This window comes from Rhizobium sp. 05N430 (genome assembly GCF_056396985.1).
Window position 1 is genome coordinate 1 of the sequence record NZ_JBFTMO010000021.1, and the last position, 54,465, is coordinate 54,465.

55 protein-coding genes and 4 pseudogenes (1 of these 59 only partly in view) are annotated in these 54,465 nt (G+C 58.2%); 26 read left to right on the forward strand and 33 right to left on the reverse strand.

Translation table 11 applies throughout. The features are described 5' to 3' along the window. Nucleotides 1-6 precede the first annotated feature (6 nt). The 7 genes from AC1DJO_RS26835 to AC1DJO_RS26865 form a co-directional block, all read right to left on the reverse strand. Nucleotides 7-285, reverse strand: a complete 279-nt coding sequence (locus AC1DJO_RS26835; RefSeq protein ID WP_148194292.1) for a type II toxin-antitoxin system TacA family antitoxin — start codon at nucleotides 283-285, stop codon at nucleotides 7-9. A 1,140-nt stretch (nucleotides 286-1,425) separates the two neighbouring features. Next, nucleotides 1,426-1,827, reverse strand: a complete 402-nt coding sequence (locus tag AC1DJO_RS26840) for an SEC-C metal-binding domain-containing protein (protein ID WP_442208016.1) — start codon at nucleotides 1,825-1,827, stop codon at nucleotides 1,426-1,428. Between the two features lie 104 nt (nucleotides 1,828-1,931). Next, nucleotides 1,932-2,546 carry a hypothetical protein gene (locus AC1DJO_RS26845; RefSeq protein ID WP_477973854.1) on the reverse strand — a complete coding sequence of 205 codons (615 nt, stop codon included), beginning with the start codon at nucleotides 2,544-2,546 and terminating at the stop codon, nucleotides 1,932-1,934. Between the two features lie 103 nt (nucleotides 2,547-2,649). Next, nucleotides 2,650-3,507, reverse strand: coding sequence for a nucleotidyl transferase AbiEii/AbiGii toxin family protein (locus AC1DJO_RS26850; RefSeq protein ID WP_477973856.1), 858 nt, complete (start codon nucleotides 3,505-3,507; stop codon nucleotides 2,650-2,652). Next, nucleotides 3,504-4,331: a type IV toxin-antitoxin system AbiEi family antitoxin domain-containing protein gene (locus AC1DJO_RS26855; RefSeq protein ID WP_112445819.1), complete on the reverse strand. Its 828-nt coding sequence runs from the start codon at nucleotides 4,329-4,331 to the stop codon at nucleotides 3,504-3,506. The genes AC1DJO_RS26850 and AC1DJO_RS26855 overlap by 4 nt, the downstream gene beginning before the upstream one ends. A gap of 217 nt (nucleotides 4,332-4,548) precedes the next feature. Beyond that, nucleotides 4,549-5,205 (reverse strand): argonaute/piwi family protein, encoded by a 657-nt coding sequence (locus AC1DJO_RS26860; protein ID WP_477973858.1) that lies wholly within the window; start codon nucleotides 5,203-5,205, stop codon nucleotides 4,549-4,551. 204 nt (nucleotides 5,206-5,409) lie between these two features. Next, nucleotides 5,410-5,778: a hypothetical protein gene (locus tag AC1DJO_RS26865; protein ID WP_477973860.1), complete on the reverse strand. Its 369-nt coding sequence runs from the start codon at nucleotides 5,776-5,778 to the stop codon at nucleotides 5,410-5,412. Nucleotides 5,779-5,997: 219 nt separating this feature from the next. Between AC1DJO_RS26865 and AC1DJO_RS26870 the strand changes: the two genes are divergently transcribed. Together AC1DJO_RS26870 and AC1DJO_RS26875 are read left to right on the forward strand one after the other, a co-directional pair. Next, nucleotides 5,998-6,531 carry a DUF4142 domain-containing protein gene (locus AC1DJO_RS26870; RefSeq protein WP_477973862.1) on the forward strand — a complete coding sequence of 178 codons (534 nt, stop codon included), beginning with the start codon at nucleotides 5,998-6,000 and terminating at the stop codon, nucleotides 6,529-6,531. A gap of 121 nt (nucleotides 6,532-6,652) precedes the next feature. Continuing rightward, nucleotides 6,653-7,813, forward strand: a complete 1,161-nt coding sequence (locus AC1DJO_RS26875) for an MFS transporter (RefSeq protein ID WP_477973864.1) — start codon at nucleotides 6,653-6,655, stop codon at nucleotides 7,811-7,813. A gap of 78 nt (nucleotides 7,814-7,891) precedes the next feature. On the opposite strand, the gene AC1DJO_RS26880 is transcribed toward AC1DJO_RS26875, so the two are convergent. Beyond that, nucleotides 7,892-8,746: an alpha/beta fold hydrolase gene (locus AC1DJO_RS26880; protein WP_112445823.1), complete on the reverse strand. Its 855-nt coding sequence runs from the start codon at nucleotides 8,744-8,746 to the stop codon at nucleotides 7,892-7,894. 110 nt (nucleotides 8,747-8,856) lie between these two features. Then, nucleotides 8,857-9,816, reverse strand: coding sequence for an NmrA/HSCARG family protein (locus AC1DJO_RS26885; protein WP_477973866.1), 960 nt, complete (start codon nucleotides 9,814-9,816; stop codon nucleotides 8,857-8,859). Between AC1DJO_RS26885 and AC1DJO_RS26890 the strand changes: the two genes are divergently transcribed. Then, entirely contained in the window at nucleotides 9,815-10,825 is a 1,011-nt protein-coding gene (locus AC1DJO_RS26890; protein ID WP_477973899.1) for a LysR family transcriptional regulator, read from the forward strand. The two genes, AC1DJO_RS26885 and AC1DJO_RS26890, sit on opposite strands and share 2 nt — an antisense overlap. Nucleotides 10,826-10,868: 43 nt before the next feature. Here AC1DJO_RS26890 and AC1DJO_RS26895 read toward each other — a convergent pair whose 3' ends face one another. The 4 genes from AC1DJO_RS26895 to AC1DJO_RS26910 all read right to left on the reverse strand — a co-directional run bounded on the left by AC1DJO_RS26895 (nucleotide 10,869) and on the right by AC1DJO_RS26910 (nucleotide 13,896). Then, on the reverse strand, nucleotides 10,869-11,126 hold the full coding sequence (locus tag AC1DJO_RS26895) for a hypothetical protein (protein ID WP_112445825.1): 258 nt from the start codon (nucleotides 11,124-11,126) through the stop codon (nucleotides 10,869-10,871). A 117-nt stretch (nucleotides 11,127-11,243) separates the two neighbouring features. Further along, nucleotides 11,244-11,588, reverse strand: coding sequence for a GNAT family N-acetyltransferase (locus AC1DJO_RS26900; RefSeq protein WP_477973869.1), 345 nt, complete (start codon nucleotides 11,586-11,588; stop codon nucleotides 11,244-11,246). A gap of 186 nt (nucleotides 11,589-11,774) precedes the next feature. Next, nucleotides 11,775-13,010, reverse strand: coding sequence for an MFS transporter (locus AC1DJO_RS26905; RefSeq protein WP_477973871.1), 1,236 nt, complete (start codon nucleotides 13,008-13,010; stop codon nucleotides 11,775-11,777). Between the two features lie 355 nt (nucleotides 13,011-13,365). Next, a complete protein-coding gene (locus AC1DJO_RS26910) occupies nucleotides 13,366-13,896 on the reverse strand; it encodes an MBL fold metallo-hydrolase (RefSeq protein ID WP_477973873.1) in 531 nt (176 codons plus the stop codon). A gap of 108 nt (nucleotides 13,897-14,004) precedes the next feature. Here AC1DJO_RS26910 and AC1DJO_RS26915 point away from each other — a divergent pair. Next, nucleotides 14,005-14,256 (forward strand): annotated as a pseudogene (locus AC1DJO_RS26915) (LysR substrate-binding domain-containing protein); the annotation flags it as partial. A 48-nt stretch (nucleotides 14,257-14,304) separates the two neighbouring features. Here AC1DJO_RS26915 and AC1DJO_RS26920 read toward each other — a convergent pair. Together AC1DJO_RS26920 and AC1DJO_RS26925 are read right to left on the reverse strand one after the other, a co-directional pair. Then, complete coding sequence (locus AC1DJO_RS26920; RefSeq protein ID WP_477973875.1) at nucleotides 14,305-14,799, reverse strand: lipocalin-like domain-containing protein; 495 nt, start codon at nucleotides 14,797-14,799, stop codon at nucleotides 14,305-14,307. A 49-nt stretch (nucleotides 14,800-14,848) separates the two neighbouring features. Beyond that, on the reverse strand, nucleotides 14,849-15,682 hold the full coding sequence (locus AC1DJO_RS26925) for an SDR family oxidoreductase (RefSeq protein WP_477973877.1): 834 nt from the start codon (nucleotides 15,680-15,682) through the stop codon (nucleotides 14,849-14,851). A gap of 95 nt (nucleotides 15,683-15,777) precedes the next feature. Here AC1DJO_RS26925 and AC1DJO_RS26930 point away from each other — a divergent pair, with 95 nt between their 5' ends. Further along, a complete protein-coding gene (locus AC1DJO_RS26930) occupies nucleotides 15,778-16,677 on the forward strand; it encodes a LysR family transcriptional regulator (RefSeq protein WP_112390181.1) in 900 nt (299 codons plus the stop codon). A gap of 42 nt (nucleotides 16,678-16,719) precedes the next feature. Here the strand turns inward: AC1DJO_RS26930 and AC1DJO_RS26935 are convergent, their stop codons facing one another. The 3 genes from AC1DJO_RS26935 to AC1DJO_RS26945 all read right to left on the reverse strand — a co-directional run bounded on the left by AC1DJO_RS26935 (nucleotide 16,720) and on the right by AC1DJO_RS26945 (nucleotide 18,842). Then, nucleotides 16,720-17,046, reverse strand: coding sequence for an Atu4866 domain-containing protein (locus AC1DJO_RS26935; RefSeq protein ID WP_112390182.1), 327 nt, complete (start codon nucleotides 17,044-17,046; stop codon nucleotides 16,720-16,722). A gap of 96 nt (nucleotides 17,047-17,142) precedes the next feature. Beyond that, on the reverse strand, nucleotides 17,143-17,688 hold the full coding sequence (locus AC1DJO_RS26940; protein WP_477973879.1) for a nuclear transport factor 2 family protein: 546 nt from the start codon (nucleotides 17,686-17,688) through the stop codon (nucleotides 17,143-17,145). A gap of 95 nt (nucleotides 17,689-17,783) precedes the next feature. Beyond that, nucleotides 17,784-18,842 carry an aldo/keto reductase gene (locus AC1DJO_RS26945; protein ID WP_112445831.1) on the reverse strand — a complete coding sequence of 353 codons (1,059 nt, stop codon included), beginning with the start codon at nucleotides 18,840-18,842 and terminating at the stop codon, nucleotides 17,784-17,786. Nucleotides 18,843-18,937: 95 nt separating this feature from the next. Here AC1DJO_RS26945 and AC1DJO_RS26950 point away from each other — a divergent pair, with 95 nt between their 5' ends. The 3 genes from AC1DJO_RS26950 to AC1DJO_RS26960 all read left to right on the forward strand — a co-directional run bounded on the left by AC1DJO_RS26950 (nucleotide 18,938) and on the right by AC1DJO_RS26960 (nucleotide 21,252). Continuing rightward, nucleotides 18,938-19,828: a LysR family transcriptional regulator gene (locus AC1DJO_RS26950; protein WP_477973881.1), complete on the forward strand. Its 891-nt coding sequence runs from the start codon at nucleotides 18,938-18,940 to the stop codon at nucleotides 19,826-19,828. A gap of 160 nt (nucleotides 19,829-19,988) precedes the next feature. Next, nucleotides 19,989-20,438 (forward strand): MarR family winged helix-turn-helix transcriptional regulator, encoded by a 450-nt coding sequence (locus AC1DJO_RS26955; RefSeq protein ID WP_112390708.1) that lies wholly within the window; start codon nucleotides 19,989-19,991, stop codon nucleotides 20,436-20,438. A gap of 4 nt (nucleotides 20,439-20,442) precedes the next feature. Continuing rightward, nucleotides 20,443-21,252, forward strand: coding sequence for an NAD-dependent epimerase/dehydratase family protein (locus AC1DJO_RS26960; RefSeq protein WP_477973883.1), 810 nt, complete (start codon nucleotides 20,443-20,445; stop codon nucleotides 21,250-21,252). Nucleotides 21,253-22,245: 993 nt separating this feature from the next. Here AC1DJO_RS26960 and AC1DJO_RS26965 read toward each other — a convergent pair. The 4 genes and pseudogenes from AC1DJO_RS26965 to AC1DJO_RS26980 form a co-directional block, all read right to left on the reverse strand. Next, nucleotides 22,246-23,165: pseudogene (locus tag AC1DJO_RS26965) on the reverse strand (nucleotidyl transferase AbiEii/AbiGii toxin family protein). Then, complete coding sequence (locus AC1DJO_RS26970; protein WP_112390705.1) at nucleotides 23,155-23,775, reverse strand: type IV toxin-antitoxin system AbiEi family antitoxin domain-containing protein; 621 nt, start codon at nucleotides 23,773-23,775, stop codon at nucleotides 23,155-23,157. Before AC1DJO_RS26970 ends, AC1DJO_RS26965 begins: the two are co-directional and overlap by 11 nt. A gap of 649 nt (nucleotides 23,776-24,424) precedes the next feature. Then, nucleotides 24,425-24,796: a hypothetical protein gene (locus AC1DJO_RS26975; RefSeq protein WP_477973885.1), complete on the reverse strand. Its 372-nt coding sequence runs from the start codon at nucleotides 24,794-24,796 to the stop codon at nucleotides 24,425-24,427. A 158-nt stretch (nucleotides 24,797-24,954) separates the two neighbouring features. Next, nucleotides 24,955-26,094 (reverse strand): RHE_PE00001 family protein, encoded by a 1,140-nt coding sequence (locus AC1DJO_RS26980; protein WP_477973887.1) that lies wholly within the window; start codon nucleotides 26,092-26,094, stop codon nucleotides 24,955-24,957. A gap of 187 nt (nucleotides 26,095-26,281) precedes the next feature. Between AC1DJO_RS26980 and AC1DJO_RS26985 the strand changes: the two genes are divergently transcribed. The 7 genes and pseudogenes from AC1DJO_RS26985 to AC1DJO_RS27015 all read left to right on the forward strand — a co-directional run bounded on the left by AC1DJO_RS26985 (nucleotide 26,282) and on the right by AC1DJO_RS27015 (nucleotide 34,676). Continuing rightward, nucleotides 26,282-26,521, forward strand: a complete 240-nt coding sequence (locus AC1DJO_RS26985; RefSeq protein WP_477973889.1) for a type II toxin-antitoxin system Phd/YefM family antitoxin — start codon at nucleotides 26,282-26,284, stop codon at nucleotides 26,519-26,521. A gap of 210 nt (nucleotides 26,522-26,731) precedes the next feature. Beyond that, entirely contained in the window at nucleotides 26,732-26,935 is a 204-nt protein-coding gene (locus AC1DJO_RS26990; protein WP_477831745.1) for a PIN domain-containing protein, read from the forward strand. Further along, nucleotides 26,928-28,069: pseudogene (locus AC1DJO_RS26995) on the forward strand (tyrosine-type recombinase/integrase). The gene AC1DJO_RS26990 and the pseudogene AC1DJO_RS26995 overlap by 8 nt, the downstream one beginning before the upstream one ends. A gap of 1,335 nt (nucleotides 28,070-29,404) precedes the next feature. Beyond that, nucleotides 29,405-30,583 carry a plasmid partitioning protein RepA gene (gene repA, locus AC1DJO_RS27000; protein WP_477973891.1) on the forward strand — a complete coding sequence of 393 codons (1,179 nt, stop codon included), beginning with the start codon at nucleotides 29,405-29,407 and terminating at the stop codon, nucleotides 30,581-30,583. Continuing rightward, nucleotides 30,580-31,581, forward strand: a complete 1,002-nt coding sequence (gene repB / locus AC1DJO_RS27005; RefSeq protein WP_477973893.1) for a plasmid partitioning protein RepB — start codon at nucleotides 30,580-30,582, stop codon at nucleotides 31,579-31,581. The genes repA and repB overlap by 4 nt, the downstream gene beginning before the upstream one ends. 163 nt (nucleotides 31,582-31,744) lie before the next feature. After that, the gene (repC, locus tag AC1DJO_RS27010) at nucleotides 31,745-32,956 is read left to right on the forward strand and encodes a plasmid replication protein RepC (RefSeq protein WP_477973895.1); all 1,212 of its coding nucleotides are present in this window, start codon (nucleotides 31,745-31,747) and stop codon (nucleotides 32,954-32,956) included. An 835-nt stretch (nucleotides 32,957-33,791) separates the two neighbouring features. After that, nucleotides 33,792-34,676 carry a DUF3991 and toprim domain-containing protein gene (locus AC1DJO_RS27015; RefSeq protein ID WP_477973896.1) on the forward strand — a complete coding sequence of 295 codons (885 nt, stop codon included), beginning with the start codon at nucleotides 33,792-33,794 and terminating at the stop codon, nucleotides 34,674-34,676. A 262-nt stretch (nucleotides 34,677-34,938) separates the two neighbouring features. Here the strand turns inward: AC1DJO_RS27015 and AC1DJO_RS27020 are convergent, their stop codons facing one another. Further along, nucleotides 34,939-35,298 (reverse strand): PepSY domain-containing protein, encoded by a 360-nt coding sequence (locus AC1DJO_RS27020; RefSeq protein WP_112445765.1) that lies wholly within the window; start codon nucleotides 35,296-35,298, stop codon nucleotides 34,939-34,941. Nucleotides 35,299-35,604: 306 nt separating this feature from the next. Between AC1DJO_RS27020 and AC1DJO_RS27025 the strand changes: the two genes are divergently transcribed. Both AC1DJO_RS27025 and AC1DJO_RS27030 read left to right on the forward strand, forming a co-directional pair. Next, nucleotides 35,605-35,784, forward strand: coding sequence for a hypothetical protein (locus tag AC1DJO_RS27025; RefSeq protein WP_405049661.1), 180 nt, complete (start codon nucleotides 35,605-35,607; stop codon nucleotides 35,782-35,784). Next, nucleotides 35,771-36,019 (forward strand): hypothetical protein, encoded by a 249-nt coding sequence (locus tag AC1DJO_RS27030; protein WP_310301134.1) that lies wholly within the window; start codon nucleotides 35,771-35,773, stop codon nucleotides 36,017-36,019. Before AC1DJO_RS27025 ends, AC1DJO_RS27030 begins: the two co-directional genes overlap by 14 nt. Before the next feature lie 260 nt (nucleotides 36,020-36,279). Here the strand turns inward: AC1DJO_RS27030 and AC1DJO_RS27035 are convergent, their stop codons facing one another. Beyond that, nucleotides 36,280-37,938, reverse strand: a complete 1,659-nt coding sequence (locus AC1DJO_RS27035) for a phosphoethanolamine transferase (RefSeq protein WP_112390699.1) — start codon at nucleotides 37,936-37,938, stop codon at nucleotides 36,280-36,282. 225 nt (nucleotides 37,939-38,163) lie between these two features. Between AC1DJO_RS27035 and AC1DJO_RS27040 the strand changes: the two genes are divergently transcribed. Together AC1DJO_RS27040 and AC1DJO_RS27045 are read left to right on the forward strand one after the other, a co-directional pair. Continuing rightward, nucleotides 38,164-38,532, forward strand: a complete 369-nt coding sequence (locus AC1DJO_RS27040; RefSeq protein ID WP_112390698.1) for a response regulator — start codon at nucleotides 38,164-38,166, stop codon at nucleotides 38,530-38,532. Next, complete coding sequence (locus AC1DJO_RS27045; protein ID WP_112390697.1) at nucleotides 38,529-39,209, forward strand: phosphatase PAP2 family protein; 681 nt, start codon at nucleotides 38,529-38,531, stop codon at nucleotides 39,207-39,209. The genes AC1DJO_RS27040 and AC1DJO_RS27045 overlap by 4 nt, the downstream gene beginning before the upstream one ends. Nucleotides 39,210-39,252: 43 nt before the next feature. Here AC1DJO_RS27045 and AC1DJO_RS27050 read toward each other — a convergent pair. The 3 genes and pseudogenes from AC1DJO_RS27050 to AC1DJO_RS27060 all read right to left on the reverse strand — a co-directional run. Beyond that, a pseudogene (locus AC1DJO_RS27050) lies at nucleotides 39,253-39,375 on the reverse strand (hypothetical protein); the annotation flags it as partial. A gap of 156 nt (nucleotides 39,376-39,531) precedes the next feature. Continuing rightward, on the reverse strand, nucleotides 39,532-40,890 hold the full coding sequence (locus AC1DJO_RS27055) for a sensor histidine kinase (RefSeq protein WP_112518737.1): 1,359 nt from the start codon (nucleotides 40,888-40,890) through the stop codon (nucleotides 39,532-39,534). Then, the gene (locus tag AC1DJO_RS27060) at nucleotides 40,877-41,554 is read right to left on the reverse strand and encodes a winged helix-turn-helix domain-containing protein (protein WP_112390695.1); all 678 of its coding nucleotides are present in this window, start codon (nucleotides 41,552-41,554) and stop codon (nucleotides 40,877-40,879) included. Before AC1DJO_RS27060 ends, AC1DJO_RS27055 begins: the two co-directional genes overlap by 14 nt. A gap of 200 nt (nucleotides 41,555-41,754) precedes the next feature. Here AC1DJO_RS27060 and AC1DJO_RS27065 point away from each other — a divergent pair, with 200 nt between their 5' ends. The 4 genes from AC1DJO_RS27065 to AC1DJO_RS27080 all read left to right on the forward strand — a co-directional run bounded on the left by AC1DJO_RS27065 (nucleotide 41,755) and on the right by AC1DJO_RS27080 (nucleotide 44,594). Continuing rightward, nucleotides 41,755-42,018 carry a hypothetical protein gene (locus AC1DJO_RS27065; RefSeq protein ID WP_112390694.1) on the forward strand — a complete coding sequence of 88 codons (264 nt, stop codon included), beginning with the start codon at nucleotides 41,755-41,757 and terminating at the stop codon, nucleotides 42,016-42,018. A gap of 14 nt (nucleotides 42,019-42,032) precedes the next feature. Then, nucleotides 42,033-42,815, forward strand: coding sequence for a COG4705 family protein (locus tag AC1DJO_RS27070; RefSeq protein ID WP_405049662.1), 783 nt, complete (start codon nucleotides 42,033-42,035; stop codon nucleotides 42,813-42,815). A 223-nt stretch (nucleotides 42,816-43,038) separates the two neighbouring features. Further along, complete coding sequence (locus AC1DJO_RS27075; protein WP_112445773.1) at nucleotides 43,039-43,770, forward strand: phosphatase PAP2 family protein; 732 nt, start codon at nucleotides 43,039-43,041, stop codon at nucleotides 43,768-43,770. 26 nt (nucleotides 43,771-43,796) lie between these two features. Then, nucleotides 43,797-44,594: an undecaprenyl-diphosphate phosphatase gene (locus AC1DJO_RS27080; protein WP_112445774.1), complete on the forward strand. Its 798-nt coding sequence runs from the start codon at nucleotides 43,797-43,799 to the stop codon at nucleotides 44,592-44,594. A gap of 713 nt (nucleotides 44,595-45,307) precedes the next feature. Here AC1DJO_RS27080 and AC1DJO_RS27085 read toward each other — a convergent pair. The 6 genes from AC1DJO_RS27085 to AC1DJO_RS27110 all read right to left on the reverse strand — a co-directional run bounded on the left by AC1DJO_RS27085 (nucleotide 45,308) and on the right by AC1DJO_RS27110 (nucleotide 51,769). Next, entirely contained in the window at nucleotides 45,308-45,910 is a 603-nt protein-coding gene (locus tag AC1DJO_RS27085) for a HupE/UreJ family protein (RefSeq protein ID WP_112390690.1), read from the reverse strand. A 346-nt stretch (nucleotides 45,911-46,256) separates the two neighbouring features. After that, entirely contained in the window at nucleotides 46,257-47,276 is a 1,020-nt protein-coding gene (locus tag AC1DJO_RS27090) for an IS110 family RNA-guided transposase (protein WP_442208007.1), read from the reverse strand. An 801-nt stretch (nucleotides 47,277-48,077) separates the two neighbouring features. Continuing rightward, nucleotides 48,078-48,527, reverse strand: coding sequence for an FAD-dependent monooxygenase (locus tag AC1DJO_RS27095; protein ID WP_477973900.1), 450 nt, complete (start codon nucleotides 48,525-48,527; stop codon nucleotides 48,078-48,080). 928 nt (nucleotides 48,528-49,455) lie between these two features. Next, a complete protein-coding gene (locus AC1DJO_RS27100; protein WP_148194374.1) occupies nucleotides 49,456-49,707 on the reverse strand; it encodes an ATP-binding protein in 252 nt (83 codons plus the stop codon). A gap of 422 nt (nucleotides 49,708-50,129) precedes the next feature. Continuing rightward, nucleotides 50,130-50,429, reverse strand: a complete 300-nt coding sequence (locus AC1DJO_RS27105; RefSeq protein ID WP_112390684.1) for a helix-turn-helix transcriptional regulator — start codon at nucleotides 50,427-50,429, stop codon at nucleotides 50,130-50,132. 17 nt (nucleotides 50,430-50,446) lie between these two features. After that, nucleotides 50,447-51,769, reverse strand: a complete 1,323-nt coding sequence (locus AC1DJO_RS27110; protein ID WP_477973897.1) for a type II toxin-antitoxin system HipA family toxin — start codon at nucleotides 51,767-51,769, stop codon at nucleotides 50,447-50,449. Between the two features lie 720 nt (nucleotides 51,770-52,489). Here AC1DJO_RS27110 and AC1DJO_RS27115 point away from each other — a divergent pair. The 3 genes from AC1DJO_RS27115 to AC1DJO_RS27125 form a co-directional block, all read left to right on the forward strand. Beyond that, nucleotides 52,490-52,618 carry a hypothetical protein gene (locus tag AC1DJO_RS27115; RefSeq protein ID WP_310301160.1) on the forward strand — a complete coding sequence of 43 codons (129 nt, stop codon included), beginning with the start codon at nucleotides 52,490-52,492 and terminating at the stop codon, nucleotides 52,616-52,618. A 511-nt stretch (nucleotides 52,619-53,129) separates the two neighbouring features. Further along, nucleotides 53,130-53,714 carry a hypothetical protein gene (locus AC1DJO_RS27120; RefSeq protein ID WP_112390682.1) on the forward strand — a complete coding sequence of 195 codons (585 nt, stop codon included), beginning with the start codon at nucleotides 53,130-53,132 and terminating at the stop codon, nucleotides 53,712-53,714. Nucleotides 53,715-54,028: 314 nt separating this feature from the next. Continuing rightward, a protein-coding gene (locus AC1DJO_RS27125) for a zincin-like metallopeptidase domain-containing protein (RefSeq protein ID WP_112390681.1) crosses the window boundary here: on the forward strand, nucleotides 54,029-54,465 show its start. Its footprint extends 493 nt past the window's final position; the window shows 437 of its 930 coding nt (coding positions 1-437); it begins with the start codon at nucleotides 54,029-54,031; the stop codon falls past the right edge of the window.

The window sequence follows — 54,465 nt, forward strand, 5'->3', positions numbered from 1 at the left end:
AAGTCGTCATAGGCTGTCAGGCAAACCGGCGATTGCCGCGCGCAGCTTGGCGTTGGGTTTGGGCGGATTTTCCAGAAGCTCAAGAATGCGAAGATGATCGCGCTTTGACACTCTGATCGTTTCCGCTTCCTCGATAATAGCTTCTGCTTCTCTCAGTGCGGATTGGGTTACGAAATTCGTCAGATCGGTATTACGAAGTGCTGCGGCGCGCAGGAGCTTAGCCTTGGCCGTGGCAGGCACCCTCAAACTCATACGCTCACTATTCTCGTTCGCTATGCTCGGCATGTCGGCCTCCATCTATCAATGCAATATAGGCAAAATTCCTCTCGGCGTCACTTACGTGTGTCTTCAAAGCGCACAGGTCAGATGCCAGGGCTTCCATATCTTCACCGCTTGCCTCAGGGCTTGGCGGCAATTCGAGCGGCCCTGAAACTCTTCGCGGGGAGGGAGCAGAATTTCGGCGAGCTCTCGCTCGGCATGGTGCAGCAATGCATTCAAGACTAGCTCGATACGCAGCTCGGCTTTCCATGCTCCGGCGATGAGGGCGAGTATAGCTTCTACATCGACCGCGGCTATCCGCGCGTCGAGGATCGCCGCTCGTTCTTCCAGCGCTATATCTAGGCCGCGAAGCTAAGCAGCGCGCCTCGCGAAGAATAATCTGTTCCGTCTGGTCTGGACCACGAATTTCGACAGCCTCATGGCACGGGCGCTTGCGGAGACGCCGGTCAAGCTGTGCCTCTCGGATAAAGGAGGTCGGAAGGACTTTCCCCTTTCAATCTATTTTTCCTCCTGACCGCTACCAAATTCTACGATTGCCGCTGCGTCCAGGTCGGAGTTTGCATCCGTCCAATTCGGTTTGCAACTTCGTCCAATCCGGAACTTACAGCCGTCCATTTCGGAAATTCGGAGGGGATTCGCCAGCTACCGAGGAGAGTGAGCGGAGGCGTGTTGGAGTGGGCGTTCAAATCGTACGCCTTGAAGGGGTTTGAACCTTCGACCTGCAAATGCAGGTCACTTACCATTGATTTCATTTCTGATTAATCGTTGCTCGATCGTCTTTATCGGTCTGCAGGTCCAACCTTTCTCGAAACATCCGCAGTCTGGTGCCTGGCGGTAGGCTTGTCCAAGTCGGCGTGCTGGGACGCGACGACAACGCCATCATTCCTCTCGACCTCATTCTTCACAACCCCTGCGGCTTATCGGAACGGTCATAAAATCGAGAGCACGGCCGGAGAAAATAGCGATGATCCGCAGGTTCAAGGAACAAGTGCTGTCGAGGATTGGCCAACAGCTTACGCCGGTCATCGGAGCGGTATATCCGATTACGGCTAACTAGGACGCCCATCGCCGGATGGAGGCCGGCGGGTTATTTGGGAAGGTCGTTATAACCGGCTTGCATGAATGAGGCGCGGATAACTCCCCCAATCAATCGAGCTTTCCATGACAATGCTTGTATTTTTTCATTGAGCCACATGGGCAACGATCATTGCGGCCAACCTTAGGAAGCTTGATTTCTCGGTGCGGCATGGGGCTATCCCCGAGCATCAGTTTGTCAGCAAAGCGCCTTACCACATCTACTGGCGGGGCTTTCCATTGCGGCGGCGGGCCAAATCGACGAAGCTCCTTGATAATATTTTGCTGATCACTCAGTTCCTTCTTCTGCATCGGCATTAGACCGCCGGCATAGGGCGCAAGCTGCTGCATTTGCCGTTCAGCCTTATCGAACTCACCGCAATAGGCCAAAATCACCGCATAGTGGGAACGGACCGAGATCAAAAAGTCCGCCAGTTTCCACTGCTGAAGTTGCGGTAACAGGATTGTTTCCATGACCTGCTTTGCTCCGAGGAAATCGTTCCGCCCAACGAATTCATCAGCGAGGTCCTGCCCCACGCGGAACAAGGAATGCGGCGCTCGTGCTAATTCGTAAAACTTCAGAGCGTGGATTCGGGCAAATGCGCGACCGAGCCTGCCACATCATGTGCTTTTGCTAGAGCATCTAGAGAGTCTGCGAGATGCTTGATATCCTCGACGTTGGCGCCTTGCTTCACCATCTTAGCCAGTTGCGGCGAATTGTTGCCCATCACCTCGCGAGGTGTGAGACCAATAATCTCATAGTAATCCGCCACCAACCGGTCCAGCCTGCGAATGGCTGGCTCTGCGTCTCCCAATGCTGTTTCGGCTATAGCGACATTGTAAGAGAAGATGCGCTTGTGAGCTGCGGGCATTCCCTGCACGACTGGAGCCAATCGAGCAATCAATGCCGCTACGCTGCGGCGATTTCCCTCAGAAGCGAGAACAACCATCCGTTTCATTCCGACGCGAAGTTGTTCCTCGTTGCCGAGATGATGCTCGGCAATAAGGCCATCCATTTGATCGAGCCAAGCCAATGCGCGGTGGGATTTAAGCTTAATATCGGCAAAAGCCAGTGCATCCAGACCCTTCAACCGCTGATCTGCCGGAATTTCTGGGTTGGCAATGGCAGCTTCAAGATAGCCGGCAATTTCCGGCCACACTCCGAGTTCATGAAACAATTCCTCGGTGCCCATTTCGACAAGAACATCAATTCGACCGACCTCGCCCGTGAGAGGCCGAGGTTGTCCAAGCGTAGCACGAAATCAGGTGCGACCCGTTGTAGCTTAGCTGGCAGAGCTAAAGTCTGAAACGCTCTTTCATCTCTGACGTACGTATCCATGGATCGCCGGCAATCTTAACGATCATCTCTTCAAACACCCGAACAAACGCATGCTTGGTGGCTTCTTCAGATAATTCTTCTGCCTGCTCAATCGGAAGCAGCGGCTTCATGTCGATCAATAGACGCGGGTTTGCCAGCTTCGCGAACATCCGCTCTTCTGCCTGAGCACGTGATATCGATTGGCCTGCTAACCCCAGATACTGGCCAAACAAAGCGGCGACGCGTTTCACATTCAGCCCGTCAAACGCCTCGAGCGCATGGGAAAGATCGTAGAGATCGCGGCCTTTGTCGCGTTGTAGAAGCGCCCGCAACTTCGTCGCCAACATCTCCTCGCGCGAGAAGGTCGGTATTCCTGCCTCGCCTGAGAACCATGGGTTGTCAACCCGTAGTGCCAGAGTCTGTGGGGGGTCAAAAGCTTCAATTTCGCGCGTGTTGATTTCAACTTTCAGCCGGATAGGCACGCCGCTGCCGTCTTCTGCTTCCACACGGAAACGAAACTTGGGAGCGACCGGGCTCTGATCAAAATTCGCTCGGCCGAGCCAGGGTTCGAGAACGACGCGCAATTGATCGAGGATCGGGCCTATCGGACCTGAAGATGTCCGGACGAGATCGATGTCTTCAGAGTAGCGAAGCGGCTTTGGGAAGTGGAGCTTGTTGAGAGCTGTGCCGCCGCGGAAACGCAGCTCGGTGCCAAGCATCTTGTCGTTGAAGATGTCGACTAGAGCCCGGCTGATAATGAGGTCTTGCTCCACTTGCCGCTGATCCGCCCAAGGAACAACGTTGCTCCAGGCAACAATATTCTGACTAGGAATCATTCGTCCACCTCAGGCGTGCGGCGGACAATCACTTGCCAACGATCATCCCTCTCCTGCGGCTCACGCGTGAAATCCGGGTCACGTATCTCTTGCCGATCGAGTTCGGTCCATGCTGGAGGGCCTCGGGCTATCAAGGCCGTATGCATCAAGCCTGTTCGATCAAGGTGGCCGAGCCGGTCCAGCAAATAACCGAGACGCTGCACGACCGGGCGCTCGGTCATATCGGAGAGGACCGCAAGTTGATCAGGTGAGATTTTCTCGCCGAGGTCCGCAAGGACGGTTGCAACATTGTCCAGCCCCCCCGAAGCCTGCGGATACCGGAGGAGATCAAGCGCAGTGAGTGCCGGCGACGATATCTTCATCGTTCCCGTATCTGTTTTGCGATTTTCGATTCCCGCTTCCACCCTCGCTATATCCTTGCGGAAATAGAAGACAATCAAATTGCGACCCGCCTTGATCTTCGGCATTCGCTTACCGGTAACAACCTGGAATTCCATGACGGCCTGGTGTGTCGCGCCATGAAGTTCTGCCGCTTTCAAAAGACCGACATAATAGGGCCGCTGTTCATGCCGCATCAGAGCGTCAATGTACCACGACGGAGGCGGCGAGCCCCAAGAGGCGAATTGTGGAGGCACGGCAACATAGAACCCCTGTCGCAACCTTATTAGCGCTTTACGGCGTTGCAGGCGTTCAGCCGCATCAAGAAATGCGCCGCGGTTTAACCCGAGCCCGTGCTCCGCTTCTTGAGCTGTAAATACCACTCTGCCAGCAGATAGCAGGCCGTTTATGTGAGATGACAAGGCGGATCGCTGATCGTGAATCATAGCGCATTATCCGCTCTTCATGCGGACATTTCAACATAGTTTTCTCGTGGAGCAGCAATCATGTTTGTTTATCCGCGTTACAAGCGGCTTTCCAAACATGATAAGTGAAACTGAACGAAACGGATTTCTGTGTGTGTTGAAAAGCACGAAATCAACTGACTTGCTCGGAGACGAAGCGAGCTTGGGGGCGCTTTAGATGATGCCTTAAGATCCCCGATTACATGAAGAGCCGGTAGGGGTACACGTTCCTCGGCAAATCGGGGACATTCGCTATCGTACGGGCAAGACGCTGCGAATATCGGATGCTCACCGGAACAGGATCGTAGAGGGCATCGTTGTTCCAGTCCATCTTCGTCAACGCGAGCGCCTCATGAGCCGAGAGCTCCAATGATCCGCTGCCGGCGTGTCTGATCAGCTGGAGCGGCTTTGGAATGCTCTTCTTCCCCTGGTAATAGTCGCCTTTACTGGACACTTCAGGAGCGTTGCCAGCCACCCAGACAAGGGCTGACGTTCCGGATCTGATGACAACGGTCCCCCTCGGCACGGGATAGCCGGATGGCTGGGTCGGAGAGTTAGATCGTCGAGATTCAATAAGCCAAACCCCTCTCCAACAGGAGGCAGGGCTTACTTCGATACACTCGATTTCGGCTACACCAGCCAACGCATCAAAGGCACCATCGATTTCCGCCTGTTTGAAAGCTGTCGTCTTGTGGATCGCCAGGCGCTTGGGAAGAATGCCGCCATTCCGGCCTTGGTATAGCGCAAGGCTTCGAGCCAGAACCGCTCGCATGTCGTCGCGGCTAAGAAACGGGTTCCGCCGTGCCTCCGCGATATCCGCCACCGGGTCGTTCGCCTCGAACGCAACGAACTGCATTCCACCGCCATCCATGTCGAAGACTTGGGAGCAGCATGTGACATAGTGCGCATCGCGTTGATTGCCGCGCAGAGCTTAGGCAAGACCGATATAGGCAGTGTCAGCGGGGACGCCCTTTAAAGGTGCAAGCTTCCACGGCGTTCCTGCTGCTTTGACGTAGAGCGCTATCGCCAATCGCCACGAGCGCGAGGCCGCGTGGGAGAATTAGAATACCCTGTCGTTTATCACCTGTGTAGGAATATTGTATTTCGCGCCAAGCGCTTTTAGAGCGTCGTGAGCGTCAAAGTGCTTGCCCCTTGTGGCGAAAGACCAACTGTCGGGGAAATGCACGAGAACGACATCAAAATCATTCCGTACGGTGTCGAGGCGTCGCAGCGCCGTCTCCATCGCCGAGAACAGTCGAAATTGCGCATCACCCTCGCCGGGGAGCTGATCGATAGAATCCGGCCATTTAATATGGGCGTCACGAGGCGCTGCTTCCAAATTGACATGAAAGAGTGTCTCAAAACCTGGATAGGGCGGGACATATTCCGCGCGGTCGCTTGGCTGGTGAGCTTTTCGAAGCGAAACCATCAACTCGCCTCGTCGGCGCTCCTCATCCAGCTCAATCCTCCTCGTTCGAACAGGATGAAGGCAGGACGGAGAGAAGAAGAATGAACCGGTCGAAGGCGCACCGACCAGCTCGATCGCCAGCTTCCGAGCTGTGAAGCGGAGGAAAGCCGGCAGGCGCAGGAACGATCAGGCGACACTTTAGTTTACGGTGCACAACCCTAGCCCCACAGGAGCACCCAGATGAAATCCATCCTAGCCTTCGCCGGCCTCTCCCTCATGCTCGCTTCCCCCGTGCTTGCTCAGACCGCCGCGGAAAAGACCGGCGTCAACTCCGTCATGGGCATTGCGCCGAAAACCGGAGACTTCATCACCGAAGCAGCTAGCAGCGACATGTTCGAAATCGAGTCGAGCAAGCTTGCGGTCGAGCGCTCGCAGGACGCTGCGACGAAAGCCTTCGCGCAGCAGATGATCGCCGACCATACGAAGACGTCCGACGACCTGAAGGCGCTAGTTTCTGGCGGGAAGGTGAATGCCACCATCCCGACCGCGATGAGTTCGGCTCAGCAGAGCATGCTCGACGACCTGAAGAAGCTCAACGGCGATGACTTCACCAAGCAATACCACTCCGATCAGGAAGATGTCCATGAAGACGCGGTTGACCTGTTCAAGCGCTACGGCGACGAGGGCGAAAACACCGAGCTGAAAGCTTGGGCAGCAAAGACCCGTCCCGCCCTCGAACACCACCTGATGATGGCCAAGGACATGAACAAGTAGCGTTTAGGGGAAGTGGTCATCGGCGTGGAGGCTACCAGCGCCGCCCTCCGCCGACACCAAGCTCGCAAAACGTAGTGATCGCAGCCCGGCCGACGCGCCGGGCTCTTTTCGTGGGATGCAGATGAACGTCCTTGCTTTGCCCGTTCTGGCCGTCGCCTTTCTGCTGAGCATGTACTTCCGCAGCTATTTTGGCGTCGTCGGTCCGGCTCTGTCCACGGACCTGTCACTGTCTGCAGAACAATTCGGCTGGCTCGCCTCGGCATTCTTCGCATCGTTTTCAATCCTGCAGATCCCGGTCGGCATAGCGTTCGACAGGTGGGGCGTGCGTGCTCCCATGGCGGCGATGATGATGCTCGGAGCCACGGGGGCGGCCGTCGTCGCGCTCTCGCCGGGCTACTGGTTGGCGATCGCCGGACAATCCTTCATCGGCATTGGCTGCGCCCCAATTTTTATGGGGGTACTTTATTATCTCGGGCGTACGAACGAACCCCAGAAGGCTGGTCGGCTCTCCGCCACTGTCAGCGCCGCGGGCTCGACCGGCGCGCTGCTTTCCGCGGCTCCCCTTACGTGGTTCGTCGACGCATTCGGCTGGCGCCCTGCTTGCTGGCTGGCAGCGGCCGTAATGGCGGGCAGCGCTGCAGCGATTGCTCTTGCGCTCGGACCAACGCCGGCGAGCGCGGATGAAAGTGATCCCGATCAAAGTCGTTGGTCTCTGGTGCCCCTGCTCTATCTCGTGCCGGTGTGCTTCACCCTCTCGCTTGGCGGCACGTTCCGAAACGCATGGGCCACGCCGTATATCACCTCGTTGTTCGGTCCGGATGCGGCGGTGGGAACGATGCTTACCGCTGTTAGTATCGTTGGCATTGTAACCGGCTTCATGCTGCCTGTTTGTCTTGTACGGGTCTCCGCAAGCTCGATTGTGATATGTACTTACGTTGTCGGGGTGGCCTGTGCTGTCCTCCTCGCCTTTGCCCCGGGTTTAAGCTTTCTCTCAGCCTGCGCGGGTTTGGCCGTTCTCTATGCCATGGGAAACGTGCATCCGCTGGTGATGACGGAAGCTCAAACCCTTATTCCACCGGGCAAGCGCGGTTTAGTGCTAGGAGCACTCAACACGCTCGTCTTTCTCGGTGTCTCAGCGGCGTCCGCCGTTTATGGTGAGATCGCAGGACTGTCCTTGCCGGTACTGACGATCTACCGTTTGATCTTTGCAATCACTGGAGCAGCGATCGCGGTAGCCGCTCTCTGCTACGTCGTGTTCACAGGTCGGGAGCCGGTGCACTGAATCGCCAGTCATCCCTGGTTTCAAGGCCCTCGATGACCAAGAGCATGCGGTACGTCATGCCCTGGCGCCTCGCGGCATTCACGACAGATATGAGAGGATAGCTGCCGCCAGATCTTCGGGGTTTTCTTCCGCAACGTGATGACCGCTGTCGATTCCAAATCCTTGCACGTCGGTCGCCCAGTTGTGCCAGATGGCCAATGGGCTGCCGTAGATCTGCTCCAGGTCGTCGCGCGTCGACCAGAGGCAAAGCATTGGACATCGCACTTTCCTGCCAGCATCGCGGTCGGCCCGATCGTGTTCGTGATCGATCCGGATGCCCGCCCGATAATCTTCCACCATCCCATGGACGACGTCCGGATCTCGGATGGCGATCAACAAGTCGGCATAAGCGTCCGAACCCATCAGATCGGATGTCAGCCCATACCATGCCAGAGGGTCGGCGAGGATCGCCCGCTCCGGTTTTTCGGGTTGGGCGAAAAAGAACCAGTGATACCAGTCACGCGCAAATTTCCAGTCAGCGCGTTCCAGATGCTCGATGATCGGCAGGCAGTCGACGACGATCAGACGCTGGATCACCTCTGGCCAATCCATCGCCATTCGAAACGCCGGGTAGCTGCCACGGTCATGGCCGACGACCGAAAAGCGGTCATAGCCGAGGCGACCCATGAGTTCGACGAGAGCAGCGGCCTTCTCTCGCTTTGACGAGTGCCGGCTGTCCGGCGCGTCAGGCGGGATATATGACTGCCCGAAGCCTGGGAGGTCCGGGCAAATTACCGTTAGCGACGGCGCCAGCCGATCCGCCACCTGTCCCCAGGTCATGTGTGTCCGCGGATGTCCATGAAGGAGAAGGACGGGTGGCCCCTCCCCTCCCTTCCTCAGCCGGATCTGGCCGCGTGATGTTTGGATGGTTGTGAGCTCGAAGCCTGTGAACATCGGATGCTTTTTGCGGGATTTCTAGATCGACCTTTCTGTTCGAAAATCCCCTTTGCTGATAAAGGTTCCCGCGCTCGACGTGCGACTAAACGACGACGAGCGACCGAGGTTTACGAGCTGAGACCAAAAGCCCTTTTCTCGCCATCCCAACCGGTCTTGATCAGGAACTGCTCCCAGGTGAGACTGGAGGAATTGATCCGCCTGCTCCACGAGAGATCCCGGTCTTTCCGGAAATATCCGTATTCGACTGCGTATTCCGCCATGCCGATGTTTTCTCGAACGAGCTCGGGATTTCCGCCGAACTCCGGAAAATGACGAACCAGTTCCTCAGGGGTGTAGGCGGATGCATACACAGCCTTCCGGCCCGTGACGCGCTTGAAGGTCTCGATCATCTCGGCAGGTGATAGGATGTCGCCGATGATCGGGAGCGTTTGCCCGGCATAGGTTTCGGGGCGGGCGAAGATTTCAAGAACGGCTGGCCCTGTCGCCGTCAGCGGATCGACGAAAGGTGCTCGGAAATGCTCCGGCAGATAAATGGGAAAGACGAGCGTGTCGCCCTCCTTACGCGGCGTATAATATTCGAGAAGGTTGGTGTAGAAGAACGCCAGCTCGATGAACGAACTGCGAACGGGAAGATCCTGGATGTAAGCCTTGACGCGCGCCTTGTCCGTAAAATGCGGCGCGAACTTCGAACCTCCAGTAATCTCATCCACGTTTTCCAGTGTGCTGAAGACGATGTGCTTCACACCTGCTTCGACAGCAGCATCGGCCAGATCCCTACCGATATCGAACTCGTAGATTTCTGGAGGGGCGACGACTGGCGTCATCAGGAAGGCGCCCTGCGCTCCCCGGAACGCTTTCACAAATTCACCCCTGTTGTTGATCGCAAGCGGCGCGGCGATGAGTTCAGCGCCCTGCTCGGCCAGCTTGCGGGCCGCATGTGAGTCTGGACGACTTGTCAGCGCACGCACGTGATATCGTCCACTCCCCAATAACGACTCTACTACGCTCCGGCCCTGCTTGCTCAGGCTGCCTGCGACGACAATGGTAGGCTTTTGATTGATCGACATGTGTATCTCCATCACTTTCTTGGAGCAGCGCATCACGCGCTCCCGGGAGATGAAAATCGCAATTTGTCAGCCATATGTGAAATCGATTGATTTATGCGTTACTATCCAGCACATGGATATGAAACGTGTCGATCTCAACCTGCTCGTCAGTCTCGAAGCTCTGCTTGTCGAGCGCAACGTCACGAGGGCCGCAGCCCGGCTACATATGAGCCAGCCGGCGCTCAGCGCGCAACTGAACCGCCTTCGCGACCTGTTCAATGATCCCCTGCTCGTGCCGGCCCATCGTGGCATGGTGGCGACCGCCAAGGCCCTTGAGCTGATTGGACCCCTTCGAGCCTCGCTGGATCAGCTTCGCGGCACACTCCAGGGCCATGAAAGCTTTTCTCCCGCAACAGCCGAGCTGACCATCTCGATCGCCTGCACCGACTACGTCGAAGCCGTGGTGGTGGCGCCTCTGATCGTGACGCTACGCGAAAAGGCTCCGAAAATCCGGCTCGCCGTACACCGCCTCGCTCCAGCCAGCGTAGCGCGCCAACTGGCGGATGGTGATATCGATTTCGCCATCGCCACACCGGATGCCGGGCAGGCTCACCTGCGTACCCAGTATCTGTTTGAGGAAAGCTATATTCTGATCGGCCGCCCCGGGCACCCACGGATCGCCGAGGGGGCGACCGCAGCCGGGTTCGCCCAGCTTGAACAGGTGATCGTCTCGCCTTCTGGCGGCGCATTTTCTTCGCCTGTGGATGTTACCCTGGAAGCCCTCGGTCACTCCCGCGCCGTTGTAGCGTCTGCCGCCTCATTCCTCGTAGTGCCAAGCATCGTCGCCAGCAGCGATCTCGTCGCAATGGTGCCGCGCCGCCTGATGCGGGGCCGCTTAGCTGAAGTCGCATGGATAGACGTTCCGTGGCTTGCAGAGCGGTTTCAGCTCGAGTTCATATGGCACGAACGGACGCACGGGCATCAAGGCCAGCAATGGATCCGCGAGCAGATTCACCTCGCCTCCCGCTGACCCACGCCATTTCGAGCGAAAGACAGATGTCTCGGGTATTCGTTCAACGGCATTCCCTGACTGGAAACATGTCTTCACCGTAGTGATGGAGCCGGGTGTGATGCCGACGGCACAGCCATCGGACGTCCAGAGGCTCCTCGTATTGATCGTGATGGGCGTCGACGGCTTCAACACCGCAAACTTCACAAGTTTGCCTATCAATCTCTCCTGCCTTTAGGGCTCGCTGAACCGCGAGATGGGCTTCGTATTTGCCGGGATTGGCCCGTCGCCAGTTGGCCTGGCGGGTGTCCGTCTTCAGCATGTTTCGCTCCACGTGATAGGCTGATTGTTTGATAGCACGGTTTCAGCGCCACCTCGCCTGATAAGCCATGAAATGCTGTCGGCCTGGGCGGTCCTGCCGATCAACATGATCCTGCCGTCACTGCCAAACATCGAAGCCTGGAGCCTGAAAGCTGAAGGTGTCGAGCCAGATTCCGACGCAACTCTGTTCGTTTGCCCACTGTTCCGCCTTGGCCAGAAGTTTTGTTCCGAGCTGTTGGCCTCTCATGATTTCGGGCACGAAAAGTAGCTCGACGAACAGCCAGTGATAATAGCATTTCGCCCACAAGCCCCCGCGGATCTCGCCCTCATCGTCCCGTAGAAAAATGGCCAGCGGCTGGTAATGATCGTCGCCAGCCTTCAGATCATTGAAGGCGAGCAGAGGATCAAGGATCGCCTTGCGGTCATCTTCGTTTGGGTCCAGCGTCACTTCTAAAACGGGCAATTTGTAACCTCATCATTTTTCATCGTCCAGCGTGTACCGGAACTCCAAACCGGTCGCCATACTTGGCCGCCGGCTTTCTAGTCTTTCCAGCAAGCAGGCTACCCCTGCAGGCCGGACGGTTATTTATGTCATGCGCCAATATGAGGTCTTCCCTGTCGATGCCCCGCCAGTTCGAGCCATTGTTCATTATGGCCGTCTCTGACGACCGGCCAGAAACGCAACAACGGCCAGGCACTGGACTGCAGCCGCCATTATAAACAACACGGGGTCTGAGATTGTTCGGGCGATGCCGAACAGCGCGGGCGCGAAGGCATACGTCGCTTGGCTGATAGCCACGATCACCGGCACCACGCGAGAGACATCGCTCTTGGCGAATTCCACCTGTGCGATGAGCGGCGGGAGCGACGTTGCGTTGCCGATGCCAAGACCGAAAAGCAGGATGCCAATGACCGCCCCGGCAGGGCTGCCTGCGTCGGTGGCCAAAAGTAGCAGGGAACCGAGGATCTGGACGCCATAGCTTGCGGACGCGATCAAACGGCGGTCCGCCGAAGCGGGCATCAACCAGCCGAGGGCTGTTCGTCCGACGATCGCGGCGACAGTAGCGCCGCCCATAAGCAGGCCCGCCGCCTGCGGTCCAAAGACCGGAACCATGATCGAAAAAAGGTGGGCGAGCAGTCCGATCTGCGCAAACAGCCCGGCCGCCATACCGACAGCAAGTGTGAGGAAACGACGATCGCGCCACAGCGACGCGCGTACTGTCGGCGCAGCGGACAACGGAGCGCTCTCCCCTCCCTGTGGGCCAACTCCGTCTGGATATTGGCCGAGAGCATCGGGTGATTTGGAAAAGGCGACAACCGACAGGGCGCCGACGACGAGGACCATGGAGATGCCGACTATGACGGCTGCCTGCGCAAATCCACTTGCGGCGATAAGCATAACCCAGAGGGGCGAGAAGACGACGCCCCCTACGCTCGCCCCATTGTAGGCCATGGACAGTGCTGCCGGGCGCCTCTGGACGAACCAAAGTGCGATGATGGCATTCACTGCTGCCGCGCCCATCGCCACCCAGCCCGCTCCGCTCAAGACCGCTGCGGCAAACAGGTTCCAGGGTCGGCTGGCGATAGACCAACCGACGACGCCGATGGCCAGAAGTACTGCGCCGGCGGTGGTGACCGCGGCGACCCCGGCAAGTCGATAAAGTCGAGGCAGGTTTGCGACGACGACCGCACCGACCAGAAAGTGCAGTGTCACGGCGGCCGAGACGAGCGCGACGGACCATCCTGTTCGCTGGACTACCATCTGGAGGTAGATCGGTGGTCCGTAAAAACCGACACCCCAGCCAAAGACCGCCAGCACGAAGGTCGCGGCAACCACATGCCAGCCGAAAAAAGCGGTTGTTCTCGATTGCGGATAGGATGTCATGATTTGGGCTCCGATGGCGATGGGTCCTTATGGCAGGTTCCCGGAGGCTATGCTTCGGTCACGACCGAAGTATCGGTGCTTTTTGCGGCCCAGCGCAGGAGCTTTGGACTGGTTCACTGCAAGCTGCATACGGCGGCCGACGACACTCGGAATGCTGCCATTATTGGATGCTCATTCGTTAGAGGAGAGGAGACGCAATGTCCGTCCGACTGTTCGCATTCCTGCTTGTTTTGTTGTTTTCGGAAGACGTCCTTAGCTGCCGAAGGCTGACGGCTGCAGCTTTCCGGACCTAAGAAGATGGTGGAGCGTGTAAGCGACAGAACGTGCAGCTGGTTATGGCGAAGCGCCCCTTAGATTAGGATGGCATGCTATGATGGAGGTAGCAATGATTGTACAAGCTTGTATCAACGGTGCTCGTCCCATTCGGAACGAAGACAGCGGCGCCGGGGAAGGCTTTGCCGCCGTCCGCGGTCCTCAAGTTGCCGACATGGTCGGGGTGGGTGTGCGAGATGACGATCGCGTCGATGTCCGCAGGGGTAAGGCCGACCGCGGCAAGGTTGTCAAAGATGCGCCCGCCATTCGGGCCCATGGTCTTGCCGGCCCCAGCTTCAATCAGGATCCGCCGACCGCCGGTCTCGATCAGTAGCGTGTTGAGGTTGAGCGTAAGGTGGTCGGTCGGCAGAAATGCTTGCCGCAGGACCTCCTGAAGCTCGGCTTCCGGCGCGTTGCTTGCATAGACGCGGGGCGGGCCGCCTATCACACCATCGCTCAACACGGTTGCGCTGATTTCTCCGACGCGGAAACGGTAATAGCCAGCATTCCCGGTCACCGAAGACGCAGCCTGGGCGTTGGCGCTGCCAGAGCCACCCAGGCTTGGGATGAACATGCTTTATGCGCCTGCGACAGCGGACAGCATGATGGAGCGTCTGATGAGTGTGAAAGCACTCATCGGGTTTTCCTCCGTGTTGGGCGCTCAGTCGCTTCATCGTTTCGCACCGGCCGCTTGACGGTCAGCTCTGCACATAATGAACTGCAAGCTGCGTTAGCCGGCAGAGGAATCGCGCATGTCTTCGACGGCTATGCAAAATCGCATGTCCAAAGCGGTCTGCTGGTGGAGCTTCTCTCCGACTGGAGCCCCACCTTGCCGCACTGGTTTTTATACTATCCAAGCCGCCGTCTTCCGAGTGCCGCCATGCGTGCGTTTCTCGATTACATGAAAAGCTATGACTGGACGGCGAATGACTGACGGCGCACGCCAAAAGGTCGAGATCTTACGGCAGCCAGCCTCCGGCGCTCATTTGACGCGCTGCCATTCAATCTTAATTTCAGTGCCTTCCGGCCTGCGGAACTGTTCGGTCATCCGATCGCCGTCAACAACCATCCTCAGATCATCGCGTGTTCGTACGCTGCCGACCCAGTTCGGAAATGTCGATCCCTCGACACGATTTCCGCTGAATTCGCCCGTCTCATCGACGGTGTAAGTGCCGAAGAACCCGATGCTGTGTGACATCGCATTGCGATTTTCATCGTCAGTCCCCTCACCTCGTGCATTGGAAGCAAAGCGCGGGACGTCGGCGTCGGTCAGAACCTCTACAAAGTGCATGTCGGGTGTGAACACGAGAAGGCCATTGGGCTTTTCTCCATAGGCGGCGATGTTTTTTCCGCCGGAATCGATGGTTGCCGATACCATGCGCCAAGTGCCTACAACCTGGTTTTCAGCGGCTGTCTGGGCAAAAGCAGAAGCCGAGACAGTAAGGGCGAGAGCCAATATAGCTAGACGAAGGGTCATGTTATCTTCTTTCCTGTTCTCGAAGTCCTTGGTTCCGGACCGCTGCGGTTCAAAGATCCTGCCTGTCGGCGGAATCTGCCACGTCTCTCTGTGCCTCAAGGGCGGACAGGCGTGCAGAAAGCGCCTTTGAGATAGAGGAATAGGCCGTGCTGCCTAGCGTCAGCCGCAGCGGTGGCTCCTCGCTCTCGGCGGCTGAGATCATTGCGGACACGGCGCGCACCGCATCCCCTTTGATCTCGAAGCTTCCGTCGCTGATCGCCCGGCGAACGGCGCCAGCCGGCGTTTCAGCGTAGGCATCCAACGGTATGGCCTGAACGAGATTCGCTCCGAAATTCGTGCCCGTCGGCCCGGGCTCGGCGATGATGACGTCGATGCTGAAAGGCGCCACTTCCTGTGCCACGGATTCGAGGAACCCCTCGATGCCCCACTTGGTCGCGTGATAGAGGCTGAAGCCCGGATAGGCGATCTGCCCGCCTTCGGACGAGACTTGAACGATCCGTCCACCGCCTTGCCGGCGAAGATGAGACATTGCTGCGCGGATCAGATGAATGGACCCCGTGAGATTTGTGGCGATCTGCCGGTCGATCTCTTCATTCGTCAGCTCCTCCACAGCACCGAACAGGCCATAGCCCGCGTTGCTGACGATCACGTCTATGCGGCCATGCCGCTCAAAGGCTCGTTCGACGGCCGAGACAATGCTCTCCGGCTCGACCAGATCAAGCTGAATGGTATCCAGGCGCTCGCGATATTTCTGCTCAAGCTGCGTCAGCGTTCCTGGGCGACGGAGCGTGGCGATGACGGTGTCCCCTTGGGCGAGTAACTGCTGCGTCATCTCAAGACCGAGCCCGGAGGAAGCGCCAGTGATGAACCATGTCCTTGTCATGTAATTTTCCTCATTGTTCATCTGCAAATGTAGATCCGGAGGATTGGTGCTATAAGATCTTCAATTTGGGATAACATGGTGAGGATAATTCACGAATGGTGCGCCCCAGCTTGAACGACCTTGCCGCCTTTGCCGCGGTGGCCAATCATCAGAGCTTCCGCAGGGCGGCCGATGTCATGGGTGTTTCGCGCTCCGCCCTCAGCCACACGATCATCGGATTAGAAGCAAAACTGGACGTCCGCCTCTTCAATCGGACGACACGCAGCGTGTCGCTGACCCAGGCTGGCGCTCGCCTGCTTGCACGCCTCGATCCCGTTCTTCAGGATCTTGACCACGCGCTCGATACGCTCTCGGAGGAGCGCGGTACCCCAAGCGGAGCACTACGCATCAATGCGAACAAGAGCGGTGCCCGCATCCTGCTTGCTGACGTCGTCCCACGATTTCTCGATCTTTATCCCGACGTCGAACTTGATCTCGTGTCTGAAGGTCGGCTCGTCGATATCGTGGAACAGGGTTTCGACGCGGGCGTCCGACTGCTGGAAGCTGTTCCCAAAGATATGGTCGCGGTAAAGTTTGCAGGCGACGTTCGCTTCATCGCCGTGGCAGCGCCGTTCTATCTCAAGGGCAAAGCCGGACTGCAGACACCTGACGACCTCAATGCGCATTGCTGTATTCGCCAGCGTCTGCCGAGCGGCAAACGCTATCGCTGGGAGTTCTCAAAACGAGGTGCCGAAATTGCGGTCGATGTGCCCGGCAATCTCACGCTCGATGACAGCGATCTTCTCGTCCAGGCGGCGGTGGACGGGCGCGGTATCGCATATGTACCTGAATACTTTGCCCGATCTTTACTCAAATCTGGCCAATTGGTGACTGTGCTCGATGACTGGTGTCCGCCTACACCCGGCTTGGCACTCTATTACCCTCGCAGCCGGCACGTGCCGTCACCGCTACGAGCCTTCATCGACCTCCTCCGAGAGGTGGACAGGTCGCGATGACAGGGCGGCGCTGAGTGGGCACCGCCCCTGTCAACTGGTATGTTAAGGCGTCGCTTGCTGACGTCGCAAGATCATGCCGCCATGGTGCAGTGTGTTGGCATCGACGAAATCGCCGTCGGCAGTAAAGCCCGTGTCGTCCCAGTATTCGATATGCGTCCCGTCGACTTCGTAGCGGCCTTGATAGGCCCGCTCGCGCTGGCCGCGGGCCTCGACATAGCGTCCGTTCGGCAGAAGTTCATGGCGAACCCGGTTGTCGTCGGTGACCCACATGCCGGCATAAGGATGGTTCGGATGCAAATTGGTCTCCTGTGCTTCTGCGGGTTGGATAGAAAGGGTGGCCGTGATGAGTGCAGCAAATGCCTGTCGCATGGTCTGGCTCCACTAAGGTTCTCGGTTTGGAGGCGATCGCGCATGGATGCTTGGTGCGGTTCGGCAGACGCACATCTGCCGAACCGCGGGCGTCGGTCATTGGGACCGCGGGGCGTTGTTGTCGACGACCTGCTGATAGGCAACAAGGTCCAGAAAGGCCTCCGCATTGACGACGAGGCCGTCCTTCATTTTGATTATCCAGACGAACTGGTTGCGATAAGGTGCGCCCGACATCGTGGTCGCTGTTCCGTCGAAGCGGATGATGACCGTGTCGCCGTCGGCGAAGATGTTGTGCACCTCCGGCGCGATCGGGGTCGCGAGCCGGCTGGTCAGAGGACGCGATGCCTGTTCGATGAAGTCCTTCTGGTTAAGATAGGTGCCAGCGACCGGTCCGGAACCATGGATCGTCCAGACGACATCGGGAGCGAGAAGTTCCGCGAAGACATAGGTGCCTCCACGCCACTTTTTGAAGGCGGCTTCTACGATCGCTTTGTTCCGTTGCTCGATCGCGGCACTGTCCGTAACCTGCGTTGCCGCGGTGTCGGCGAAGGCTGCGCCCGGCAGGGCGAGCGACAGCAATCCCAGTGCAATCAGAGCTGTTCGGCTCGCGCGGGCGATATGGTGGTACCTCGGGAGGGTCATGATATCGGTCCTTTCCTGTTGCTGAGGGTTTGTTGGGACCTATCGACTGGCATGAAGATCATGCACCGTCGACAGGCCCCACATCGTCTGAAGGGTCAGCCGCGGCGTTCGACCGCAGCGTTGCCGAAGATCAGTTGCTGGACGAGGGGACGTTGCGTGAAGCGAGCGGGAAAGACGGGGCTCGGGGCGCTGATCCGGTTTAAACGATCCAGTTGTTCCGGCGTCAGCAGCAGATCCAGAGCTCCAAGATTGTCTTCGGCCTGAGCGAACGTGCGGGCGCCGATGATGGGGGAGACGACCGTCGGATTGGCCAGCGTCCACGCAAGCGCCACTTGCGATGGTGTGGAGTTGACCTGCTCGGCGACGGCTCGAACCTCGTCCGCGATTTCGATTGCGCGCTCGTTCAGGTGACCGGACGACGCTATGACACCCTTGCGGCTGGCGGACACAGCCGCCTCTCGTGAATCTTCTACGTCGGCAAGGGAATATTTGCCTGTGAGGACGCCACCGCCGAGCGGTGACCACGGAAGCACCCCTAGGCCCAGAGCCTCAGCCGCCGGTATAAGCTCGTGCTCGACCGTCCGTTCCACGAGGCTGTATTCGATCTGCAGCGCCACGAAAGGCGACCAGCCGCGAATGTCGGCGAGCGTCTGCATTTGCGCAACGCGCCATCCAGGCGTGTTGCAAATGCCGAGATAGAGCACTTTTCCGGACCGAATGAGGTCGTCGAGCCCTCGCATGACCTCATCCGGCCGGGTCGTCATGTCCCACGCATGCAGATAAAGGAGGTCGATGCGATCCGTGGCGAGTTGCTTCAAGCTCTGCTCAACGGAGCGCACCATGTTCAGGCGGTGGTTACCGCCTGAGTTCGGGTTGGCCGGGTCGCGTGCCATCGTAAATTTCGTCGCAAGAACGATCCGCTCGCGCTTGTCGCCGATAAAGGTTCCTAGCAAACGTTCAGCGCCTCCATTGGTGTAGTTCACCGATGTATCGACGAAGTTACCGCCGCGATCGACATAGAGATCGAAGATGCGGCGGGCCTCATCGCCGTCCGCACCCCATCCCCACTCGGAACCGAAGGTCATCGTTCCCAAGCTCAATGGCGAAACGCGCAAACCCGACCTTCCAAGAAGTCTGTAGTGATCAAGCGTCATGTTGGCTGTCTCCTGTTAGTGAGACAAAGGTAGGCGTATCGATAAGATGGGACAACTTGCTCAATAGTGACCAAGCTGGTAATATTTACTAACCAATGACAATCGATCTGAACGGCATTTCTGTTTTCTTGGCGGTCGCCGAAGCGCGGAGCTTTCGCATTGCCGCGGAGAATTTGGGCGTCACCCGGCCAGCGGTCAGCCAGACCATCCGCCGTCTCGAAGATCGGCTGGGCGTCGCCCTGGTGCAGCGCACGACACGCAGCGTGGGTCTAACAGAGGCGGGCGAACGACTATATCAGCGCGTGGCGCCGGCAATTTCCGAAGTCGGAATGGCCCTTGACGCGACGGCGGACCGCGACAGCGCACCGAGCGGACTGTTGAGGCTGGCGGTGTCATCCATCGCCGAGCAGTTCATCTCCGGGCCGCTACTGGCGCGTTTCGCGGATGCCTTTCCAGCAGTTCAGGTTGACGTAACTGTAACGGACGAGGAATTCGACATCGTCGCGGAAGGCTATGACGCTGGGGTGCGGCTGGGCGAAGTCATCGATCAGGACATGATTGGCGTCCCCGTCTCGGGCGATCAGCGCCAGGGCGCCTTCGCCGCGCCTTCCTACATCGAGCGTTTCGGCAAGCCTGAGCATCCTTCGGAACTTTCGGCCCATCGTTGTATCGGCTGGCGCCCAGCGCCACACAGTGCGCCCTATCGCTGGGAGTTCGGGCAGAATGGACGTGAGTTCGACGTGGCTGTCGACCCGCAGATCACCACCAATGACATGTGGCTTATGATCCGCACAGCCTGTGCCGGCGGTGGCATCACCTTCGGTATGGAAGACACGTTCAAACGCTATGTCGCATCCGGTCAACTGGTCCCTCTCCTTCAGGACTATTGCCCACCCTTTGCCGGCTTCTTTCTCTACTACCCCAGCCGCCGCAATCTCGCTCCGAAACTGCGTGCACTCGTCGACCATGTGAAGCGGTGGCGATAGCGCTTGCCCATAAAGCCGCTGTCGTGGCCGAGCGCGACCGCTCAGCTTCCGATCCAGCAATCCGATATTGCCCAATCCGTAACCGATCGCCTAAGACTTGACATTCGTTTGCTACCTTGCGATTTTGGTTTGGTAGCGAACGAATTCACGGGTCTCTAACATGAGCGAACATGCGGACACCAAAAATCTCTCTGTCGGCGCATGGACGAAGCGGTGTTACTTCGCGGGCCGAGCCCTCATGGACGAGCGTCTGCGGCCTTTCGATCTGGGATCCACGCAATGGTATGTCCTCTGGTATCTCGTCAACAACGGCCCGTCCGTCCAACGAGACCTCGGCCGCGCACTTGAACTTGAACGCGCGACCTTGAGCGGGATTATTGCCACACTCGTCCGCAAGGATTTGGTCGCGCAGACCGCGGATGGAGGCGATCAGCGTCAACGTCTACTGAAGCTGACAGCCACAGGTGAGGCGCTGTGGCGCAGAATTCCTGATCTTTCTGTCATTCACGACGCCGCCTTCGGCGGGATCGACGAGGCCGACCTGGCCACGACTATCCGTGTCCTCAAATCTGCGACCGAACGACTGCAGACCCTGTTGCGAAAGGATTGAGTAAATGACCGTATTGATCACCGGAGCCACCGGGCTCGTTGGCGAGCGCCTTCTGCCGAGGCTGGTGGAGGCCGGCTATACTTGCCGCATCCTGCTCCGCGCGGGCAAGGACTGCCCTGAAGGAACAGAAGCCGTGACGGGCGATATTCGCGACCCTTCGACCCTGACGAACGCCGTCCAAGGGATTTCCGCTATCGTGCACCTCGCCGCCGTGTTTCGCACACAAGACACCGATCTCATCTGGAAGAGCAACCTCGATGGGACACGCAACTTGATCGCCGCTGTGAAGACCCACGCTCCCGACGCGCGGTTCATCATGTCTAGCACCAGCCATGTCTACAATAAGGACAATCCGCATCCGGGAAGAGAGGACGACCCGGTCGATCCTCAGCACGCCTATCCCGCAAGCAAGGTCGCCTCAGAAAAGGAACTGCGCGAAAGCGGGTTGAACTGGTCCACCCTTCGCTTCCCCTTCGTCTATGGCGACGGTGACGGACATCTTCAATCTCTTCCCAACCACGTCAGCACCTGGCATCCGGCCCAGCGCATGAGCACGATCCACCATCGTGACATCGCCCAGGCAGTCACGCTAGCGCTGGAGGGTGTATTCGATCGGCGCATCGTGAACTTGGCCGACGAGACGCCCTCCTCAATCTATGAACTTGCGGGCATGGTGGGGAAGCGCTTGGACTCAAGTAGCGAGCCTCTCTCAAATCCCTGGTATCTGCATGTCGATACGTCCCTCGCCCGCAGTCTGGGTTTTCATCCCAGAATCAGGACCGTCTACCAAGCTTGGCAGGAAGGAGTTTCGTAGGCGGGTCAAAGAACTTGGTGGCCGAGCTCGACATTTGGCCTGTTAGCGTCTGTTGCCTCAGCGGGTGACAGGCAAAGCCTATGGAACAACATCGGGGCGTTGTCCGCCTTGGCTAGGCATGTGACGGAGAGAATACGACGCGAGGACTTGTCGCATCAGAACCATCCGCCGTCTGGTGACCGACCGGAGGCATCGGCTATCTTAGCGGCACGATGTCCACCGCTTCAACGCTTAACTTTCCCAGGATCAGATCAGTAAGCCCTAAGATCGGCCTGCCTGGCGCTTATTCCCCACTGGAAACCGGACCGCCAAAACATTATCGAGAATGGATCCCCAAGATAAGATGGTAGGCAATCATGCAGCGTTCCCACAACCCACTTGCTAGAGTCATTCTGCATTGAATACCGGAGTGCCGGCGGGGTTTCCGCGTCTCAATGGGTATGTGATCATCCCAAATGAAGCCGTTGCGACGGTCGCCTACATAACCTGGATCGGGATCGAACGCTCTCCTTATCCAAAGCGCTCTTGCCTGAAAGACTTTGGCCTGATCGATCTTCCATTTCCACTGCGGAAGATGTCGTTATCGCCAGTGGGTACATTGACATCTCGGCGCGACCGCGCTTCGGGAATGACCAGATACGAACTCTCTCGTGGCGTGGTCGCATTTCCGTCAGTGGGGGACCAAGTCCTTATCCCGACACCCCCGCAGGTCGAAGCCATCGTGGGCGCGAGGGACGACGATAAGAGAGTCTGCCGAGCAGTAGGTTGAGGTGCTCTGCTTGGAAGACAGCAGAGAGCCACGGCTCGATGTGCTTTCGAGCACTATTGGTCAGAGAATCCAGTTCATCTGGGTCAGTGGGTAGATCGTCCCAGGCGCCAGAGTGGCTGCCTACGCGATAAAAGTGCTTCTTATCCATACTTCCCCCCAACCGCGACAGCGGCTCCTTTCTTCGTCAGTCGCACCATGCGGGACGGAGAAATTTTCTCGTTCCGCTACGCCTCATTGATTGCTTCCCCCGGCGACCACGGCCCGCTCGGCGGCCAAATTCGTTCTTCCTTCGATCCGACGACCAACGGCATCAAGAAGAGGCGAAGATCGGCGACGGTAGCGGCGAAAGCATCTGGTGCGGCTGCCATCCGGTCCCGGTCCAGGAAGGCGCGCCATTGAGCGGTCCATGCTTCCGCGAATTCATCGGTCAGACCGACCGGAACAACAGACGGGAGGACCGTTCCGCGTCGTTCGAAGGTCCGCTGAATTGCCTCGACAAGGGGAGCCTGGCGAAGTTCGAATGTTCGGGAGATCACCCAGAGATCATAAAAATCCTTGAGCCGGCTATTGGCCACGCCGAGCGTTACGAGCGCTTCGAATTTCTCGGCCACCACCGTTTCGACCGGATATGCGCGAAGGCGCGGCGTTGGGGCGTCCAGCAGGGTGGGGTAGTCGATCTCGACGGCCGCAGGTGTAATGGCGTCGCCGAAACCAATGTCGACCTGGATCGGAATACGCGCCCCGGCGATGGTTGCCGTTGTGCGGACCCGCACACCACCATATTCCGCCTCCTCACGGATCGGGGCCGCCATCAGCGCGGCGACATCAAACGTCACACCGTCATCGGCGACCGGCTGCGCACAAATGGCCCGGAAGGTTTCGGCAATTGCCTCGGCGTCGCTGTTGCCGTGGCCAAGCAGATCCAGATCGCGCGTGGGCCGAACGGATCGGCGACCCATGTCACGAAGAGCATCGCACCTTTGAGGATGAAGCGGTCGCGGTGCGGCGACGCGCTTTGCCGGTAGAGCAGACGCTCGAGCGCATATCGCGTCAGGAGAATCTGGAAATCCGATCGCTCGGCACGTGCCCGATCGAGGAGCCGCGCTCGCACTGATGCGCCGATGTTGCGAGGCTCACGCGGCATCAGACACCATTGCCTCAACGTAAGGACGCATGATCGACCAGACCCGCGCCTTGCGCGCGTAACGCCAGATTTGATCCGGTTTGCATCGGCGACGGCGGAGACCCTCGCGCAGTCCCTCCATCGCGACGTCGAGGCCGATCTTCGTCCGGTAGCGAAAGCAATCGACAATTGTCCTCGCCGGATCCGTGATGGGAACGTCGACATTTTCGATGCGGTGACGCTCGACCCCTTCGGTCAGTGCCCACCCAGTGAAGCGCACGAACCGAATAGGCGGATAATCGATCTTGGGCCGCCAGGCGGTACGGTTGATCGCCATCCATACAGCCGACGGCATTTGCAGCGTCAGTTCGTGGTACTGGAGGGCTGAAGTTAGGCAAATCACACCCTTTGGAACCAGAACTGCCGCCTCAGCGAGCGCATGGGCAGCCTCGACTTGTGCATCTGGGAGTTGATAAAGGCCCCGTGCCGGGCGGATGACCGCCTCCTCCCGGACCAGGCGCGCAAGCGTCTCTGGGCCGATACCTTCGGCAGCGAACTCTTTTAGCCGGAGCATGCCCCGAGCATCTAGGAGTTTCAGCGCACGGAGCCGCTGGTCGCTTTTGGATGACATGGCTCGTGATGTTTCCTATGCCTTTGCAGATTAAAGCAGAGGTTTTATCACGCGACGATCTTCGTGAAAAGTTTGATCATTGTCTTCAGGCCCGTAAGTTTCGCTATTTAGAATCGGAGCGTTCGTGGAGCCCCGGTTAGCTCGAAGAATTTCGATAAAAAGCGTTCACGGCTTGCTACAGGCGACAGGAACCTAACTTCGATATCTGCAGGCCTGATGGTCGACGGCCGTACCCAATAATCCGTGCCTTCGGGCATTACCTGTGCTTGCTCCGCCGCCAGAACGCGAAGGTCTGCTCGCTTAATCTCAGCCTTGGCATTTAAGTCAAGATGAAAGCGGCTACAAATAGCAGACTCGACATTCGACTCGATCTCTTTGTACTGGGGCAACAATTGCTTCAGAGGACGGGTAATGTCCCCAAGGAAAGCCTCGGCCGCGTCATGTAGGAGAGCTTCAAGCTTGTAGTTTTCAACTGTTTCGCTGACATAAAGCGAATGCTCAGCGACAGGTTAGAACTTCTTACATTGACCCGCGTAGCGACAAATATTCGAAAGACCTTGTGCAATATCAACAATTGTAAAAGTGCTGTTCCATGGATCTAATAAATCGAACCAGTTACAGCTGGCGAGCATAATACTAGGGCCAGATTTTACTTTGATAGCGATGTTCCGCCATCATGTATATCGATTGTTTCGTTCACAATGAGATGAAGTTCCAGGGCGGCTAATCGCTCAAGAACCGCCAAAACCTCTTCCACGTCTTTTAGACCGTAAACGAACTCTCTGCTTCGGGGACTGCTCGGTTCATAACTCCTGACATTGACCATCTTATCAGAGCTATGCTCCAATAGCGCATCAACCGCCTCTCGTGCACTCAAAAATAGATGGTTGGCATCAAAGCCGGAGACGCGACTATAACTTTGTGTAAGGGAGCCTTTTCCGTTTGGTCGAAACCCAACGAACTGGGCCACGTTCGCCGTTGCCGCAAGCGCGTTCAAAATCTCGTCTTTGTGCAGCACCATCGCAATGCCCTCTCTCTTCTGTCGGGCCGCTCTTATCGAAAAGTGGCGTCAGATAACAATGTTCTGACCTTTATTTCTCGCAATTACCTCCACGCGTGCGAGTTGACGGCGAGTGCCGACATCGATCAGGCCGCGGGTCAGCTGATCGGTTGCCGGGGTTAAACAAGTCCCCATGCCCGAAACCTCCCCCTCCCCGTCAACTCCCGCAGACCCAGCTCCAAAACAATCCGCCGCGCCGCCTGCGGCGTCACGTCAAGGGTCTTCGCCACCATGCCGCCCGACACCAATGGCTTCGCCATCACCAGCTCGACGAGCTCTGGCAGCTTTGACGACGTCCGTCGCCCCTCCAGTTTTCGGTCCATCATCGTTTTTGCAAGCGTCAGCCTGTCGTGCTCTTTCATGCCGATCTCGGCGACCGCCAAAAAACCGTGGGCGATGGCAAGCAGCCGGGTTTCGCGATCACTATGCCGGCGCCGATCGACGGGGATGGTTTTGAGGCCGAGATTGATTGCGGCGAGATGGGCGCCAGTCGTGATGCCGGCTTCCCGCAGGATAGAAGCAGCCAGAAGTCGGCCGAGCCATGGCGCGTGCTGAAGCACGGACAGCTCGTTCCAGGCATCGAGGGCGACGATCGCCTGCAGCATCGTCGGCAAGCCCTCAGCCTGCCGTAGCAAGACGCGCCATTCCCCCAACCTGGAATCCTCGTCCCAGTCTAGATCGTAAATCATCGGATCTTTGTCCTGAACGCCGCCACGCCCTAGTCGTTTGGCGCTCTCGATCGCAGCCTCCGATCGGGCGAGCACCGCATCGATGACGGCATAATCGACGCCGGGGAGATTTCCGATGTCGTCGTCGTCCTCCCCCTCCCCTTCCGAGTGGATCGCGGCCGTCGGCCAAATAAAATCGGCCGTCGTCGCCTTGTCCTCACCGCCCGACCCGATCTCCGAGGTTTTCCGCAGAGAGCAGATGCCGTCGGAAGAGAGCGCCCAATCCGGGGATTGGCCGGCGATCCGCCGACGCGTGCGCAGGACGTCGCGGGCGATTGTCAGCTCATGGGTCGGCGTGCGAATGTCCTTCGTGGCGTCGTGGAGGACGAGGTCTTCGAGATGGACGAGTTCACCGTCGATCCACAGCGAGGCGCAGGCGTCAGTGAAATGGGTGCGCTCAATCCAGCCGGCGCCGACCGGCGAACGGGCGATGCGCTCGTCCAGACGCGCGAGTTCGACACCGGCCCGAAATGCCGGCTCCAACAAGGGTGTCATGCTGATTTTCGCAAGATCGTAAGCCATTGAAATCATGGTAAATGATTTCGTAAAGGAACGCTATTGGAATATTACGGTTCCTCACATGGTATGATTGTCGGTTGAGACTATAACCATCGATAAGTGCCCCTTATCGATGGTTATGACACCATATTGTTGACCAACACGCAACGCGAGCATACTTTAAGTGCTCGGAACCAACCTAAATAGGCTCCGTTGCAAAGTGACGACGACAGTTACGATCTCTGAGGCTAAGACCCATCTTTCCGAGCTGCTAGTTCGTGTTGAAGCTGGCGAAGATCTCAACATCACACGCGGCAACGATCCAGTCGCGCATGTCAAGTGTGCACGCAAGCCTACCGACTTACAATTGCTGCTCGCTGAAGTCCGGGCATCGCGTCTGAAAGCTGCCGTCTCCACCCACGAGGAAATCTTGTCGTGGCGCGACGAAGGACGCCGCTGATGGCATTTCGTCGTTTACGCCTCGCTCGCCGCCGCCTGGCTTTTGCCGGAAGAGTATTCTGAAGCAGCGGAGACAGCCATTGCCTCGATTCGGAGCCCTGCCCGATGCCGTCACTGTTCTGGTTGGGGATTCGTAACATTTTGACTTTGTCCGAGAGGCGCGGCCGGGTCCGGCCGGGTGGTGCGCTTGTTGATGGAGCGTGTCCGCCGGTTGCCGCTCTACGACGCCGGGATTGGCGGCGACAGTTCGGTTCTTCTGTTGGCAGCCAGCTATACGCTGAGCGCTTACGATGCTGCGTATTTGGCGCGTGCCCTCAATCGATGCATTCGCCTCGCAACGCTGGACCGCGAGCTGTCTGCTGCTGCGCGCAAGGAAGGGGTAGCGGTTCTCGGCCCTTTCTCACACAGTGAATGACTGTACAGCCTCCGATGTCGTTAGCCGCCGGGCGATCGAACTCGGCACACTCGCCGCGGTCCTGCCGATCGAGCGACGGGATGAGCTAGCAGAGCTGCTGACCGACCAGGACGTCGAAACCCTTCGTCATCTGGTCAATGAGGGCATGGGCGCAACTCCCTGCGGGCTCTCACATTGGATCTATCCTATCTGCAGGCATGGGCGCTGGCTGCGACGTGAAGCGCCCTGCCCTGGCCCACACCCGAAGCGCTGCTTCTCAAGTTCGTTGCCCATCATCTTTGGTTGCCGGAGAAGCGCGAGACCGATCCCAACCACGGCATGCCTGCAGATGTCGAATTGAATTTGCGTGACGGAGGCTTCCTGCGCGTGACAGGCCCACACTCGCCTTCGACCGTTCGGCGCCGTCTTGCGCACTGGTCGACGCTGACGAAGTGGCGCGGCCTAGATGGAGTCTTCGCCTCCCCTGCCCTGAAGTCGGCGATCCGGCTTCAGTGCGTGCCGCCGGGCGACCGCGTCAGCGTAAAAGCAGGAAGGCGTTGACGGGCGATGTTGTCGCCCGCCTGATTGCCACCTGTGCCGGCGGAAGTCTGCGCGACCTTCGTGACCGCGCCGTGCTCATGGTTGCCTTTGGATCGGGTGGCCGCCGGCGTAGCGAGTTCGCTTCATTGCGCTATGACCAGATTGCCCGGCTATCCCGTCGAGCTCAACGACGGGACGAAGCTTCCGTCGATCTCGATCGATCTTGGCCGCACCAAGACGAGCGATGGCAGCCGTGAAGAGATCGTCTTTCTCACCGGAGCGCCAGTCGATGCGCTGGATGCCTGGTTGGCGGCAGCCAAAATTCAAAAGGGCGGCGTCTTCCGCGCAATCGACCAATGGGGCAACATCTCCCGGCGGGCAATCGATGCGCAGTCGATCAATGCCATCGTCAAGCAGCGGGCCGAGAGCGCCGGTTTGGAACCCAGCGACTATTCCGCTCACGGCCTGCGCTCGGGCTTCCTAACGGAGGCTGCGCTGCGCAATGTCTCTCTTCTCGAGGCGATGGACCAGTCCCGCCATCGTTCGATGCAGCAGGCAGGCAGCTACTATAATGATGGACGTCGCAAGACCGGACTGGCCGCACGGTTACTCTGATCGCCGTGGGATTGGCCCTGGCCGGAAGGGTCAGTGTCAAAAGTTCCCCGCGGGGAACTTTTTTAAAGTGGGTGCCGAACCCTTCGATGCTGCAGCTTACGGCCTGCCTCGAGGCCGTCTCGCTCCCAGCAGAAAAACCCGCCAGCGGAATTCTCTAACTGGACGCTTTACCCTCACTGTCCGGCCCAGGCTGCCGGTGGACCGAGCGCAAGAAGCGGTGCAATCCGTTCGCGCCCGGCGATCGCATCGCCGTCATTCCGAATGCCACAATTTGAAGCGCATTGGAAAAGTTCCCCGCGGGGAACTTTTGGGCTCCGTCCATCCGCCCTCGCATTTTGCCGCGCCAAACAGTGAAGCTGCCGGAACGTCAAGCGCACCACGGTGTCCGCCCTCTCCGGATCCGCGCCTCTCACTTCGACCGACTGCCTACTCGGGCAGTATCCAGCGCTTTGCCGCCACTCGAAATCCTGAAAGTTCCCCGCGGGGAACTTTGGTGCCATCGACTGTAGGAGACAGATTTCCCAGTCTCAATCAACTCGAGCAGCGGCGGCGTTCGCGATGCTCAAGACTGCCATCGATAAGCCTCCCCCCGGACAGAGATTGCACTCAAGCCCCGTGCTTGGTGCCCGCACTCTCAATAAGTTCCCCGCGGGGAACTTTTCAGAATTTGACTAAACCAAAGCCGTCGAAAGGCTGACGGGTCGCGCAAATGTCCCCGAGCAGGAGAGGGGGCTGATACGCGAAGCACTCTTTTCCAACCATCGTCTCCCCTCGCCTGACCAAAACCGCGTGGTTGCCATGTAACCCGGACCGACGCTCAGTACCCGCCGCACGCCCTCCGCCAGACCCGGCTACAAGACCAAGAGCGAAACGTCCCGCGGGAGCGCCTTTCTCGGGATGGCCGGTGTGGCGCAGAACCCGGCCTGCGCTCCAGCAATGGGCAATGATAATGTGGCGCCCGCCGTCCGATCGAAAAGTTCCCCGCGGGGAACTTTTGGCCGCCCGCCGCAAAACGGTTGTCGTAAGACGGGCGCTGGCCAAAGTTAGAGTATCCAAGTTACCCCTGCGTTGCCGCATTGGGACAGACTACTCTGTCACTATCTCTATTGATCGTTACCCGACCAGAAAGTTCCCCGCGGGGAACTTTCTGTCGGACAGCAAAATCATATCAATGAATTGCCGCTTGAGGCCATTTGCCGGTGCATGCGAATCGCGATACCTCTCTAACTACGGAAAATATGCGAATTATCGTTCTTTCGCGAAACAACGGCCGGTGTAACGCTTCGTTAACCACAAGCGGCGCTAAATTGTCCGGAACGAACCGAGGGAAATCCAGTGAATCGGCATCTAAGCAGTCTCGATTTTATGCAGAGCTTCTCGAGCAAGCTCGACTTTGCTCTTCAAAACCTGAGCATGGCGCAATATCCGCCCGACGCGCGCCGCGAAATGCGCAAGTTCTCCTCATCGGAGGCGGCCGCCCTTCTCGAAGTGTCCGAAGCCTACATTCGCCAGATCGTCCTCAAGGACAAGGGTCCGACCCCCGAGGTCACCCCGAACGGACGGCGTATGTACTCGCTGGACCAGGTTCTCGAGCTGCGCATGACGCTTGCCGAGAAGGGTCGCAAGAAATACATGAACCCGCGCCGCGTTGAAGGCGAGGAATGCCAGATCATCGCCGTCACCAATTTCAAGGGCGGGTCGAGCAAGACCTCGACGACGATCCATCTCGGCCATTATCTAGCGCTTCGCGGCTACCGCGTGCTTGCGGTCGATCTCGATCCGCAGGCCTCGCTGACAAGCCTGCACGGCAATCTTCCCGATTTTGATCCGCGCGAAGACGACACGCTTTATGCGGCGATCCGCTTTTCCGAGCAGCGCCTGACGAAAGACCTGATCCACAAGACCCACATCACCGGCTTCGATGTCATCTGCGCCGGTCTCGACCTCACAGAGTTCGAAACCGCCGTGGCCCTGGAGATGCGCAGGGCAGGGGGGACAAGTTTCCTCTTGCGGGTCTCCCAAGCGCTCGAACAGGTTGCCGACGACTACGACGTTATCCTGATGGATTCAGCACCGTCGCTCAACTTCCTGACGCTGTCTTCACTGACGGCAGCCACCGGCGTCATCATTCCGGTTCCGGCTCACATGCTCGATGTCGATTCAACCGGCAAGTTCCTGGAGCTGGCTGCCACCTACATGCAGATCCTCAGCGAAATGGGTGCTCCGGCGCAGTGGGACTTCGCAAAGTTCCTCGTCACCAAATTCGAGGCGAACGATCACCCGCAGGCCAACATGACGGCACTGATGCGCCAAGTATTCGGTGATGACCTCCTTCTCAACATGGTGTCCAAATCCACAGCCGTCGCCGACGCTCTGACCTGGAAGCAGAGCCTCTACGAAGTGCAGCGTGCCAGGTTCTCGGCGCCGAAGACCTACGACCGCGCGATGGAATCGATCAACGCTGCCAATAGCGAGATCGAAAAGCTGCTCTGGGCAGCATGGGGGCGTGAATGAGCCGCAAAGATTCCCGTGGTATGTTCGCGAACGTCCTTGGAGGCCTCGACCAGCCTGCACCGAGCGTAGCGCCGGTTGCGGGCCGAACCCCGTCTCCACATCTGATGAAGGTTGCAGCCGGTGTTCGCCAGATTCAGGAAAAGGGCGAGGCGCTCGATCAACTTCTGAAGGACGGCGACCATATTATCGAGGTCGATCCGTCCGACGTAGCGCCATCGGCGATCCCTGACCGCTTCGACGGTGCCTATGAAGGATCTGCGATCGAAGCCATCAAGGAATCCATCAAGGAGCGCGGGCAGATCGTTCCAGGCCTCGTGCGTCCCCTCAAGGATGGCAGCAAGCCCTACCAGATCGTTTTCGGCCGCAGGCGCCTGGCTGCAGCCGCCGCGCTCGGCATCAAGTTCAGGGCGATCCTTCGTGAGTTGCCCGACGAGGAAGCAATCGTCCGTCAGGGCGAGGAAAATACCAACCGCAACGACCTCAGCTTCATCGAGAAATGCGTTTTCGCTCTTGCCCAGGAAGAGGCAGGCTATCGCCGCGATACGATCTGCGCATCGTTGTCGACGAAGAAGTCCCACCTTTCAGAAATGCTGAAGATCGCCTCTGCCATTCCGCGAGCTATCCTATTCGCAATCGGCCCTGCACCAGAAGTTGGGCGCCGGCGCTGGCTGGCATTCGCGGAGACTTTTGCTATTCGCCAGGACGCTGCAGAGCGCGTTTCCGGTCGCCTGGCCGATCACAGCCAGCCAGACACCAATCTGCGCTTCCAGGTGGCCTCTATGGCCCTGCAGGACAAGGTACCGGTGGCAAATGAGACTGAGGCCGCGCCGAGCGAAATCAGGGCCAATGGCTTCGTGCTCGCGACAGTGTCTTATCCGAGTTCTGGCCCACGGATCAGCTTTACCAAAGCTGTCCCGGCAGAGTTCGTCGATTTCCTGAATAATCGCATGGAAGCGCTGCACAGCGAATTCGTGCGAAGCACTCAACCCAAACAATAGAGGTCGAACCGCGCAAAAGAAAAAGGCCCCCAAACGTCGCCGTCGTGGAAGCCCTTCTCGATCTTAAGCAAATCAAGAATCGCATTTCCTCGAATCACAGTCAAGAGTCTAGGCGCCATTTTGGTGAGCGGATTTCTTTTGCCTCAACGCAGGTGAAAGAAAGATGGATACGACATATGTGACGACGCCTGTCGGGCGGCGGCCGATGACGCTTGCCATGATGCTGACGCAGCGCAAGGCCAGTGCCTTGCCGAAAGGCGAGAGCCGCAACAAATGGAAGCTTTTCAGATCGGTCTGCGAAGCACGCCGCGAGCTTGAAGTAACCGATCGCGCCCTCACGGTGCTCGATGCGCTCCTGACGTTTCTCCCTGAGGATGAGATGTCAACCAGTACTTCCCTCGTGGTGTTCCCCTCAAATGTCCAGCTCTCCATTCGGGCGCGCGGCATGACCCCGGCAACCCTGCGGCGGCATCTCGCCATGCTCGTCGATGCCGGTCTGATCGCCAGGAAGGACAGCCCCAATGGCAAGCGCTACGCCCGGCGGGGTAGGGGAGGGGAGATCGACGAGGCTTTCGGCTTCAATCTCGCTCCATTGCTGGCCCGCGCTGAAGAGATCGAGAGGTTAGCCGCTCGCATTCAATTGGATCGCGAACGGCTCCGTATCGCCAAGGAGCGCGTGTCGATTTGCCGACGCGATATCGCAAAACTCATCTCGGCAGCCGAGCTCGAAGATGCGCCAGGTGACTGGGCACCCCTTTACGTGCAGTTCCGCAGCGTCATTGACAGCTTGCCGCGTCAGGCCACGCTGATGCAAGTTGAGACCGCCTTGCGACAGCTTGAAGACATCCGCACCGCAATCGTCAACCAATTGGAAAATCACGTAAAAGCACAGAATATATGCGCCAATGAATCGCAGCGTGAGCGCCACATACAGGATTCAGATCCAGAATCCCATTTTGAAATTGAACGCTCCCGCAACCATGATCGGCCAGCGCCAACGGTAAATGTTGGAGACCGAAAAAGCGCGGAAGATAACCCAGTCAGGCCGCTGAGCCTGGCAGCCGTCCTCCAAGCATGCCCACAGGTCGGTGCCTACGGACCCGGCGGCACTATTCGAAACTGGTCGGATCTCGCATCTGCATCAAGCATCGTCCGCACAATGCTCGGCATCAGCAACTCGGCCTTCCACGATGCAGTCGCGGCAATGGGAGCCGAAAGCGCGTCGATCGTTACTGCCTGCATTCTCGAAAACGCCGAGCGCATCACGTCGCCTGGCGGATATCTTCGCAGCCTTACCCTCAAAGCGCGACACCATTCCTTCACTCCAGCTCCCATGCTTCACGCACTGTTGCGGTCGCGAGATACAGGCGGTTGACCCTTTTGCCATGTCAGGCGCCAATTCAGGCGCGAGACTTTGCGATCAGATGGATGTCCGTTTTAAGAATGAATAGCTATGACGGAAATAAACCCCGACTTCGCTTCTGGTTAACAGGAGATATACAGGCTGATCAGACCCCTAGATCGCGCATCTAAGTGGCACAGGTTGCTCACTCGCGAAGCATTTCGAACTTTATAGGCCGCCGCCTCGGTTTTCCGGGACGGCAGACGATCCCTCGTGTCACACGTTGGATAGATAGCACAATTGTCGACTCCTCGATACCGCCTTCGGGAGGGGTTCAGCTTTCCGTCGGACCGAGAGACGATCGCCTGTCACTCGACCGGCAGTTTCAAAAAGGGATGACGCGATTTTCTGCTTCGGTCAGGTATCGCGACCGTAGCCAACTCGGCCAAAAATTTTGATCTATCAAGCCTCGCTAACTCGACACGCTGCTTAAGGATCGCGTTGCCTCAGTAGGCAAGGAGCGCTCTGATCGGGAGCAGTCGATCCCGCCTCCCCTATGGGCCACTATGTTGAGGCTCCTGCGGCTGCCCTTCGCCCGATCCCGCGCGGCGAGAATTACCGAAATCCCGCCCTGCGGGCGGCGCTATGCTGATTTCTCCGATACTCTTCATCTTCGTTGGCGGCGCTGCCGCCGTACGGTCTCGCAGGCGAGACCTGCGTAGCGCTTGCGGCTTACTGGCCGCAAGGGAAGCTGCGCCGCGCCGATACTTTCCTTCTCGCACGTCCTGTCATCGCGCCCTTGCAGCCACGGCCTTCGCGCGGGGGAGGGGTATAGCCCCAGTCAAAGGAGGGGAGAAAGGAGACAAACATGGATCGGATCAAGCTCGAGAGATTACGCGGCCTCGTGTCCTGCGAGGCGGTATTGCTGCAGGCAGGTTTTGTCCTTGACGAGAAGGAGAGCAGCCGGCGTGCCCGTAAATTCCGGCGCAGCCCCGAAATTCTGATCGTTACCCACGCCGGCGCCGGCTGGTTCGATCCGCTCTCGGATCACAAGGGAGACGTTTTTGCGCTTGCAGGTTTTCTTAAAGGGATTTCGTTCCCCGCCGCCGTCGAGCGTATCTGCGAATTGGCCGGGAGAAACACGCCGTCATTTGTACCGCGTCATTCACCAGACAGACCCGTTGCCACCGCGCCGGTGCTCGAACGGTGGCAAAACCGGCCGCTCATGACACCGGTATCGCCCGGCTTCCGGTACCTGACTGAGGCGAGAGCATTGCCGGGGCCCATCCTAAGACGCGCGATCAGGGCCGACCGGATCCGGCAGGGACCATTTGCCAGTGCATGGTTTCGCCACGACGACGATGCCGGCAATGTCTCGGGTTGGGAGGAACGCGGTCCGGATTGGCGCGGCTTTTCGACGGGAGGCACCAAGACGCTATTCTGCTTCGGTGCCCGCAATGCTCCCCGCGTCTGCATAACGGAGGCGGCGATCGATGCCTTGAGCCTGGCCGCTCTCGAAGGAGCACGGGGCGACACGCTCTATGCCAGCACCGGAGGAGGTTGGGCGCCGGCGGTTGCGCACCATATAGAGGCGATCACCACCGGTCGGATGCTGGTTGCAGCGACAGATGCCGATCCGCAGGGCGAGGTCTATGCTGACAGGCTGCGCAATATTGCCGATCACCTCGGGTGTGACTTCGTGCGTCTCAGACCCCATGCACAAGACTGGAACGAAGAGTTGAGAGCACAGTAAGGATTGCGCATACGCTCAACAACGCTTCAAGGGTGAAGGCGAGTCCGCCGGGATCTCGGCAGCAATCTGGCGTCGGCCATCAGCCCCGCCAACGATGGCTCGCTCGCTCCAGGTTCCAATACCAGCCCGTCCGCAACGCCTTTCGGCGCACCGATAGTGAATTTCAAGGAGGAGCGGCAATAGGGGAAGCGTCATTGCGGGTCCCGAGGATAAAGCGAAAGAGCGACTGCGGAGCGCAAGGCCCGCAGCCGCTCAAATGGAGTTATTTGACGTCTTCGCCGCCGTTGTCCTGCAGGTCGGGCGCGGCGGTCGGTTCGCCGCTGACACCATCGACCGCGACCGTCTGAGAGCCCTTGTCGGTCATGAGTTCGACCTCGAAGGCAGCACTGGCCTGCTCATTATCAAGCGCGGCGTTGACGGCCTTGCCGCCGAACTTCTTCTCGGCGGCATCGACAGCCTGGGAGAGGCTGATCTTTGCCCCCGACAGCTCCGAATATTCGGCAGTGTCGTCCTTGCCGTTTTGCTGGTCCGCGGCCTGGCCGAACGTCGGCATTGCAAGCCCGATGGCGCCGGCTGCGATCATCGCCGCCATGGCGGCCTTGAGAGAGCGATAGTGGTTCATCTTCTTCTCCTTGTGGTGCCCGTCATTGGGACGCAAGGAGCCTGCAACACGCAGTTTGAGGTTTCCTTTCCGTGATTATACGGATCGGTAACGTGGACGCCTGTGACTTTACAAATCCGTATGGATGCAGACAGGAACGGGAGAACTTCGAAGCGCAGGTTCATGGCCTGATCATTGCGTTTTTAGGCTCCCATGAACGTGCACTCCAGTACTCAGGCGTCCATCAATGACCTGAGCACCACACTCAATTCCTGACTTTCGGTCTATCTGATCAATCTGGACCGATCGCCTGAGCGTCGCTTTCGGATGGAGGCGCGGGTACTCAACAGGGGTTTGGACTTTGAACGTATTTCCGCGCTCGACGGGCGCGAGATCACGATGCCCCTCTCAACATTCGACGAAGCGGCACGGCCGAAAGCCGAACCCTTTCGAGATCGGGTGTTTCCTCAGCCATGTCGAATGGGCGTAGAGAATGCAGAATTCTAGAGCGGCCCATGCTCTCATCCTCGAGGACGCTCTCCTCTTCGAAGAGGATCTCGTGGCGGCACTCAGCGCGGCGCTCGACGAGCAGAGGGAGTCGGACATCCTCCGTCTCTCGATTGTCAATCGCGGCCGGAAGTTCAAACTGAAGCCGCTTACGCCCTATCGCGGCCTGGCTATTTCCCTGACGCGCGAGAAGGGGTCGGGCGCCTATCTCATCAATCGCAGAGCTGCAAAGTAGATCGTTGATGAGCTTGTTCCGATGCGGTTGCCTTACGACCTCGCGTTCGATCTTGAGCATCTCTCCGGATTACGAGGTCTGTTCATGGAACCGCAGCCTATACGTCAGAGTGCCGAGCGTGGCTCCCTCTTCCAGAACGGCCTCAGGCAGTTCAAGCTGCCCATGACCTGCTACTGCATTGTTTTGCCATGGCGGGCATTCTACGAGACATCGCAGTTTTTGGCTCGGGCGTCGCGGCTCATCCGTCGAATATGGAGCGCCTACTTTGTGCCGCCGAAAGCCGCGGGCGACGCCTCGGCCAGGTCGCCGGGCACGCGGCATCCGGCAAACACATCAAGCGAGGGATCGTAGGCGGATGTGGAAATGTCCATCATCCCGAGAACGCTGTGAAAGAGGTTGTCATGGGACGTCGGAGCCGAGGCTTTCTGTTTGAGGCAGCCCATGTTGAAACCATTGGTCTTCTGCACGTCCGTAGCGACCCAGGCGAGAAACGGCACATGCGTCTGTTGGGAGGGCGCGACAATGTATGGGGCGCCGTGCAGATAGAGACCATTCTCTCCGAGCGACTCGCCGTGATCCGACAAATAGATCACGGATGCAGCGACGGACGATTCGCGAGACTTGAGCTTGTCGATCACCTGCGCGACGACGAAGTCTGTGTAGAGGATCGTGTTGTCGTAAGCATTGCGGATTTCCTGCTGACTGCATTTGCCGAAATCCTCGGCGCGGCAATCCGGGACGAACCGCCTGAATTCATCAGGGTAGCGTGCGAAGTAAGCTGGGCCATGGCTGCCGAGCTGGTGCAGGATCAGGACGCTGTCGCCGTGAATCCGGTCCAGCCACTCGTCCATGCGATCCAGAAGGATTGCGTCCAGGCATTCGCCGCCGCTGCAGAAGCGAGGATCGGCGGACTTGGGAAGAAACTGGTAGGGGACGCGGTCCGAGACGTTGTAGCTCCCGGTGTCGTTATCCAGCCAGGAGACCGACACGTTGGCATGCATGAGCACGTCGAGAAGGTTTTCCTTCGCAAGCGCCTTATCATGAGAGTAGCTCTGCCGCGTATATATCGAGAACATGCAGGGTATGGAGACTGCCGTCGAAGTGCCGCAGCTCGACGTGTTTGGGAAATAGACGACGTCCCTCTTCTTCAACTCGGGGTTCGTCTCGCGCAAATAGCCTCCAAGCGAGAAATCCTCTGCACGGGCAGTCTCGCCGGCGACGATGACGGTGACCCTCGGCTTCCCGGCTGCGGTGCGGTGCGCATCGGTACCGAGGGCTGTTGGAGCGCCGCGCGGACCCTTCATCGCATCGATGCCGTAGCGGACAGCGCTGGTCATCGGAAAGAATGGCGTCAACGGATCCATGATGTCGGGATGCGCGCGGCCCACGCCAGCGATGGACTTGTAGTCGCTGATTGCGGAGCCTGCCAGGACAACGAGGCATGCCGCAATGATCGCGCTGTTGTGAAGCAGTTTCGAGAGAACCGGTCGGTGGACGATCCGCACCCAGAGAATCAGCAGGGCGGGGAGAATTCCGGTCAACGCGAAGTGGGTGATGAACCTTAGTGTGATGAGGTGAGCCGTCTCCGCGGACGTGGACTGCAACATGTTTCGGATCATCTCGCGGTCGACGATCACGCCAAACTGGTCTGTAAACCAGGACGCTGCGGATGCGGTGAGAACGAAGAAGATCAGGAAAGCCTTGGTGACGTACTTTGCCGATACGAGCGTGAGTATCGCCATGGCTCCAGCGGTGATGCCCGTCACGAACAGGCCAAGAGCAAATTGGTCGTCCTTGAAATAGTTAGCGGCGCGCGCCCAGAAGGTGTGGTTGGCAACCAAAAGGAGATATGCGGTCGTGATGGCACTGATCGTAAAGCTTCCGACACTGGGACGCTGGTGCCAAATAGATTGTTTCATGCCTCTTGGTGTCCCCACGGTGCGACTGTCGATCGGCGGATCGGACGCGGCAGCGCAATCACGCTACCGTTCCGATTCCAGGCTGCCTGTCGCTTTGCCGATGAACCTGACGGATACCTGAAACACACTGACCGCCCACGGCCATTCGATGCTGTCGACTTCAGGTGGGTGTCAGGTTTGGAAGTTCATTGGCCCCGGAGTCTGACATGTGTTCCGGGGATCCGAGTGGACATCCTATTAATCGAAGACAACAACCTGATCGGTGACGCTATCGTGGGCCACATGGCTGACGGTGGTGACTCCGTGCGTTGGTGCCAAAACGCGGTGGACGGGATGGCAGCAGCCGGGCAGGGCACCTATGATTGCGTCGTGCTGGATCTCAGATTGCCTGACGGCGACGGTCTGTCGGTTCTCGAGCATATTCGGAAGCTTGATCGCAATGTCCCTGTCTTGATCTTGTCGGCATTCGATCAACTCAGCGACCGCATGGAAGGATTGGCGAGCGGGGCTGACGACTACCTTATCAAACCCTTCTCTCTTCCCGATCTCGGCATCAGGATATCGCGTCTGGTGGGAGAGGGGCGTCAGCAATGACCAGCTTGCACAACTTGGTTCGACGCAGTCATCCGTCAAAGATTGCGATCACAGTCGCGCTTTTTGTCGGAGTGGTAGCTGTCCCATGGCTCGGTCACGAAACCGTCGAAGGCGAGACTGCAAGCCTCGATACACGTGTCCTTCTTGCACTGCGTAAGGCAAGTGATCTGAACGTTCCGGCAGGTCCCCACTGGTTACAGAACTACTTCGAGAACATGACCAGCCTCGGCAGTCTGGCCGTTCTGGCGACGATAGTGTTCTTCACTGTTTTGCTTCTGTATTTGGCGAAACGGAGCGCTGCTGCTGGTTTTCTGGCCTTATCGGCATTCGGAGCGTGGTGTATCAGCAATGTGGTGAAGACGCTTCTCAACAGACCCCGCCCTTCCATCGTCCCGCATCTGGTCGAGGTTCATGATGCCAGCTTTCCGAGCGGCCACTCCACGGTCTCGGCGGCCACTTACTTGGCGCTTGCCCTCATTGGTACTGCACTGGGAAGCATTCCCGCGCACCGGCCAATCTTCTACGGTGCTGCAGCTCTGGTTGTGATCATGATCGGAATGAGCCGGGTTTATCTTGGTGTCCATTATCCAAGTGACGTGCTCGCGGGCTGGATCATTGGAACCAGTTGGACGTTGCTCTGCTGGCGCTTTTTCCGGGCATCGATCTTAATCTGCTGATCAACCCTTGCGCTCGAAATGCTCTTCCAGGTCTTCCCAGATCCATCGACATCGTCACTGCGTCCCCGCCCGTCTCGCCGAGCGTGGTGGCGAGGATCTTTATGATCCAGAATGCCAACGTGACTTCCGGCACTTTGGTGACGGCATACTTGAGCTGTTGATGCATTATCTTTCCTGTAGTGTTTGTGCCGTTGCGGCAGGGTCAGAGGATTGCCGCCTCGCGTGGGAACGGGCGGCACCACGCATGCCTAGGCAACCATTCTTACCGTGGCTTCGACAGGTTCTTACGATTTTGTAAGGCTGGATTCCGTCAAGCGGACGTTTACACCGATTGGAACGAGACGGTGACCGCCAGGCCTGGGGCGTTATCGGCGAGGCCGATATGTGCGGAATGCAGATCGGCGATCGCCCTGACGAGGCTGAGGCCGAGGCCGCTGCCGGGTGTCGTGCGGCTTTTATCCAGCCGATACAGGCGCCGGAATACCTTGTCTCGTTCTTCCGCGGGCACGCCCGGACCGTTATCGGCTACGCGCAGCACGATTTCGGCATGCGCCGAGACGAGCGACATGTCGATCCTAGTACCAGGCGGGCAATGATTGATGGCGTTCTCCACGAGATTGACGACCATCTGGGTCAGAAGCTCCTTGTCGCCTTGGACTTGGAACGCGGCAATAGGTGAGGGAAGGAGGTTCAGTGCCTGTCCATTGTCCTCGGCAACGCTCGCATAGACTTCCTCGACGAAAGTCAGGATCTCGGTGAGATCAACGTTCTGGAAGCGCTGTCGACGAGCGCCCGCCTCGATCTGCGATATGCGTAAAAGCGCTTCGAATGTCGCATTGATCTGATTGCTTTCGGCACGCGCATCCGCCAGCAGCTGTCCCACATCGCGGCCGCGCGCGGCTCCACGAATGGCGTCGTCCAGAGTCATCTTCAGGCGATTGAGCGGCGTCTTGAGCTCGTGGGCAATATCGGCGCTGACCTGGCGCATCCCCTCGACCATTCCAGAAAGGCGATCGAGCGCGCTGTTGATCTGCATTCCCACGCGATCGAGATCATCGCTGCGGCCCTGGAGAGGTATCCGGCTGTCGAGTCGGCCGTTGGAGACGTCGAGCATTGTGCGGGCCACCGCATCCAGACGGTGCTGTGCCCTGGCTGCCAGGAAGATGCCACCGCCGAGCGCGGCGACGACGACGAGTACCGCCGCCCAGCCGAGGCTTACGAGCACGATCCTCAGGAGGTCATCCATGTCCGAGAAACTCTCGCCGACGACGAGCATGTTGGGGCCAAGCTGCGTGACTTCGATCCTGAACCTGCCCGAGCCTGGAAGGCCGATGTCTTCCGGTTTTATTGTGTAGATGCCGGGCCGCATTCTGATTGCCGTGAAATTGCCGGCCAGCCTTACACCCTTTGGATCGACCAGCGAGTAGAGGCCATCCTTTGTCGTCTGGAGGTTTACGTAGCTGTTCAGCGTGGCCACGAGATCCTCCATGTCATCAGGAGCATAGGTCGAGGCGATAACGGAGTTCATTTCGTGCAGGGACGCGTCCATCTGGCGGGCAAGGCCAGCGCTCAGCATATGGTACATGACCGCGCCGCTGACGATGAACGTGACGATGAACAGGACGCCGAAGGTCAGGGCCAGTCTGAAGGGCGTGCTGTGTCGCAGACTAGCGAGGCGCATGCAGGCTGTATCCGGTGTTTCTCACGGTGTGGAGGAGTTGCGCCTGAAAGGGCTTGTCGATCTTGGCCCGGAGCCTGCTGACATGGGTCTCAACGACGCTTGTCTTCGGATCGAAATGGAAATCCCAGACGCGTTCGAGAAGCATCGTTTTCGTCATTACCCGGCCTTCGCCACGCATCAGGACTTCGAGCAAGGTGAATTCGCGTGGCTGTAGTTCGATAACCTGCCCGGCCCGCCGGGCCTCTCTCCGGATCAGGTCGAGTTCCAGATCCGCTACTTTCAGGACAGTCTTTTGCTCCTGCACGGGCGGGCGCCGGGCGAGCGCGTTGACGCGGGCGAGCAGCTCCGAAAAAGCGAATGGCTTGACCAGATAGTCGTCGCCTCCTGCCTCCAGCCCTTCGACACGGTCGTCTACGCCACCAACGGACGTGAGGAACAGGGCAGGGGTGCCGACGCGGGCGGCGCGAAGAGACCGGACAATCGACAGGCCGTCCAGCCCCGGCAGCATCCGGTCGACGACGAGCACGTCGTAGGACTCGCGCTGCGCCTGAAACAGCCCGTCCCGGCCGTCACCCAGAACGTCGCAGCTGTGTCCGGCTTCGGCAAATCCCTTGGCCACGTATTCCGATGTCTTGCGGTCGTCTTCAACCAGGAGGATGCGCATGTCGTGTCTTCGCCAGTTTGTGTCCGTTCGGTGAATGTAACCGCTGTGATGCCGCTGCTACAACATACGGTTTTGTAAAGTCGTGGGATGTCGAAACCTTACCAAACCGTATGGTTCCGGCAAGGCGCCCGTATGACCCCGCCGATATCGTCCCTCTCGCTGCAATGGTGCGGCACCCACTGTTCCGAGAGGATACTATTATGAAAACAATCGTTGCCGCTACCGTTCTGAACTCTGTCGTGGCGCTCGGCTTCATCGCGCTCGCCATGCCTGTTCATGCCGCCGTTCCCTGCGAAGAAATGCTGAAGGAAATGCGGACTGCGAAGGGATCCGCCAAGCTGTCAGACGCCGACATGAAGAAGGTCGAGGACCTCGAGACCAAGGCTGTCGAGCGTTGCAACGCTGACGATGATACGCGCTCGGACAAGTTCCTCGCTGAAGCCATGCAGATCATGGGTAAGTAATAGGAGGACTGAGCATGACCATGGCAAACCAACACCTTGCCGAGCCGGAAAATCGCGTTCCCGAAGTGACTGTCGATTTCTGGCTCATCAAACTCATGGCGGTTACCATGGGGGAAACCGCGGCTGATTACCTTGCCGTCAATCTTGGCCTCGGCCTGACATTGACGTCCATCATGATGACTGTCGTCCTGATGATGGTGGTTGGAGCGCAATTCGCACAAAAGCGCTACGTGCCGGCAGTCTACTGGGCGGCAGTCGTTCTGATCAGCGTCGTCGGCACGCTGGTGACTGATAACCTGACGGACAATTTCGGCGTGCCGCTGGAAGCATCGACGATCTTCTTCACAGTCGCGTTGGCCGTCACGTTCCTCGCCTGGTATCTGATGGAAGGTACGCTTTCGATCCACACGATCTTCACCAACCGTCGCGAAGGGTTCTACTGGCTTGCAATCCTGTTCACGTTCGCACTTGGAACGGCTGCCGGCGATCTGGTCGCCGAGAAGTTCGACTTCGGATATCTGACGACCGCGCTCATCTTCGTGGCGCTGATTGCAACGATCGCTGCGGCTTATTTCATCTTCAAGGTGAATGGCATCGCTGCCTTCTGGCTGGCCTACATCTTCACCCGGCCGCTTGGCGCATCGTTCGGGGACTTGCTGTCGCAACCGAGCGAATACGGAGGCCTTGGCTTCGGAACGATCTACACGAGCTTCGCCTTCCTCGGCGCGATCATCCTGATCGTCGTCTACATGACCGCCAACCAGGATCAGCGAGAAACAACGGGGCTTTCTCATTGAAGAAGAGGGAGCCCGTCACCGAGGCACGGGCTCCCTTTTGTGTCCTGCAACCCGCTCATTCCAATCGTGTCTCATCCACACCTGGTCATCCGGTATTTCGGTGAAGCTCCGAGCTTTCGGAATTCTTTACAAATCCGTAAACAACCCGGCGGCCTTCGTTCAGGTTGGTGTCAGGCGGAGCCGAAATATGGCGGGCGTTCCCTAGAACCAAGAGAGCCCATTCATGGCCATTTTTCACGCGGTTGCTCGGCAGCGCAAATACCTCGATTCATTTCTGATTCTGACGGCGTTCTGGTTTCTGCTATTGGCCATTTTTCACGCTTGGCCCATGATTGACGTCCAGATCTCGGAGCTATTCTTTAGCAGTCCTCTCTGCGTGAATCTGCCTGCCGGGGATCAGTGCGGTAATTTCCCGCTGAGCAGGGACACATCGATCACGACCCTTCGATGGATCCTTTATGCGTTACCTTACGTCGCCGCAGGGATGGTTGTCGTAGCTTTGGCAGTCGCGGGTTTCTCACCCAGGCTGCGGCACCAGATGCCGGTTCATCGCCTTTGGGCGTCTCTGGTCAGTCTGGGCATCGGCACCGGGTTGATCGCCAACGTGTTCCTGAAGGCACATTCCGGCCGCCCACGTCCGATCCAGACCGATCTGTTCGGCGGCAAGATGGAGTTTATGCCGGCGGGATCGTTTGACGGAGCCTGTGAGAGGAACTGCTCGTTCGTATCGGGCGAGGCCTCGGGAGCGGGTTGGCTGATTTGCCTTCTTTTCCTGCTGCCGCCCCGCTATCGCACTTGGATCGCACCTCCGGTCATCCTGGCTTCGATCGGAACTGCAGCGCTTCGCGTGGCAGTCGGTGCACACTACGCATCCGACGCGACACTCGGTCTGCTCCTCTCCGTCACTGTCTTTGTCGGCATGCTCGCCTTCGAAGAACGGGTGGCAAACCGCTGATCTCGTATTCATTTCTGAGAGAGACCATGCCCGATTTTCTGACCGCCGCCCTGCTCGGCTCCATCGAGGGATTAACCGAATTCCTTCCTGTATCGTCGACCGCGCATCTCATCCTGGCAGGAAAACTGCTTGGCCTCCAATCGGCCGCGACCTTCGACGTCCTCGTTCAGCTCGGAGCAATACTGGCGATCATATCGATCTACTTCCATCGGCTCATCGCCATCGTGACCGCGCTGCCGACGAGCCGGGAGGCACGGCATTTCGCCGCCGCAATTATCCTCGCCTTTCTTCCCGCAGCGGTGATCGGAGCGCTCGCACACGACTTCATCAAGGCGGTGCTGTTCGAGAGCCCGGTCCTCGTGTGCATCGTGCTGATACTCGGGGGTATAGTGCTTCTTGTGGTTGATCGCGTCGCGCCGGAGCCACGCTACTTCGATGCTCGGCAATTCAGCTGGCCAATGTCGATTACTATAGGATTCGTTCAGTGCCTGGCGATGATCCCGGGCACATCTCGATCCGGTTCGACTATCGTCGGCGCTCTTCTACTGGGTGCCGACAAGCGATCAGCAGCCGAGTTCTCGTTCTTCCTCGCTATGCCGACCATGCTCGGTGCGTTCACGCTCGATCTTTGGAAGAGCCGCCACGGCCTGACCGCCGACCAGGGCATGATGATCGTGATCGGATTTGTATTTGCATTCCTGACTGCGCTTCTCGTTGTCCATCAACTTCTCGAATTCGTCTCCAAAAGAGGTTACGCTCCATTCGGTTGGTGGCGAATTGCCGTCGGGATTTTTGGTCTGATTGCGCTTCAGGTCGTCAGATGAGCGAAGCTGCCACGAGGGGAAGGGCGGTGGTTTTGGCGATATCGACAAGACTCACGAGAGCGCAGACACGGGTGATGGTTGCATGCGTAGAGCAGGGGTTTATTGCGCCGAAGGGGTCCGATCTTTCCACGTTGCGCGTTCTCGAGCTCATGGGGCTCGTTAAGCGGAACGACACGCGTCCGCAGAAATTCCTTCCAACCATGGCAGGCGAGGCGTGGGCTGCAGATTGGTCACGTCGTCGATCGCCTGATGCTGATATTCCACCGATGTGAACAATCGATCAGACCACTCGCTATCCCAACGGACCTCCATCCGAACCCCTTCAACGCGCGTTGCCGATACCGAACAACGAGTGGATTGAAGGCGATTGCGATGGTCACCAGCGAGGTCGTCAGAGCGATTTTCAGCGGGGTAACGATTAGCGTATCGACGCCCGTGGTCTCCGGCCATGCTACGCCTCGCTCGGGAAGTGCGACTTGTTCGACTTCACCATCCGCGCCTACTATCCCGACTGTGATTGGATTACCAATTAGAGGTTCCTGAGCCATCATGTTCTCCCTGGTCGAAACTCATGAGCGCCAAACCCCAAGCTCGGTTTCTCAGTATGGGGCATTAAGGCGACCTAGAGATGATAATGTCGGCTTCAGTCGGGTATCCCAGTTCGAGAACCTCCAACAGTCGATGCGGGCGCGCCTGACATGATGATGTGCGCGTCACGCCACCAAGCCAATTGCGAGTCCCAATCCCGCTAGAGCTGCCAAACCTCCAGCGGTGCGGGCAATGAGTTCGCCCCTGCTGTCACTCAGGCGTGCGGTTATGAAACCTGCGACAAGGCCGAGTCCGTGCAGCAGTGCAGTTGCCGCGACAAAGCCCGAAGCATAGGTGAAGGCGGTCGCGTTCGCCGGCATTTCTGATCCATGCGCGTGCCCGTGGAAAAGAGCGAAGAGGCCGACGACCGCCATTGCAACCGTCGTCGGCGTCTTAATTCTAAGCGCGACCGCGGCTCCCAGGACAACAACCGACAATGCGATCCCAATTTCGACCATCGGGAGATCGACGCCCGCGACACCAAGCACGCCGCCAACCATCATGATGCCTACGAAAGCCGCTGGCACGAGGAATATCGCCCGGCCGCCGAGTTGGTATGCGAGTAGGCCCACCAAAACCATGGCAAGCGTATGGTCTATGCCGGAGATCGGATGGGCGAAGCCATGGACGAAGCCCGATGTCGGCCCTATCCCGGTATGCGCGGATGCAACGGCGGGTATCATGAACGTGGTCAGAACGAAGGCGGCGCGGGTCAAAAAACGGGGCATCTTCTTCTCCAAGGATATCGTGCTGTTCACATGTGATCCGAACCTGTCCTACAACGCAAGTAGTCAAACTGCGTATTTCTGACGCCTTGGCTTGACGATAGAGGCGGACCGCAGTTGCCTACGATCCGCCCGATCGGAGTTCGATGAGCGATTTCTTGAATGCTGCAACCAAGTGTACGGCTTCCACGCGAAACCCGCGCTGAGCCTCAGCGACTTACGCGGGGCAAGCACCCGTCACTCGAGCGTGCTCATGGGCACATGGTATTCGCCGGTGTTGCTTGCCTACTCTTGCATTCCGCTATCTCGAACTCCGATCGACGACCGACATGCGGTCATCCGTTGCGGCTCAGGCTCTTGTGGGCGCGGTCTCGTAGGAACCGCCTTTTGTAAGGATGGCCCAAATCGTGCGCGCGTTTTTGTTTGCCAGAGCGATCGCCGCCACCTTGAACGGTCTTCGTCGCTTTAAGGACGCAGTCCAGCTTTTGTTGTCATCCGTTTTCGTGTTCCGAATTACCGACATAGCTCCTGTGACGAGAAGCGACCGCAAATCCGCATTCCCCATTTTTGTTATGCCGCCGATCGTGATGCTTTCCCCACTAGAGAAAGACTTGGGCGTGAGACCTGTCCATGAAGCGAAGTGGCGGGCAGATTTAAAGACGCCAATGTCTGGCACGAAAGCCTTGATGGCGGTAGCGGTCATTGGTCCAAGACCCGGGATGGTCATCAGCCTCCTCATCTCGTCATCCTCCTTCGCTTGGCCTTTTAATGTTTTTTCGAGACTTTCGATGTCTTTGGTAAGGGTATCGATCTGCCTGGCAATGATCTTTAATGCTGTAATAGCTGAAGGCGGTAAGCTCTTGCTTTGTCGATCGCGGACAATCGAGATCAACGACGAGACATTCGATGTCCCGGGCCGCGCCACGATACCCAGTTCAGCGAGGTGGGCGCGCAGCGCATTCACAGCACGAACGCGTTGGCGAACCAGGAGCGCTCTTGTTTTGAATAGCATTGTCGACGCCTGATGGCTCGTGGACTTCAATGGGACGAAACGCATTGACCTCCTGAACAAGGCTTCATGGATGGCTTCAGCATCATTGGCATCCGTCTTGTCGCGATTCACAAAGGGTTTCACGTATGCTGGATGGATAAGCCGCACCTGATGGCCCAGCGCCGATATCGAACGCCCCCAGTAATGGGCTGTCGAGCACGACTCCATTGCAACCACACATGGTGGTAATTTGCTGAAGAAATCCAAAATGGCTGCTCGGGAAACCCGTCGATTGAACAACGGGTCGCCGGCGGCGTTGGCTCCATATACTTGGAACACGTTCTTCGCTATGTCTAATCCGATGGTCGCAGCATACATGGGCCAATGTCCTCCTGGGCTAGTGAAGCCTGTCCAGGATGCACTAAATTTGCGACGTGGATTTTGGCATCGAGGAGCGGTGGCGGCTTGGAGACGAGAAGAGCGGGACTAAGTCTGTCGATGCTCTTATTGGTGCGCGCCTAAAGGAAGTCAGGAAGAGGGCAGGGCTGTCCCAAAGGCCGTCGCCGAGCGACTGGGGATATCTTTCCAACAGTGCCCGAAATCTTGCGTTTCGCGATCTCGACAAGGTGCCACCGTTTTAAATCCAAGCTTACTCTCTCAGTGTCGGGCCTAGACGGAAGATGACGCCTTGCACAGCTCGGCGAGTGGGGTTCGATTTCAGAACGTAGATAGTGGAAGATGGCCCTTTCAGCAGGGCGTGGAACCGGCGGGAGCATCGAGTGCTCGCTGTAGCGCTCACCGGGGTCCGCCGCCTGCTCCTAAGTAAAGCGTTGGCGACCACAGTCTTATCGCCCCTTAAACCAGATCCCGTTTCGGCGAGTGCAAAGCCCTTTGTTACCATTTCGTCGCACTCGATTTATCCACACCGTGGTGGCGGAAGGCGAGAGCGTCATGTACCGGCCTCTTGGTCACCGACGCGCGGTCGCCTAGAGCGTCCGAACAAGTGCGGCGTATACCTAGACGTCTCGCAAGCATGGAGCTGGATCGTCAGCATCGTCTTGCGAATTCGGAGTGCTCTTTCGAAGGCGGTGACACGGGTAGGAGCTTGGAGCCAGCTTTGACAGATAAAACCTCTCCGGCGCGTACGTCCGTAATGTCTTCCTCGCATCGTCGAGACCGTCAACCTGCCTTGGCTAATGGTGCACGTCGCAGCAGAAGCCAAGGTCGAGCGTGTCGCGCAGGAAATTGGCGTTGGGATTTCATAACCCGATCAAACGATAGGCCCGGTAAGCGATTGGTAGGTTTTCCGGTAGATGTGGTTGCCTGACAGCCTGAGCATCGAATCTTGGACGAATCCCGATCCCGTCCGCAACCCGTCTCTCTTCCGCGATTTCTCCAGCACCAACGCGATCCGCGGGGAACGAACGGTGTGGAACTGCTCCAGCGCTCGGTCGACAGGTTCATCGGAGTGAGGATGTTCGCAAGTACGACCCAGTCCTCGAGCGCCATCGCCGCTCCCTGCGCCACGCTTGGAGACGTGGCATGTGCGGCGTCCCCGATCAAGACGAGGCGGTCTGCTATCCAGCGTCGTGCTTGCACCTCCTGGAGGGCCGCGCGATGGACCTGCACATCACTGCGCAACCCGGCGACGACTGGCCCCAGTGCACCGCCGAAATCCCTGAACAGTTCCTTCAGATTAGCTATGGAGCCATCTGCGAATTCGGGGGACGGAGGGATGCTGGGAGGATTGTGGCTCCGATCCGTCGTGCGGAAGGGCGTGAAGCCAGCTGACGAGCGCTCGCCCGACCCTCCCTAGGCGGCGCCATCTTCATCAAGCAGTACCTTAATGAGCGTGCCCTCGTCTCTCAGACCACTGCGGAATGCGAGCACAATACGTTTGGCAAGCTCTTCTCGATGCATGTCCAATGCGATTTGCTTCGTCACACAAACGTGGTCAAAAACGCGCTGGCAGATCGCTAGGTCGCGAGGCGATAGGATCGACGCCTCTCTTGTCTCAAACACCGAAATCCCTTGTTTCATTGAAGGCCTGCAATCCGATGGCTGTATTGCGTGGGGTCCATGAAGAACAAAAATTCGTCGATCAGTTCAGCTTGATCGGGCCTCCCGCTGATCCGAAGAAGGCTTCTGTCGTCGCCGATAAATGCGGCTTGAAGGCCGAGGAACTTCGCATGAGCTAGTATCATGTCAGACGTCTTCGCGACATCCGGACGCTGCGAATTCAGGTCGATGAAACAGTTCAGTAAGTCCCGCATTGAAATCGGCCAAAAAAGACGCAGAGCAGTGAGTTGAGTTCTGTCTGCCAGGCGAAAAATAATTCAGCTTTGTTCTGCGTTCAACCAAAAAACAGTGGCCGCTACGTCCGTCCGGCAGGGCCGGAAACCGTTAACGGTTGCCAATAAAGCCTTGGTGTCAGGCCAATCGTTCCGGGTGCTTAGTCTCGATGGGCATGGAGAAAGTGAAGCGATGCATTTTCTCGTCGAACAAAACCGCTAACGTTCCTCCGTGGGCGCGAGCGATATCTATGAAATGTAGAGCCCTAACCCCAACCCCTGGCTTTTCGAACCCTCCGCTCGGTCAAAAGGTTGAAAAGCTTGTTGAGAGATTGCACCGGGGTTGGCTCGCCACTGTCATCGACGCTCAACTCGAATTGATTATCCGTAGTGATTGCCTTCACCCGCACGGGATGGTCTGGCGCACCGTGCATTAGGGCGTTTCCAAGGAGATTGGAGAACATCTGTCCTGTCCGCACATGGTCGATCCGCGGCGCAGCTTCGATCTCCACGGACACCTTAATCTCTCTTTCGGGATGGGCGATTTTGAACTCCTGAACGACGTGCTCGATCGTGTCCTCAACGGTTCGGCCGGGATCGAAGTCAAGATTGATCCTGCCGCCGAGCCTCGCGCGCGCCAGGTCCCATGACGTTGTCTACAGGCCGCCATGCGCACCAGGCTTGCCTTCATCATGCGTAAGAGTTGTGGCGACTTGTCGTTTAAGCCATCACGTAGAAGCCGGTTGATACCCGGCGTCCACGCCGGGGATCAGATTACGATGATTGTGGCCAAGTACGGCGATGAATTGTTCCCAAACCTCGGACCGCTTTCTTGCGTGGTCGAGATCAATCTGTGCGGCGTCAGCCTGTCTCTGGCGTCAAGATGGTAGGCGATCAGTTCCGCGAAAAGTTTAAACGTTCCTACGGGGTTGTTCGCCTTTTAGTTTTGAGTATTCGCACGGCTCTCTGCCCTCGGCACAAAACCTACCGAAAATCCGAACAGGCGCCCAATTCTTTCCAGTGTTTCCAGTGTCGGGTTTGCTTTGCCGGTTTCGATCTCAGCAACTTGACGCCGCGTAAGTGCCAGCGTTTTGGCAAACTCTTCCTGGGTCATGCCGAAACTCTTCCGGATTGCCGCTACTGCGCCGGGCAGCCTTAAATCACCGGTTCGAGCTCGCTCAGCAAGCGTGCGCCGGTTCTCAAGAACCTGTTCTTTTGTAGGCTTTTTCCAGCGAGCCACTCAGATTTTCTCCGGCATCATAGCTTCGCCTGCAAAACGCTATCGGCGATTTCAGTGCACCGTGCCATTGCGCGCTCTAAAATTTCTGGAGCTGCCGCCAGGTTTTTCGCAATGCTCGGCGCCTCACAGAGTCGTTCTGCAAACGTCAGAAGTGCGGACGCGAGTATCTTTTGCTCAGTGAGATCGGGAAACAGTTCGGCGCAAATTTTCTTCCAATCAGGGAAATGATCCCGGCCGGCATCTCGCATCGTGGCCCATCTGGTGGAGCGAACGATCCCCTCCTTGGCGAGCCGCATTGGAGCGAAATCAAAGAGCGGAGACAGACGGACAGTTCCGTCTTGGAACTTGGTGAGCGCGGTATTTCGACCATGATTGTCGGGATTGCCGAGAGCCAGGTTGGCGATGTCCCGTTTGAGGTACTCTACGACGTCCGCGAGGGGATCGGCGGAATATTGGCGCAGAATGTCGATATAGGCCTCATGCGTGCCAACATATCCGAAGTCGGCAACGCCAATGGCCGAAACAAGGCTTTCTTGACCCAGCCGAACGGTTCCACCTCCTTCTCTCTTCTTTCGATCAAAACGGGGAATGATCAGGACGCCTTCGGCATAGGCCGACGGTTCACTGACATTGAGGCCGATCTTTTGAGCGATCTGCGAATAGAGGGCTTCGCCTTCAAGAATGAGCCGGTCTACGGGCTCATTGCTGCGGACCAGCTTGACGATCACATGCCGCACGGCCTCATCGTCGGACACGAAGCTGTCGGGATAATAAAGGCCATCGATAGCCTTGGTCATGGAGACCTTTGGCCATTCGCCTTGCAGGCCACTTGAGCCCGAAGCAAGCATACCAAAACGATCGGCTACTTCCATGAAACGATCTGATCGTTCAAGGATCTCAGCCTCTGTTACTCCTTGGCGCTGCACACCGTGTAGCCGCTGCTTCTCTGCCTCAGCGGCTTCTTTTATGCGGACATTACCTATTCCGCCTACGGCAGAGCGGAGAAGCAGAGGAAGATCCGAGCTGCGTGCTCCCTCGCTGAGGCCTAAATGTTCTGCCAGCTTGCGCCTTGCATGTCCTTGCGGCATTAGATCGAGCAGGAATGGTGGCCACGTTGAGGTATATCGATTCTCGAGGTCAACGGGATATCGGATTGAAAGTGCGCGATTGTCATTTGCCGCGTTTCCTTCTGCAAAATCCACCGATGCGAACCGTATAAAGTAATCGAGATCGTAATCGACTATCGACGCACCCTGAAAGCCGGCTGCGTCGCTCTTGAGTTCAAGTGCCGCGGCTTGATGCCATTCATCTTTGAAATGGATTTCAAGAGTGAGAAACATTAATTGATCCCTTTGGTGGACCAATATATTTCATATTCTTGGTTATTCAACCCATTTAAGGGGTGTATATAAACTGAGCTGTCCGGTTTTGCCTTTTCTGTGATCAAGACGGCCTGATGCGGTCAGGGGACGACAACGCAGGATTGACGCGGCCCTCAATACGGCTCGGCAAGCACCTTCGCCAATTGTCGAGAGCGGGCGCGAATTGCGAAAACCTGCCGCGCCAGTCAACACAAGACCGTGGGCAACAGTTTGCGCGGTTATCCCAACGCGGCCCGCGGCTGCACGGAGCCATCGCAACCTCGCGCGCCAATTTGATCGCAGTGATCCCGGTACGCGAGCATTCGTATGAGAATGGTCCTGCGTGTGATTTCTTGACGAATGGCGTTCATCTTCCGGTGGTTGGCAGGGGTGTCTGCTGAACCTAATGCGGAAATAGAGGGAATGGCAAGGGGTAAACGAAATGCGAATTGGGAGGGCCGTACGAACGCGGCGCTAACCGCATTAGCGCCTCGACGCTTTTCGAGACTACGCGCGCGCTGGTTGTTTCCGATGACCTGCGCGAGATGAATGGGGCCGTCAACGTCCCGCCAACGCTCGACACCGGCAAGCTTTTGCAATGTGTCAGAAAAGCAAACTGCCAGGTTCTTTGCTGACTTTTCGAGGCTTCCATCCGGCGTCGCTAATCGTATCTGCCGCCGGGAGGCCGAAGCCTGGGCGATGACGCAACTTGCAAGCGCGGTGGAGGCCGGAGAAGACGATCCTGAAACGGCGGCCAACCCGGCCGCGGCTGGTCTCGATCATGTCGGCGACGAGTTGGACAGCAGGTTCAACGAGGCGACCGAATAGCCGGAGCGTAACGACGGGTTAGCGCCTGCCCAGCGCCGCCGGTTCTCGCCGGCGGTGTCTTGTCACTATCATCTAGGCAGGTCGGTGCCTGAGGTTGCGCTGCCGCTGCAGCCAGACTCCTTGCGGCCACGCGATCGGTTTGTGGGTAGGCAATACCGCTGAAGCGCGGCTCGGGCGCGACGGTAGTGGTGACGCGCCGGTCTGCTGGCGGCGTATCGGCCACAGGTTCATACGCTCTGACCCTCGGCTTCGTTGCGGTCTGAACCGGACGGCGCCCGGTCAAAGGCCGCGTGCCGCGCCGCATTGCGGCAGTCTCGATGCGCGGTTCGCCAAAGCGCGGCCGCGTTTTCTGCAGGCCTGGGCCCGCAACCTCCGCAACCGCACCTCGCTCTCTTGCATCGTCCTGACCTTGGGCCGGGCCGCTTCGCCGGTTCGTGTCGACCGCACCCGAGGGACAGCACCCAAAACCGGACCTCGGGTTTTGCTCAACCAGACCGAAAGGACACCGACCATGGCACCGCTCAACCGTTCTGCTGCGACGAATCGCTCAACTACGCCCCGCGCGACGACCCTCGAAATGGTCCGGCATGCCTGCCCGGACACCGCCCAGGCAATGCGCATCTCGGAAAGCTTTGGCCTATCCGTTGTCGACAGCGAGGGAATCCGCGACCTGCACCGCCAGCAGCTTATCGATGGCGCCGAGGCGATGAAGGACGGCCTCGGCGAGAAGGCGATGCAGATCCATATGCAGCGCATCGTCGGCTCCTTCGTCGGATCGGCTCACGGAGCCGGGCTGTTTTATAGCCGCTCCGTCACCGAGGCACGCGATCTGACCGCCAGGCTTAGCAACGATCTGCGCGACGAAGATCTCGAGGGTCCGGTCGGTTTCGACAGCCGCGCCCAGAGAAAACGCGAATTCGCCGCCGTCATGGGGCTTCAGGCCCATGTCCTGCGCATGGCGGCCGAGGGCGCCGTTGTCGCTTACGAAGACATTACCGGCGAGACCTGGAAGCCCTATGAGCGCAGCGGCTCGCCGAATCCCGCGACCTCGATCGACCAGCGCGCCGCGTCACTACAGATATCGGCTTTCGACTGAAGGCGCACGCTCACTGATCCATCTCGAAAGGCCGGCCTCGTCCGGCCTTTTCTCGTGTCACTCAAGGCGGCCCAGGCGCCGAGCGCGGCTCATCCCGGTTTGCGGTCTAGCCCGAGGGCGACATGAAAGCGGCGCAACGGACAAGCCGTCCTCCACTGTCGTTTCGGCCCAGCGGTCCTTCTATCTCCAGCACGATCTTGACGAGCCGGGTGCGCCGCTGCCGCCCGCGCGCTGGTCGACCGCCGTGACGAGCCGCGATCGGCGCGGTGTCGAAGATGAAGGAAAAGACGATGAGAAAGCCAAAGAAAACGTCAATGAAATTATCTGGCGAGACCGATGCTGTGCGCCCGGACGTCTACACACGGATCACCGATATCATGCTCGCTCAGTTGGAAGAGGGCGTGCGCCCCTGGGTCCAGCCGTGGAGTGCCGCCCGGCATGCGGGATGCGTGTCGCGCCCGCTTCGCTTCAACGGCGAACCCTATTCCGGCATCAATGTCCTGCTCCTCTGGTCTGAGGCCGCAAGCCGCTGCTTTGGTGCCAGCACCTGGATGACGTTTCGCCATGCGTTGGAACTTGGAGGCAACGTGCGCAAAGGCGAGACCGGGACGATGGTCGTTTATGCCAACCGCATCAGGAAGACCGAGACCAACGCCAACGGCGACGACGTCGAGCACGAAATCCCGTTCCTGAAAGCCTATACCGTTTTCAATCTCGAGCAGATTGAAGGCCTGCCTGCGGGTTTTGGCGC

Bases quoted from the DNA above. Each gene is read 5' to 3' on its own strand.
- AC1DJO_RS26870 (WP_477973862.1), top strand. From the start codon at position 5,998: ATGAAATCCATCCTAGCCTTCGCCGGCCTCTCCCTCATGCTCGCTTCC.
- AC1DJO_RS26955 (WP_112390708.1), top strand. From the start codon at position 19,989: ATGAGCGAACATGCGGACACCAAAAATCTCTCTGTCGGCGCATGGACG.
- AC1DJO_RS27025 (WP_405049661.1), top strand. From the start codon at position 35,605: ATGGAGGCGCGGGTACTCAACAGGGGTTTGGACTTTGAACGTATTTCC.
- AC1DJO_RS26945 (WP_112445831.1), bottom strand. From the start codon at position 18,842: ATGACGCTTGATCACTACAGACTTCTTGGAAGGTCGGGTTTGCGCGTT.
- AC1DJO_RS26880 (WP_112445823.1), bottom strand. From the start codon at position 8,746: ATGTTCACAGGCTTCGAGCTCACAACCATCCAAACATCACGCGGCCAG.
- AC1DJO_RS26895 (WP_112445825.1), bottom strand. From the start codon at position 11,126: ATGCTGAAGACGGACACCCGCCAGGCCAACTGGCGACGGGCCAATCCC.
- AC1DJO_RS27070 (WP_405049662.1), top strand. From the start codon at position 42,033: ATGACCATGGCAAACCAACACCTTGCCGAGCCGGAAAATCGCGTTCCC.
- AC1DJO_RS26980 (WP_477973887.1), bottom strand. From the start codon at position 26,094: ATGATTTCAATGGCTTACGATCTTGCGAAAATCAGCATGACACCCTTG.
- AC1DJO_RS26885 (WP_477973866.1), bottom strand. From the start codon at position 9,816: ATGTCGATCAATCAAAAGCCTACCATTGTCGTCGCAGGCAGCCTGAGC.
- AC1DJO_RS27020 (WP_112445765.1), bottom strand. From the start codon at position 35,298: ATGAACCACTATCGCTCTCTCAAGGCCGCCATGGCGGCGATGATCGCA.
- AC1DJO_RS26890 (WP_477973899.1), top strand. From the start codon at position 9,815: ATGTGTATCTCCATCACTTTCTTGGAGCAGCGCATCACGCGCTCCCGG.
- AC1DJO_RS26935 (WP_112390182.1), bottom strand. From the start codon at position 17,046: ATGCGACAGGCATTTGCTGCACTCATCACGGCCACCCTTTCTATCCAA.
- AC1DJO_RS26905 (WP_477973871.1), bottom strand. From the start codon at position 13,010: ATGACATCCTATCCGCAATCGAGAACAACCGCTTTTTTCGGCTGGCAT.
- AC1DJO_RS26835 (WP_148194292.1), bottom strand. From the start codon at position 285: ATGCCGAGCATAGCGAACGAGAATAGTGAGCGTATGAGTTTGAGGGTG.
- AC1DJO_RS26920 (WP_477973875.1), bottom strand. From the start codon at position 14,799: ATGACCCTTCGTCTAGCTATATTGGCTCTCGCCCTTACTGTCTCGGCT.
- AC1DJO_RS26975 (WP_477973885.1), bottom strand. From the start codon at position 24,796: ATGGTGCTGCACAAAGACGAGATTTTGAACGCGCTTGCGGCAACGGCG.
- AC1DJO_RS27085 (WP_112390690.1), bottom strand. From the start codon at position 45,910: ATGCCCCGTTTTTTGACCCGCGCCGCCTTCGTTCTGACCACGTTCATG.
- repB (WP_477973893.1), top strand. From the start codon at position 30,580: ATGAGCCGCAAAGATTCCCGTGGTATGTTCGCGAACGTCCTTGGAGGC.
- AC1DJO_RS26940 (WP_477973879.1), bottom strand. From the start codon at position 17,688: ATGACCCTCCCGAGGTACCACCATATCGCCCGCGCGAGCCGAACAGCT.
- AC1DJO_RS26925 (WP_477973877.1), bottom strand. From the start codon at position 15,682: ATGACAAGGACATGGTTCATCACTGGCGCTTCCTCCGGGCTCGGTCTT.
- AC1DJO_RS27055 (WP_112518737.1), bottom strand. From the start codon at position 40,890: ATGCGCCTCGCTAGTCTGCGACACAGCACGCCCTTCAGACTGGCCCTG.
- AC1DJO_RS27115 (WP_310301160.1), top strand. From the start codon at position 52,490: ATGACGCAACTTGCAAGCGCGGTGGAGGCCGGAGAAGACGATCCTGAA.
- AC1DJO_RS26850 (WP_477973856.1), bottom strand. From the start codon at position 3,507: ATGATTCCTAGTCAGAATATTGTTGCCTGGAGCAACGTTGTTCCTTGG.
- AC1DJO_RS27110 (WP_477973897.1), bottom strand. From the start codon at position 51,769: ATGTTTCTCACTCTTGAAATCCATTTCAAAGATGAATGGCATCAAGCC.
- AC1DJO_RS26930 (WP_112390181.1), top strand. From the start codon at position 15,778: ATGGTGCGCCCCAGCTTGAACGACCTTGCCGCCTTTGCCGCGGTGGCC.
- AC1DJO_RS26840 (WP_442208016.1), bottom strand. From the start codon at position 1,827: ATGGAAACAATCCTGTTACCGCAACTTCAGCAGTGGAAACTGGCGGAC.
- AC1DJO_RS27045 (WP_112390697.1), top strand. From the start codon at position 38,529: ATGACCAGCTTGCACAACTTGGTTCGACGCAGTCATCCGTCAAAGATT.
- AC1DJO_RS26845 (WP_477973854.1), bottom strand. From the start codon at position 2,546: ATGGGCACCGAGGAATTGTTTCATGAACTCGGAGTGTGGCCGGAAATT.
- AC1DJO_RS27080 (WP_112445774.1), top strand. From the start codon at position 43,797: ATGCCCGATTTTCTGACCGCCGCCCTGCTCGGCTCCATCGAGGGATTA.
- AC1DJO_RS26875 (WP_477973864.1), top strand. From the start codon at position 6,653: ATGAACGTCCTTGCTTTGCCCGTTCTGGCCGTCGCCTTTCTGCTGAGC.
- AC1DJO_RS27075 (WP_112445773.1), top strand. From the start codon at position 43,039: ATGGCCATTTTTCACGCGGTTGCTCGGCAGCGCAAATACCTCGATTCA.
- AC1DJO_RS27065 (WP_112390694.1), top strand. From the start codon at position 41,755: ATGAAAACAATCGTTGCCGCTACCGTTCTGAACTCTGTCGTGGCGCTC.
- AC1DJO_RS27090 (WP_442208007.1), bottom strand. From the start codon at position 47,276: ATGTATGCTGCGACCATCGGATTAGACATAGCGAAGAACGTGTTCCAA.
- AC1DJO_RS26910 (WP_477973873.1), bottom strand. From the start codon at position 13,896: ATGTTCATCCCAAGCCTGGGTGGCTCTGGCAGCGCCAACGCCCAGGCT.
- AC1DJO_RS27035 (WP_112390699.1), bottom strand. From the start codon at position 37,938: ATGAAACAATCTATTTGGCACCAGCGTCCCAGTGTCGGAAGCTTTACG.
- AC1DJO_RS27060 (WP_112390695.1), bottom strand. From the start codon at position 41,554: ATGCGCATCCTCCTGGTTGAAGACGACCGCAAGACATCGGAATACGTG.
- AC1DJO_RS27015 (WP_477973896.1), top strand. From the start codon at position 33,792: ATGGATCGGATCAAGCTCGAGAGATTACGCGGCCTCGTGTCCTGCGAG.
- AC1DJO_RS27120 (WP_112390682.1), top strand. From the start codon at position 53,130: ATGGCACCGCTCAACCGTTCTGCTGCGACGAATCGCTCAACTACGCCC.
- AC1DJO_RS26970 (WP_112390705.1), bottom strand. From the start codon at position 23,775: ATGTCATCCAAAAGCGACCAGCGGCTCCGTGCGCTGAAACTCCTAGAT.
- AC1DJO_RS26860 (WP_477973858.1), bottom strand. From the start codon at position 5,205: ATGCAGTTCGTTGCGTTCGAGGCGAACGACCCGGTGGCGGATATCGCG.
- AC1DJO_RS26960 (WP_477973883.1), top strand. From the start codon at position 20,443: ATGACCGTATTGATCACCGGAGCCACCGGGCTCGTTGGCGAGCGCCTT.
- AC1DJO_RS26950 (WP_477973881.1), top strand. From the start codon at position 18,938: ATGACAATCGATCTGAACGGCATTTCTGTTTTCTTGGCGGTCGCCGAA.
- repC (WP_477973895.1), top strand. From the start codon at position 31,745: ATGGATACGACATATGTGACGACGCCTGTCGGGCGGCGGCCGATGACG.
- AC1DJO_RS27030 (WP_310301134.1), top strand. From the start codon at position 35,771: ATGCAGAATTCTAGAGCGGCCCATGCTCTCATCCTCGAGGACGCTCTC.
- AC1DJO_RS26855 (WP_112445819.1), bottom strand. From the start codon at position 4,331: ATGATTCACGATCAGCGATCCGCCTTGTCATCTCACATAAACGGCCTG.
- AC1DJO_RS26865 (WP_477973860.1), bottom strand. From the start codon at position 5,778: ATGGTTTCGCTTCGAAAAGCTCACCAGCCAAGCGACCGCGCGGAATAT.